The 57505-nt window shown below is 70.9% G+C and carries 47 protein-coding genes (1 of these 47 running past the window's edge); 18 read left to right on the top strand and 29 right to left on the bottom strand.

Translation table 11 applies throughout. The features are described 5' to 3' along the window. On the top strand, positions 1–22 hold the 3' portion of the coding sequence (locus ACFV0T_RS15915; protein WP_059190954.1) for a cold-shock protein. The gene continues 182 nt to the left of window position 1, outside the view; 22 of the gene's 204 nt are visible here — the last part of the coding sequence; its start codon lies off the left edge, out of view; its stop codon occupies positions 20–22. A gap of 81 nt (positions 23–103) precedes the next feature. On the opposite strand, the gene ligA is transcribed toward ACFV0T_RS15915, so the two are convergent. The 3 genes from ligA to ACFV0T_RS15900 all read right to left on the bottom strand — a co-directional run bounded on the left by ligA (position 104) and on the right by ACFV0T_RS15900 (position 5095). Next, entirely contained in the window at positions 104–2182 is a 2079-nt protein-coding gene (ligA, locus tag ACFV0T_RS15910) for an NAD-dependent DNA ligase LigA (RefSeq protein ID WP_385778797.1), read from the bottom strand. Positions 2183–2306: 124 nt separating this feature from the next. Next, complete coding sequence (locus ACFV0T_RS15905) at positions 2307–3914, bottom strand: multicopper oxidase family protein (RefSeq protein ID WP_385778795.1); 1608 nt, start codon at positions 3912–3914, stop codon at positions 2307–2309. Between the two features lie 194 nt (positions 3915–4108). Further along, positions 4109–5095: an aldo/keto reductase family protein gene (locus ACFV0T_RS15900; RefSeq protein WP_385778793.1), complete on the bottom strand. Its 987-nt coding sequence runs from the start codon at positions 5093–5095 to the stop codon at positions 4109–4111. Positions 5096–5351: 256 nt separating this feature from the next. On the opposite strand from ACFV0T_RS15900, the gene ACFV0T_RS15895 reads away from it, so the two are divergent. From ACFV0T_RS15895 to ACFV0T_RS15885, 3 genes are all read left to right on the top strand, one after another. After that, on the top strand, positions 5352–6758 hold the full coding sequence (locus ACFV0T_RS15895; protein WP_385778791.1) for an alpha/beta hydrolase family protein: 1407 nt from the start codon (positions 5352–5354) through the stop codon (positions 6756–6758). 272 nt (positions 6759–7030) lie between these two features. After that, positions 7031–8065 (top strand): zinc-dependent alcohol dehydrogenase family protein, encoded by a 1035-nt coding sequence (locus tag ACFV0T_RS15890; RefSeq protein ID WP_385778789.1) that lies wholly within the window; start codon positions 7031–7033, stop codon positions 8063–8065. Positions 8066–8253: 188 nt separating this feature from the next. After that, positions 8254–8919, top strand: a complete 666-nt coding sequence (locus ACFV0T_RS15885; RefSeq protein ID WP_385778787.1) for an SDR family NAD(P)-dependent oxidoreductase — start codon at positions 8254–8256, stop codon at positions 8917–8919. Between the two features lie 57 nt (positions 8920–8976). Here ACFV0T_RS15885 and ACFV0T_RS15880 read toward each other — a convergent pair whose 3' ends face one another. Continuing rightward, positions 8977–10059 carry an aldo/keto reductase gene (locus tag ACFV0T_RS15880; RefSeq protein WP_385778786.1) on the bottom strand — a complete coding sequence of 361 codons (1083 nt, stop codon included), beginning with the start codon at positions 10057–10059 and terminating at the stop codon, positions 8977–8979. 165 nt (positions 10060–10224) lie between these two features. On the opposite strand from ACFV0T_RS15880, the gene ACFV0T_RS15875 reads away from it, so the two are divergent. The 3 genes from ACFV0T_RS15875 (at position 10225) to ACFV0T_RS15865 (ending at position 14012) form a co-directional block, all read left to right on the top strand. Continuing rightward, on the top strand, positions 10225–11142 hold the full coding sequence (locus tag ACFV0T_RS15875; protein WP_385778785.1) for an AraC family transcriptional regulator N-terminal domain-containing protein: 918 nt from the start codon (positions 10225–10227) through the stop codon (positions 11140–11142). A gap of 366 nt (positions 11143–11508) precedes the next feature. Next, positions 11509–12198 carry a M24 family metallopeptidase gene (locus ACFV0T_RS15870; RefSeq protein ID WP_385778783.1) on the top strand — a complete coding sequence of 230 codons (690 nt, stop codon included), beginning with the start codon at positions 11509–11511 and terminating at the stop codon, positions 12196–12198. A gap of 56 nt (positions 12199–12254) precedes the next feature. Continuing rightward, positions 12255–14012, top strand: coding sequence for a dolichyl-phosphate-mannose--protein mannosyltransferase (locus ACFV0T_RS15865; protein ID WP_385778781.1), 1758 nt, complete (start codon positions 12255–12257; stop codon positions 14010–14012). Positions 14013–14132: 120 nt separating this feature from the next. Here the strand turns inward: ACFV0T_RS15865 and ACFV0T_RS15860 are convergent, their stop codons facing one another. From ACFV0T_RS15860 to ACFV0T_RS15790, 15 genes are all read right to left on the bottom strand, one after another. After that, a complete protein-coding gene (locus ACFV0T_RS15860; protein WP_385778855.1) occupies positions 14133–14804 on the bottom strand; it encodes a TetR/AcrR family transcriptional regulator in 672 nt (223 codons plus the stop codon). A 157-nt stretch (positions 14805–14961) separates the two neighbouring features. Next, complete coding sequence (locus ACFV0T_RS15855; RefSeq protein ID WP_385778778.1) at positions 14962–16455, bottom strand: alkaline phosphatase family protein; 1494 nt, start codon at positions 16453–16455, stop codon at positions 14962–14964. Between the two features lie 99 nt (positions 16456–16554). Further along, on the bottom strand, positions 16555–17610 hold the full coding sequence (locus ACFV0T_RS15850; protein ID WP_385778776.1) for a 2-aminoethylphosphonate ABC transporter substrate-binding protein: 1056 nt from the start codon (positions 17608–17610) through the stop codon (positions 16555–16557). 50 nt (positions 17611–17660) lie between these two features. Further along, complete coding sequence (locus ACFV0T_RS15845) at positions 17661–18458, bottom strand: ABC transporter permease (protein WP_385778774.1); 798 nt, start codon at positions 18456–18458, stop codon at positions 17661–17663. After that, positions 18445–19263, bottom strand: a complete 819-nt coding sequence (locus ACFV0T_RS15840; protein WP_385778772.1) for a 2-aminoethylphosphonate ABC transporter permease subunit — start codon at positions 19261–19263, stop codon at positions 18445–18447. The genes ACFV0T_RS15845 and ACFV0T_RS15840 overlap by 14 nt, the downstream gene beginning before the upstream one ends. Further along, a complete protein-coding gene (locus ACFV0T_RS15835; RefSeq protein WP_385778770.1) occupies positions 19256–20302 on the bottom strand; it encodes an ABC transporter ATP-binding protein in 1047 nt (348 codons plus the stop codon). Before ACFV0T_RS15835 ends, ACFV0T_RS15840 begins: the two co-directional genes overlap by 8 nt. Continuing rightward, positions 20302–21042: a phosphonatase-like hydrolase gene (locus ACFV0T_RS15830; RefSeq protein WP_385778767.1), complete on the bottom strand. Its 741-nt coding sequence runs from the start codon at positions 21040–21042 to the stop codon at positions 20302–20304. The genes ACFV0T_RS15835 and ACFV0T_RS15830 overlap by 1 nt, the downstream gene beginning before the upstream one ends. 14 nt (positions 21043–21056) lie before the next feature. Beyond that, positions 21057–22181 (bottom strand): TIGR03364 family FAD-dependent oxidoreductase, encoded by a 1125-nt coding sequence (locus tag ACFV0T_RS15825; protein WP_385778765.1) that lies wholly within the window; start codon positions 22179–22181, stop codon positions 21057–21059. A gap of 131 nt (positions 22182–22312) precedes the next feature. After that, entirely contained in the window at positions 22313–23068 is a 756-nt protein-coding gene (locus ACFV0T_RS15820) for a GntR family transcriptional regulator (protein ID WP_385778763.1), read from the bottom strand. A gap of 326 nt (positions 23069–23394) precedes the next feature. Continuing rightward, positions 23395–24237 (bottom strand): class I SAM-dependent methyltransferase, encoded by an 843-nt coding sequence (locus ACFV0T_RS15815; RefSeq protein WP_385778761.1) that lies wholly within the window; start codon positions 24235–24237, stop codon positions 23395–23397. 323 nt (positions 24238–24560) lie between these two features. Beyond that, positions 24561–24809, bottom strand: coding sequence for a BON domain-containing protein (locus tag ACFV0T_RS15810; RefSeq protein ID WP_385778759.1), 249 nt, complete (start codon positions 24807–24809; stop codon positions 24561–24563). 145 nt (positions 24810–24954) lie between these two features. Further along, positions 24955–26952, bottom strand: a complete 1998-nt coding sequence (locus tag ACFV0T_RS15805) for a SpoIIE family protein phosphatase (protein WP_385778757.1) — start codon at positions 26950–26952, stop codon at positions 24955–24957. A 661-nt stretch (positions 26953–27613) separates the two neighbouring features. Further along, the gene (gene eccCb, locus ACFV0T_RS15800; RefSeq protein ID WP_385778755.1) at positions 27614–31948 is read right to left on the bottom strand and encodes a type VII secretion protein EccCb; all 4335 of its coding nucleotides are present in this window, start codon (positions 31946–31948) and stop codon (positions 27614–27616) included. Further along, positions 31911–32357: a hypothetical protein gene (locus ACFV0T_RS15795; RefSeq protein WP_385778753.1), complete on the bottom strand. Its 447-nt coding sequence runs from the start codon at positions 32355–32357 to the stop codon at positions 31911–31913. The genes eccCb and ACFV0T_RS15795 overlap by 38 nt, the downstream gene beginning before the upstream one ends. Positions 32358–32741: 384 nt before the next feature. Then, positions 32742–33320: a DinB family protein gene (locus ACFV0T_RS15790; protein ID WP_385778751.1), complete on the bottom strand. Its 579-nt coding sequence runs from the start codon at positions 33318–33320 to the stop codon at positions 32742–32744. A gap of 132 nt (positions 33321–33452) precedes the next feature. On the opposite strand from ACFV0T_RS15790, the gene ACFV0T_RS15785 reads away from it, so the two are divergent. Both ACFV0T_RS15785 and ACFV0T_RS15780 read left to right on the top strand, forming a co-directional pair. Further along, positions 33453–33767, top strand: coding sequence for a hypothetical protein (locus ACFV0T_RS15785; protein WP_385778749.1), 315 nt, complete (start codon positions 33453–33455; stop codon positions 33765–33767). 38 nt (positions 33768–33805) lie between these two features. Next, on the top strand, positions 33806–35035 hold the full coding sequence (locus ACFV0T_RS15780) for a cytochrome P450 (RefSeq protein WP_385778747.1): 1230 nt from the start codon (positions 33806–33808) through the stop codon (positions 35033–35035). Between the two features lie 75 nt (positions 35036–35110). On the opposite strand, the gene ACFV0T_RS15775 is transcribed toward ACFV0T_RS15780, so the two are convergent. The 5 genes from ACFV0T_RS15775 to ACFV0T_RS15755 form a co-directional block, all read right to left on the bottom strand. After that, positions 35111–36370 carry a cytochrome P450 gene (locus ACFV0T_RS15775; protein WP_385778745.1) on the bottom strand — a complete coding sequence of 420 codons (1260 nt, stop codon included), beginning with the start codon at positions 36368–36370 and terminating at the stop codon, positions 35111–35113. After that, the gene (locus ACFV0T_RS15770) at positions 36367–36984 is read right to left on the bottom strand and encodes an ATP/GTP-binding protein (protein WP_385778743.1); all 618 of its coding nucleotides are present in this window, start codon (positions 36982–36984) and stop codon (positions 36367–36369) included. Before ACFV0T_RS15770 ends, ACFV0T_RS15775 begins: the two co-directional genes overlap by 4 nt. Further along, positions 36965–37321, bottom strand: a complete 357-nt coding sequence (locus ACFV0T_RS15765) for a DUF742 domain-containing protein (protein WP_385778741.1) — start codon at positions 37319–37321, stop codon at positions 36965–36967. Before ACFV0T_RS15765 ends, ACFV0T_RS15770 begins: the two co-directional genes overlap by 20 nt. Then, entirely contained in the window at positions 37318–37737 is a 420-nt protein-coding gene (locus tag ACFV0T_RS15760; RefSeq protein WP_385778739.1) for a roadblock/LC7 domain-containing protein, read from the bottom strand. The genes ACFV0T_RS15765 and ACFV0T_RS15760 overlap by 4 nt, the downstream gene beginning before the upstream one ends. 125 nt (positions 37738–37862) lie before the next feature. Continuing rightward, positions 37863–39587 (bottom strand): ATP-binding protein, encoded by a 1725-nt coding sequence (locus tag ACFV0T_RS15755; protein WP_385778737.1) that lies wholly within the window; start codon positions 39585–39587, stop codon positions 37863–37865. 1080 nt (positions 39588–40667) lie between these two features. Here ACFV0T_RS15755 and helR point away from each other — a divergent pair. Then, the gene (gene helR, locus ACFV0T_RS15750; protein WP_385778735.1) at positions 40668–42824 is read left to right on the top strand and encodes an RNA polymerase recycling motor ATPase HelR; all 2157 of its coding nucleotides are present in this window, start codon (positions 40668–40670) and stop codon (positions 42822–42824) included. A 77-nt stretch (positions 42825–42901) separates the two neighbouring features. Here the strand turns inward: helR and ACFV0T_RS15745 are convergent, their stop codons facing one another. Beyond that, positions 42902–43480: a TetR/AcrR family transcriptional regulator gene (locus tag ACFV0T_RS15745; RefSeq protein WP_385778733.1), complete on the bottom strand. Its 579-nt coding sequence runs from the start codon at positions 43478–43480 to the stop codon at positions 42902–42904. 114 nt (positions 43481–43594) lie between these two features. Here ACFV0T_RS15745 and ACFV0T_RS15740 point away from each other — a divergent pair, with 114 nt between their 5' ends. The 3 genes from ACFV0T_RS15740 to ACFV0T_RS15730 all read left to right on the top strand — a co-directional run bounded on the left by ACFV0T_RS15740 (position 43595) and on the right by ACFV0T_RS15730 (position 47533). Next, a complete protein-coding gene (locus ACFV0T_RS15740; RefSeq protein ID WP_385778731.1) occupies positions 43595–44521 on the top strand; it encodes an SDR family oxidoreductase in 927 nt (308 codons plus the stop codon). A gap of 274 nt (positions 44522–44795) precedes the next feature. After that, positions 44796–46868 carry a discoidin domain-containing protein gene (locus tag ACFV0T_RS15735; RefSeq protein ID WP_385778729.1) on the top strand — a complete coding sequence of 691 codons (2073 nt, stop codon included), beginning with the start codon at positions 44796–44798 and terminating at the stop codon, positions 46866–46868. 53 nt (positions 46869–46921) lie between these two features. Further along, positions 46922–47533, top strand: coding sequence for a TetR/AcrR family transcriptional regulator (locus ACFV0T_RS15730; RefSeq protein ID WP_385778727.1), 612 nt, complete (start codon positions 46922–46924; stop codon positions 47531–47533). Between the two features lie 109 nt (positions 47534–47642). On the opposite strand, the gene ACFV0T_RS15725 is transcribed toward ACFV0T_RS15730, so the two are convergent. Beyond that, positions 47643–48839 carry a cytochrome P450 gene (locus ACFV0T_RS15725; RefSeq protein ID WP_385778725.1) on the bottom strand — a complete coding sequence of 399 codons (1197 nt, stop codon included), beginning with the start codon at positions 48837–48839 and terminating at the stop codon, positions 47643–47645. Positions 48840–49087: 248 nt separating this feature from the next. On the opposite strand from ACFV0T_RS15725, the gene ACFV0T_RS15720 reads away from it, so the two are divergent. Both ACFV0T_RS15720 and ACFV0T_RS15715 read left to right on the top strand, forming a co-directional pair. Continuing rightward, positions 49088–49942, top strand: coding sequence for a DMT family transporter (locus ACFV0T_RS15720; protein ID WP_385778723.1), 855 nt, complete (start codon positions 49088–49090; stop codon positions 49940–49942). Between the two features lie 53 nt (positions 49943–49995). After that, positions 49996–52755 carry a SpoIIE family protein phosphatase gene (locus ACFV0T_RS15715; RefSeq protein ID WP_385778721.1) on the top strand — a complete coding sequence of 920 codons (2760 nt, stop codon included), beginning with the start codon at positions 49996–49998 and terminating at the stop codon, positions 52753–52755. Positions 52756–52851: 96 nt separating this feature from the next. On the opposite strand, the gene ACFV0T_RS15710 is transcribed toward ACFV0T_RS15715, so the two are convergent. Beyond that, on the bottom strand, positions 52852–53919 hold the full coding sequence (locus ACFV0T_RS15710; RefSeq protein ID WP_385778719.1) for a PP2C family protein-serine/threonine phosphatase: 1068 nt from the start codon (positions 53917–53919) through the stop codon (positions 52852–52854). A gap of 402 nt (positions 53920–54321) precedes the next feature. On the opposite strand from ACFV0T_RS15710, the gene ACFV0T_RS15705 reads away from it, so the two are divergent. Next, entirely contained in the window at positions 54322–55098 is a 777-nt protein-coding gene (locus ACFV0T_RS15705; RefSeq protein WP_385778717.1) for an SDR family oxidoreductase, read from the top strand. Between the two features lie 53 nt (positions 55099–55151). Here the strand turns inward: ACFV0T_RS15705 and ACFV0T_RS15700 are convergent, their stop codons facing one another. Then, positions 55152–55409 (bottom strand): hypothetical protein, encoded by a 258-nt coding sequence (locus tag ACFV0T_RS15700; protein WP_385778715.1) that lies wholly within the window; start codon positions 55407–55409, stop codon positions 55152–55154. Further along, entirely contained in the window at positions 55396–55713 is a 318-nt protein-coding gene (locus ACFV0T_RS15695; protein WP_385778713.1) for a DUF6400 family protein, read from the bottom strand. Before ACFV0T_RS15695 ends, ACFV0T_RS15700 begins: the two co-directional genes overlap by 14 nt. Positions 55714–55987: 274 nt before the next feature. On the opposite strand from ACFV0T_RS15695, the gene ACFV0T_RS15690 reads away from it, so the two are divergent. Together ACFV0T_RS15690 and ACFV0T_RS15685 are read left to right on the top strand one after the other, a co-directional pair. Beyond that, positions 55988–56338, top strand: a complete 351-nt coding sequence (locus ACFV0T_RS15690) for a UBP-type zinc finger domain-containing protein (RefSeq protein WP_385778711.1) — start codon at positions 55988–55990, stop codon at positions 56336–56338. 237 nt (positions 56339–56575) lie between these two features. After that, positions 56576–57352 (top strand): SDR family NAD(P)-dependent oxidoreductase, encoded by a 777-nt coding sequence (locus ACFV0T_RS15685; RefSeq protein ID WP_385778709.1) that lies wholly within the window; start codon positions 56576–56578, stop codon positions 57350–57352. Positions 57353–57505 lie beyond the last annotated feature (153 nt).

The following is a 57505-nucleotide window of genomic DNA, read 5'->3' as shown; positions in this document are numbered from 1 at the left end:
GGAGAACATCACCCCCGCCTGATCCGGTGACATGACCCGTACGGTGGCCGCGCGGCGCTGGTCGCGCGGCCACCGTACGGGTGCGCCTGCCCGCGCAGCCGGGTCAGGCGAGGAAGTCGGCGACCAGGACGGCGAACTCGTCCGGTGTGGACAGGCGGACACCGAGGTCCTCGGCCTTGGCCCGCTTGGATCCCGCGCCCTCTCCGGCGACCACCAGAGTCGTCTTCTTCGAGACGCTGGAGGAGGAACGGCCGCCCGCGCGCTCGATGAGCTCGTTCACCTGATTGCGGCTGAGCTTTTCCAGCGGACCCGTCATCGCGCCGGTGACCACCACCGTCATCCCCGCGAGCGGTCTGTCGTGCGGCTCCTCGGCCGTACCGCCCCCGGTGTCGGCGGCGGGTGCGGCAGTGGCGCCGGGTTCGACCATGTTCACCCCGGCCTCGACGAGTTTGTCGATGAGCGGGGCGAGCTCGGCCAGCTCGGTGACGATCGACGGGGCCTTCTCCGTACCGATGCCCTCGACCTGCTGCATCCCGGTGGCGTCGGCGGCCCGGATGGCGTGCATGGTGGCGAAGTGCCGGGCGATCCGCCGTGACATGGAGCGGCCCGTGCCCCGTATGCCGAGCGCGCACAGCACCCGCGACAGCGGCCGGCCCTTGGCGACGCCGATCGCGGCGAGCAAGTTGTCGGTACTGGTCTCGCCCATCCGCTCCAGCCCGAGCAGTTGCTCGCGGGTGAGGGTGAACAGGTCGGCGAGGTCGGTGACCAGGCCCGCGTCCACGAGCTGGACGACCCGGGTGGCGCCCAGGCCTTCGATGTCGAGCTGGTCGCGGCCGGCGGCGTAGGAGAGCGAGGCCACCAGGTGGCAGTTGCGGCCCTGCTCGCAGCGCCAGCGCTCCTGGCTGGTGTCGATGCCGGAACCGCAGCGCGGGCACACCTCGGGGAACACGATCGGCTGCTCTTCGCCGGTGCGCAGATGGGCCACCGGGGCTTCGATGCGGGGGATGACGTCACCCGCGCGGTGGACCATGACATGGTCACCCAGCCGCAGGTCGCGGCGCGTGATGTCGGCGGGGTTGTGCAGGGTGGCGTAGGTGATGGTGGACCCCTCGATCTGCACCGGCTCCAGCACGCCGCGCGGGGCGATGACGCCGGTCCGGCCGACGTTCCACTCCACCTCCAGCAACCGGGTGATCTTCTCCACGGCCGGCAGTTTGTAGGCGATCGCCCAGCGCGGGGCCCGCGAACCGGATCCGGCGGCCCGCTGGTCGGCGGCCAGGTCGGCCTTGACGACGATCCCGTCGATGCCGAACGGAAGCTCGGCGCGCAACGCGGCGATCTCCTTCACCCGGGCCAGCACCTGCTCGGCGGTCTCGGCGACCACACCGGGCACCGGGGTCGCGGCGGTCGTACGGATCCCGAGCTCCGCCGTACGGGCCATCAGCTCGCTGTGGGCCAGCTCGGCCAGCCGTCCGGCGAACGCGGCGTCGGTGTCGGGCCGGGCCAGCAGGCCGTAGCCGAAGAACGTCATCGGCACGGTGTAGGCGCGCTCCTTCGCGCGCAGTGTGCCCGCCGCCGCGTTGCGGGGGTTGGCGAACGGCTGGCCGCCGTGCGCGGTACGCACCTCGTTGGCGTGCTCGAACTGGGCCACCGTCATCAGGACTTCGCCGCGCACCTCGACCGTGACCGGCTCGGACAGGGTGTCCGGCAGACCCTCGATGGTGCCGATCGCGTGCGAGACGTCCTCCCCGGCCGTCCCGTCCCCGCGGGTGATCAGCCGGGTGAGACGCCCGGCGGTGTAACGGGCGGCGATGGCCAGACCGTCCAGCTTCGGCTCCACACCGAACCGGGTGACGTCGTGACCGAGGCGCCGGCCCAGGGACGCCGCCCAGGCGGTGAACTCCTCGCCGGAGAACACGTTGTCCAGACTGAGCATCGCCACCGTGTGCGGGACGTCGCCCTCGACCGCGCCGCCCGCGACCTTCCCCGTCGGAGAGTCGGGCAGTACCTGACCGGGATGCCCGGCCTCCCACTCGGCGATCCCGCGCACCAGCCGGTCGTAGGCGTCGTCGTCCAACGAGGAGGTGCCGCCCGCGTAGTAGGCGGCCGCGGCCTCCACGGCCTCCTCGACCGCCCGGGCATAGCCGGCGGCGTCCGTGATCACTGCAACAGCTGTCGTCATGACCTGCATCTTGCCGCGCCCCACTGACAACGGGCTTCGGCCCTCGGCCGGGGCCGCTGCCGACGGAGGTCCCCGAGGGGTCGGCGCGCTGTGCGCCCCGGCCCCTACGCGCGGCGTCGGCTGGTCAGGTGCGGTAACCGAGGACGGTCATCATGCCGGACTCGGAGTGGTACTGGTTGTGGCAGTGGAGCATCCACAGCCCCGGGTTGTCGGCGTCGAAGTCCACCACCAGTTTGTTGTGGGGCAGTACGTAGGCGGTGTCCTTGCGGGCTCCGGCCGCGTTGAGGCCGGTCATGGCGAAGGTGTGGCCGTGTACGTGCAGCGGGTGCCACATGCTGGTGGCGTTGATGAGCGTCAGCCGGACCCGTTCCCCCTGGCGGATCGGATGACGCTGTTCCAGGGAGTAGGGCTGGTGGTCGAAGGCCCAGTCGAAGTTCTTCATGGTGCCGGTCAGCCTGATGCGGATCTCGCGGTCCGGCTTGCGGTCGGACAGGGCCACCCCTTCCTGTGCCCTGAGCCGCCTGGCCGGCACGATCTGCCGGTCCAGCTCCGCGGGGTGGACCGAGGGCGACGGCAGGGTCTTGCCCTTGTCGGTGCGCAGCACCGCCAGCGCCCTGGCGTTCTTACCCTCGGCCACCGCGACCAGGGGGAACACCCCGTCCTTGGCGGTGACGAGCACGTCGTACCGCTCGGCCATGCCCACCACCAGCGCGTCCGTCTTCTTGTGCTCCACGGGGTAGCCGTCGGTGTGCGTCACCGTCATCTCGTGACCGCCCAACGCCACCCGGTAGGCCGTGTCGCCGCTGGCGTTGATGATCCGCAGCCGGATGCGATCCTTGGCGCGGGCCTGGAACACCGTGGGTGCCTGCGGGCGACGGCCGTTGATCAGGTAGTACGGGTAGGCGATGCTGCCGCCCTCGCTGCGCAGCACCTCGCTGCGGGAGCCGTGCAGCAGGCGGGAGGGCCCGACGGGCTTGGTGTGGGCGGCGTGGCTGTCCTTGGGGCTGCCGCCCATGCCCATGTCCATGTCCATCGCCGAGCCCTTGCCGCCGCGCAGCTGTGAGAGCACGCCGTCCGGGGTGGAGCCGTCCACGCCGTCCACCCAGTCGTCGAGCATGACGACCCATTCCTTGTCGTAGGACAGCGGTTCCCTGGGGTCGTCCACGATGAAGGGGGCGTACAGGCCGCGGTCGAGTTGCATGCCCGAGTGCGAGTGGACCCAGTACGTGCCGGGGTGGGAGACGACGAAGCGGTAGGTGAAGTCCGCGCCGGGGTCGATGGAGTTCTGGGTCAGGTTGGGCACGCCGTCCATGTCGCAGCGCATGCGCACACCGTGCGAGTGCAGTGTCGTGGACTCGGACAGGTGGTTGGCGAGGTTGAGGGAGAGGATGTCACCCGCCGTGACCCGGATCTCCTTGCCGGGCAGCGAGTCGCCGTAGGCCCAGGATCTGACGGTCCGGCCGCCGAGGTCCAGGGACGTCTCGGTGGCGGTGAGCCGGTACTCGCGGACGGGTCCGGTCCCGCGCTTCTTCTCGACGGCGACGACCTCGGGCCCGGACGGGTCGACGTAGCCCTTGGGTCCCTTGGGGACGAAACTGCTGTGGCCCGGGCCGAATCCCACGAAGGGAACGGATCCCGAGGATGAGTCGGACCCGGAACAGCCGGCCAGGACTCCAGAACTGACCGCTGCGACCGAGGCACCGAGCAACGCGCGCCGCGTATATGTGTGCATGAACGTATAACACACGTTCTGTGGCTAATTCTGCGAGAACCGGGAACGGCGCGTCCGGTGATTCGCGTGCCGGTGTCGTCACGAGAGCGGTGCCGGGACCTTGCCGGGGGTGGCGCTCACCGGGTCTCGGAGCGGTGACGCGAAGGGGGCCGCTCCGGTCGGGAGCGGCCCCCTTCATCTCGTCGCCCGGACCGTCAGGCGCGGGCCACCATGGTGGGATCGCGCTCCACCACGGGGTCGAGGATCGCGTCGATGGCCTCCAGGAGGCCGGCGTCCAGCTTGACCCCCGCCGCCTTGACGTTCTCCGTGACCTGCTCGGGTCGGGAGGCGCCGATGATGGCGGCGGAGACGTTGGGGTTCTGCAGGACCCAGGCCACGGCCAGCTGGGCCAGGGACAGCCCAGCCTGCTCGGCGAGTGGCCTCAGCCGCTGGACCCGCTCCAGCACCTCGTCCTGGAGCCACCGGCCGACGAAGGTCGCGCCGCCCTTCTCGTCCGTGGCGCGGCTGCCGGCCGGCAGCGGGGCACCGGGTGCGTACTTGCCGGTGAGGACGCCCTGCGCGATGGGCGACCAGACGATCTGCCCGAGGCCCAGCTCCTCGCAGGTCGGTACGACCTCGTCCTCGATGACGCGCCACAGCATGGAGTACTGCGGCTGGTTGGAGACCAGCGGGACGCGCAGTTCCCGGGCGAGCGCGTGACCCTCGCGGATCTGGTCGGGCGTCCACTCGGACACGCCGATGTACAGGGCCTTGCCGGAGCGGACCACGTCGGCGAACGCCTCCATGGTCTCCTCCAGCGGGACGGAGACGTCGTAGCGGTGCGCCTGGTACAGGTCGACGTAGTCGGTCTGCAGCCGGCGCAGCGAGTTGTCGATGGACTCCATGATGTGCTTCCGGCCCAGCCCCCGGTCGTTGGGGCCGGGGCCGGTCGGGAAGAAGACCTTGGTGAAGATCTCCAGACCCTCCCGGCGTTCGTCCTTCAGCGCCCGGCCGAGGACGGCCTCGGCCCGGGTCTGTGCGTAGACGTCGGCGGTGTCGTAGGTGGTGATCCCCGCGTCGAGGGCGGTGCGCACACAGGCGAGTGCGGCCTCCTCCTCGACCTGGGAACCGTGGGTGAGCCAGTTGCCGTAGGCGATCTCACTGATCATCAGACCGCTGCGACCGAGGTTGCGGAACTCCATGGCGCGACCCTACTCGCGGACCCGGGCGGCACCGCGCGGGGCCACGGGTGATGGACCAGGCCGCGGACCTCCTCGCCGCCCCGGCCGTGCCGGGCGAGCAGCCGAGCAGCCGACCGACCAGGTTCGGCTCCGGCCGGTGTCCGGCCGCCGCGCGCGGGCGGACCTCCCGCGCCGGAGGTACCCGGACGGGCTGTTCGGGCGAACGGCGTGGGTCGTGCGACGGCTCGGGGCGGCCCTGGTCGTACGGTCCGCAGGCATGAACCGCGTACCGCCCGATCAGGCGCCCGGTCCCAGCAGGCGCACCACGCTCACCGGGGCCGTCGGCGCGGCCGGGGCCCTGCTGGCCGCCGGGTGCACGGCCGTGGACGTGTCGTCGGCGCGCGGTGTCCCGACCCCGGCGTCGGCCTCCGCCCCGGCCGGCGGTCCCGCACCCGGCGCGATGACACTCTTCGACGACCCGGACTTCAACTTCAACGGGCTGATGGCGCTGGGCGGATCCGGTCAGCGCAGCAGCGAGGTGGGCGAGGTGCTCACCGCCGTGAACACGATCAACAAGGCCGGTGTCTCCGCGCAGACGTACGTCGAGACCTTCAGGAAGCTCGGCGACCGGCTGATGCAGGCGCCCGAGGGCGCCAGGCCCGATCGCGAGACCACACGCTTTCGCGCGCTGCGTGCCGCGCAGTACTACGGCCAGGCGCTCTTCTTCGTCCTGGGCTCCGACGACCCGGCCGGCGAGGAGCGGCTGTACCGGGCCGGCCGCGACGCCTGGGACACCTTCGGCAAGCTGTGCGACCCGGCGCCGGTCACGGCGGACGTGCCGTACGGCAGGACGCCGCTGCCCGTGTGGTTCTTCCGCCCGGACGGATCGGGACGTCCCCGGCCCACCGTGATGCTCACCAACGGCAGCGACGGTCAGAACGTCGACATGTGGACCTACGGTGTCGCCGCCGCCCTGGAGCGCGACTGGAACGCCCTCGTCTACGACGGCCCGGGGCAGGGGCAGTTGCTCTTCGTGGACCGGGTGGTGTTCACCCCGCGCTGGGAGACCGTGGTGACGCCGCTCGTCGACTGGCTGGTCGCCCGTTCCGACGTGGACGCCGACAGGATCGCTCTCGCCGGGCTGAGCATGGCGGGCGACCTGGCTCCCCGGGCCGCGGCGTTCGAGCAGCGGATCGCGGCCCTGGTGGCGATGCCCGGCTGTCTGGACCCCTGGCTGGGCTTTCCCGCCGAGATCCGGAAGATCCTCACCCCCGACAAGGAGGAGACCAACCGGATCTGGACCAAGGAGGTCGTGCCGCAACTGTCCCCGGCGGAAGCGACGACGATGAAGAAGCGCTTCGAACCCTTCTCCGTACCGGCGATGCTCGCCGCCCGCGAGGGCAAGATCTTCACCGACTTCTTCACCCCGGCCGGACTCGTCCAGTCGCTGAAGATCACGGACGTGGTCGGCCTGATCAAGGCACCGACCCTGGTTCTCGACTACGAGTTCGAGCAGTTCTACCCGGGCCAGGCGCGGCAGATGGCCGACAAGCTGACCGCCCCCAAGGACTACGTGAAGCTCACCGCGGCGACCGGCGCGCAGTCGCACTGCTCGCCGATGGCTCCGCAGCAGCACTGCGAGGTCGTGTTCGACTGGCTTCAGAAGACGCTCCCGAGCCGCTGAATTCGGCCGACCCCATCTCGACGGACCCCACCTCGTCCCACCTCGTCCCAGCTCGTACCAGCTCATCCCACCTCGTCCCCCGGGGTGGCACGGGTCGGCCCAGGGCGAAGGCCGGTCCCCGACCTCCGTCGCCTTGCTACGCCGGCCGGCCCAACGCCGAGAGCGCGATCACGCGGCTCAAGGACATGGTCGACACCAGGGCCGACACCGGCGGACGCCCCGGACGACGCCGCCGGGTGAGACGGACAGCCCAACCCGACAGGGAGAATCCCATGCGCGCAACACTGATCTACGGCGCCGGCGACGTCCGCGTGGAGGACGTGCCCGATCCCCGGATCCAGCAGCCCACCGACGCGATCGTCCGGGTGGTGCGTTCCTGCATCTGCGGGAGCGACCTGTGGCCGTACGGTTCCAGACCGACGACCGAGCACGGCGACCGCATCGGCCACGAGTTCCTCGGCGTCGTCGAGGAGACCGGCTCGGACGTGTCCGGGCTGAAGACCGGCGACCTGGTGCTGGCACCGTTCATGTATTCGGACAACAGCTGCGACTTCTGTCAGGAGGGCCTCCAGACCTCCTGCCGGCACGGCGGATTCTGGGCCGCGGACGGTGTCGACGGCGGCCAGGGCGAGATCGTGCGGGCGCCGCAGGCACAGGGCACGCTGGTGAAACTGCCGGTGGCCGAGGACTCGGCCCTGCTGCCCTCGCTGCTGACCCTGTCTGACGTGTTCTGCACCGGCCACCACTGCGCCGTGACGGCCGGGGTCACCCCCCGGACGACCGTGACGGTGATCGGCGACGGCGCCGTCGGCCTCTCCGCCGTACTGGCGGCCAAGCGGCTCGGCGCCGAACGGATCATCCTGATGGGCCGGCACCAGAGCCGCACCGACCTCGGCCGCGACTTCGGGGCCACGGACGTGGTGTCCGAGCGGGGCGAGGAGGGCGTCGAGCGGCTGCGCGAACTGACCGGCGGGGACGGCACGCACACCGTCCTGGAGTGCGTCGGCACCCTGCCGGCCTTCGAGATGGCCCTCGGTGTCGTCCGGGCCGGCGGCACGATCAGCCGGGTCGGTGCGCCGCAGTACGAGCAGGTGCCGTTCGGCTTCCAGGAGTTCCTGCGCAACCTCACCCTCACCGGCGGTGTCGCCCCGGCCCGCGCCTACATCGAGGAACTCCTGCCCGACGTGCTGGAGGGCCGCATCGAACCCGGCCGGGTGTTCGACCGCACCGTCGGCCTCGACGAGGTCCCCGACGGCTACCGTGCCATGGCCGACCGGAGCGCCCTGAAGGTCCTGGTCCAGCCCTGACCGCGCGGACGTGCCCCGTGCGCGGCTGACGTACCGCCGGCGCCCCCTATGGGCGTGTCGCGAAAGTCCCGTCCGGCCCGCGACGTTCGATACACGCCCTAATCTCGGACACACGGAACCCTTCCGTGTGTCCGACGCCCCGCCCGTGCACCCGGTCGTAGGACCACCTGACCGACAGGAACCGTGCCATGACCACCGTCGCCATCATCGGAGCGGGCCCCGGCCTGGGAGCCGCCGCCGCGCGCCGCTTCGGCCGCGAGGGGTACGACATCGCCCTCGTCGCCCGTGACCGGGCCCGCCTCGACGCCCTGGTCGCCGAGGTGGCCGGCCAGGGGATCACCGTGCGGGGCTTCGCCGCTGACGTACGGGCTCCGGAGGGCCTCGCCGCCGCCCTGGACGCCGCGACCGCCACCCTCGGCCCGATCGAGGTCCTCCAGTACAGCCCGGTCCCGCACAGGGACTTCATGCGGCCCGTCCTGGAGACCACCCACAGGGACCTGCTCGGACCGGTCGAGTTCTCCGTCTACGGCCCGGTCGCCGCCGTGCAGCAGGTACTGCCCGGCATGCGCGACCTGGGCCGCGGCACGATCCTCTTCGTCAACGGGGGCACCGCGGCGGTTCCGCATCCCGACCGGGCCGGCACCTCGATCGCCTTCGCCGCGGAGAGCGCGTACGGCCATCTGCTGCACGACACCCTCGCGGCCGACGGCATCCACGTCGGGCAGCTGATCATCCCCGGCGCGATCATCTCCGGGCACCACCGCAAGGACCCGGCCGTGCTCGCGGACGTGCTGTGGGCCATGCACCAGGACCGGCACGGGTTCCGGCACTTCGCCGACGACCTCGACTCCTGATCCCGGCCGGCCGGCTGCGATGACGGGTGACGCCGTCCACGGGCACCGTGGCGTGGCTCAGTGGCGGACCTCGCTCTGCACGAGCGGTGGGTACACGCCGGATCCCTCGCCGTCGACCGTGGTGCCCGCGAACTGGAGCATGGCGCTCAGGGCGCCGTGCATCGCGGCCGGGTAGTTCAACGTGGGAGCCGACACCTCGTCCAGCCGGCGCAGGTGTTCGGAGGTGAGCGCCGTCTCCAGTCCGCCGAGGTTGTTCGCGAGGTGCTCCAGCCGCCGGGCGCCCAGGATGGGCACGACGATGCCCTCGCGGGCGCGCAGCCAGGCCGGCGACACCGCCGCCGAGGTGGTCCCCAGTTCGTCGGCGACCGCGGCGACCGCGTCGATGACGGTGTACTCGTCGTCGCTCGGACCGCCGACGAAGGCCGTCCGCGCGGAGTCGGTGACCTGGACGTCCCGCCGGTACTTGCCGGACAGGAAGCCGTTCTTGAGCGGGCTCCACGGGACCAGCGCCATGCCCTGGTCCAGCGCGAGCGGCGCGAGTTCCCCCTCGACCGTACGGGCCAGCAGCGAGTACTCGACCTGGAGCGCGATCAGCGGGGTCCAGCTCTTCAACAGCGCCATGGTCTGGGCCTGCGCGGTTACCCAGGCGGGCGTGTTGGAGAAGCCCAGGTGGCGGACCTTGCCCGCCCGGACCAGGTCGTCGAGGGTGCGCAGGGTCTCCTCGATCGGGGTGTGCCGGTCCCAGTTGTGCAGCCAGTACAGGTCGAGACGGTCGGTGCGCAGGCGGCGCAGGGTCTCGTCGAGCTGGGCGATGATCGACCTGCGGCCCGCGCCGCCCCCGTCGGGGTCGCCGGGGAAGAGGTTGCCGAAGAACTTCGACGCCAGGACCACGCGGTCGCGGCGACCGGGATGCGCCGCGAGGAAGTCGCCGAGGATCTTCTCCGAGTGGCCGTTGCTGTAGAAGTTCGCGGTGTCGATGAAGTTCCCGCCCCGGTCCAGGTAGGTCGCCAGGATCTTCTCGGACTCCTCGACGCTGCATCCGGCACTGCCGGGATCCTCCCCGCAGGTCATCGCGCCGAGCGCGAACGGGCTGACCCGAAGGCCCGACCGGCCGAGAGTGACGTAATGATCGAGTGGCATGAGCGCGCTCCTGCGGGCGGGTGAGGGGTCGTGTTCGTGCTCATCGCCATCGAAACGCCGAGCGCATGGTCCGGGGTAGACCGATCCGCTCCAGCTCTTGCCCGATCCTCTCGACTTCGCTTCGATCGGGCTTGCCGGGTGACGCTCCGGATGCTTCCCTGAGGTGTGCGCACCACCACCGACCTCCTGACCGAGATCCGCGGCCTCGTCGCGGCCCACGCCCACCCCGACCTGCGGACGCCCGTCGACGGGCTGCTGCTGTCCAGGGTGGAGACGGTGGAGCCCGACCATTCACTGACCGAGCCGCTCCTGGTCGTGATGGCGCAGGGCGGCAAACGCCTCCTGCTCGGTGACCAGGTGTTCGAGTACCGGGCGGGGCAGTGCCTCGTCGTCACCGCCGATCTGCCCGTCTCCGGTCACTTCCTCGACGCCAGCGCGGAGCATCCGGCGCTGGGCGTCGGGTTGGTGCTGAGGTCGGCCGCCATCGCCCCGCTGCTGCTGGAGGCCCCGCCCGGACGGCGGCCCCGCGGCTCGGTCGGCCTGCCCGCGCTGGCGACCGGCGAGGCCGACGTCGACCTGCTCGACGCCACGGCCCGGCTGCTGCGGCTGCTCGACCGTCCCGCGGACGCCCGGGTGCTCGGCCCCGTGATCGAGCGGGAGATCCTCTGGCGGCTGCTCACCGGCCCGCACGGCGACATGGTCCGCCAGATCGGTCTCGCCGACAGCAGCCTGTCCCATGTCGGCCGGGCCATCGGCTGGATCCGCGAGAACTACGCCGAACCGATGCGGATCTCCGGCCTCGCCCGGCTGGCGGGGATGAGCCCGTCCGCCTTCCACCGGCACTTCCGCGCCGTCACGGCCATGAGCCCCCTTCAGTTCCAGAAGCGCATCCGACTCCAGGAGGCCCGCTCGCTGTTGATCGCCCGCGCGGGCGATGTCGCCGGTGTGGGACATCTCGTCGGCTACGACAGCCCCACGCAGTTCAGCCGCGAGTACCGCCGCCTGTTCGGCGCACCGCCCGGCCAGGACGCGGCCCGCCTCCGTGAGGACAGCGCCCCGTACGCCGGCCGCCGCCTGCCGTGAGCCGACCCGGGCTACGCCCGCCCCGGTCGTCCCCGCCGCCTCCAGCCGTTCCCGTCTCCAGCCGTTCCCGTCCCCAGCCGTTCCCGTCCCCAGCCGACGACCCGCGCCGGCCCGGCCGAACCTGCGGCCCCTGCTGGACGGCAGCGGCCGGCAGCTCGATCGCTACGAGGACGCCGCCACAACACTTCCCCACCGCGCCGTCCGGACCCGCTGACCGTCTCGCGGCGTCGACTTCCGTCATCGGGGGCTCCGTTGAAAGGATCACCCGCATGACACCGGTGAGGGGCGACACCGACCGCGGCCGCGTCGGCACGCGGCTCGGCCGCAACACGGCCGGATCCAACGCCCGTCCACGAGGGAGCAGACATGACGAACGAGACCACGCGTGCCGCACGCCTGCTGGACGCCCAGGCCAAGGCCGCCGAGCTGTTCGCCGAGGTCGAGTCGCGGGGCCTGGTCGCGCCGGGCGAGGGGGAGCGGGCGGTCAGCGACCGGATCCGTGACCTGGCGAACGAGCTGTTCGGTCCGACTCGCCACTGGCACAAGCGGATCGTGCGCTCCGGACCCAACACCCTGCACCCGTACAAGGAGAACCCGCCGGACCGGATCATCGGCGTGGACGACATCGCCTTCGCCGACTTCGGCCCGATCTTCGAGGAGTGGGAGGCCGACTTCGGCCGCACCTTTGTCCTGGGCGACGACCCCGTCAAGCACCGGTTGCGCGACGACCTGCCCGACGTCTTCGCCGCCGGCCGCCGTGCTTTCGAGTCCGACCCGGACATCACCGGGGCCCGACTGCACGCCGAAGTGGCCCGGTCGGCCGCCGAGCGCGGTTGGGCACTGGGCGGTTGGCACGCCGGACACCCGGTGGGCGAGTTCCCGCACGAGAAGATCGACGGCGCCGACATCGAGTCGTACATCGCCCCCGGGAACGACACCCCGCTGCGGCGCCCCGACCGCGCCGGACGCGTCTGCCACTGGATCCTGGAGATCCACCTGACCGACCGCGAGCGCGGCTTCGGCGGCTTCTACGAGGAGTTGCTCGACCTCGGCTGAGGCGGGGCGGGGACCGCCGGCGCGAGCGGCGGCCGACCAGACCGCAGGTTCGTTGAATGACAAGCAGACCACGTCCGTACGATGACGCGGTGATCAGTGAGACCAGGACCGAGGACCGCGTCGGCGACCCCGCCCGGACGGAGGCCGCGTCCGACGGCTGGGCCGCGCGGCTGCGCGCGTTCGGCCATGTCGAGCGCCCCCGGACCGACATCCGTGACCGTCTCGTCCCCCGGTTCCCGCAACCGCGAACCTGGCCCTGGGAGGCGATGCGCCTCCCTCCGGCGACCGCGTACCGCGCCGCGAAGGCGATGGACTGGCTCGGCCCGGTCCTCGTCGCCGTGTTCGCGGGGCTGATCCGGTTCTGGCACCTAGGACAGCCCCGCGATCTGATCTTCGACGAGACGTACTACGCCAAGGACGCCTGGTCCCTGCTCGGACTCGGCTACGAGGGCACCTGGCCGGACCGCAAGGTCGCCGATCCGCAGATCCTGGCGCACCCCCAGACGATCCCGCTGACCGACGTCGGATCGTTCGTCGCGCATCCGCCGATGGGCAAGTGGGTGATCGCGGTCGGCGAGTGGATGTTCGGCCTGAGCCCGTTCGGCTGGCGCTGCGCGACGGCTGTCCTGGGGACGCTGTCGGTGCTGATGCTGTGCCGTATCGGCCGGCGTCTCTTCCGGTCGACCGCGCTCGGCTGCCTGGCCGGCACGCTGATGGCGGTGGACGGCCTGCATTACGTGATGAGCCGGGTCGCACTGCTCGACACCGTCGTCATGTTCTTCGCGCTGGCCGCCTTCGGCTGCCTGCTGATCGACCGCGACCGGTCCCGCGCCCGGCTGGCACGGGCGCTGCCGGTCCCCGAAGACGGCTTCGCGCGCCCCGACGCCCGCACCGGCGACCGGGCGGGGACGGGCCTGCGCCCCTGGCGGCTCGCCGCCGGCCTGCTCCTGGGCCTGACGGCGGCCAGCAAGTGGAACGGCCTGTACTTCCTCGCCTTCTTCATGATCATGACGGTGCTGTGGGACGTCGGCTCGCGCCGGGTGGCCGGGGCGCACCGCCCGTACCGGTCCGTGCTGCGCAAGGATCTGGGCTGGTCGGTGCTGTCGGTCGTCCCTGTCGCGGTGGTGACGTACCTGGCGACCTGGACCGGCTGGTTCCGCTCGGACGACGGCTACGGCCGGCACTGGGCGGACGGCCGCGGTGGCGCCTGGTCCTGGATACCGGCCCCGCTCCGCAGCCTGTGGCACTACGAGCAGCAGGTCTACCAGTTCAACGTGGGGCTGCACACCCCGCACTCCTACCAGTCCAACCCCTGGAGCTGGCCCGTCGTCGGGCGCCCGGTGCTGTTCTTCTTCCAGTCCCCGCAATCCGGCCAGGACGGTTGCCACGCCGCGGGCGGCTGCACACGGGAAGTCACCGCGCTGGGTACGCCGTTGCTGTGGTGGACCGCCTGCCTCGCACTCGCCTACCTGCTCTTCCGCTGGGCGATGCGCCGGGACTGGCGAGCGGGCGCCGTCCTGTGCGGGGTGGCCGCAGGCTGGCTGCCGTGGCTCCTCTACCAGGACCGCACGATCTTCTCTTTCTACGCCGTCGTCTTCGTGCCCTACGTGTGCCTGGCCGTCGCCATGGCGGTGGGCGCGTTCGCGGCGCCGCGGGGGGCGGACGAACGACGCCGGACGTGGGGCGTGGTGGCCGCGGGCGGCCTCGTCCTGCTCATCATCTGGAACTTCGTCTACTTCCTGCCGCTCTACACGGGCACGACGATCCCGCGCTCCGACTGGCAGGCCAGACTGTGGCTGGACACCTGGATCTAGGCACTCTCACCCGCCCACGGCGAGTCGGCGCGCCTCGGCCAGGTGCTGCCCTGGCACGACGGGACTCCGCCGACCGAACAGGATCGGGTCCGCACGCCCTGAGCCCGAACCGGGCCGGGGTCACCGCTCTCCGGCACCGTGTCCGGGCGTCGGCGCCGGCCGGGCGCTGGGACGCGGCGATTTCGGTGCGGTGGGACGCAGCGACTCCAATGAGGTGTCGAGTGCCGCCTCGAGATGCGTGATCCGGCCGGTGGCCATCAGGATGGCCACCCCGCCCTGCACCGCGGCGATCAGCGCGGCCGCCGCGCGGTCGGTGTCCAGCCGGGGGTCGATCTCGCCGTTGTCCTGCATGCGGCGGATCCCGGTCCGCAGGGCCGTCTGCCACTGGTCGATCAGCTTGCCCGTCACCGCCTGTGCCGCCGGGGTGGTGCGGCCCAGTTCGGTGATCAGCACGCCCAGTGGACAGTTGACGCCCTGCTGCTCGTACCGTCGCACGACCGCGTCGCGCCAGTCCTCCCAGGCCGCCCAGGTGCTCAGGTCGCTCAGGTGCGGCTCCTGGTCCTCCAGGACCAGGTCGGCTTCGCGGGCCGCGACCGCGTAGAGCAGTTCCTCCTTGCCGCCGGGGAAGTAGTGGAAGATCTGGCTCTTGCTGGTCGCGGTGCGCGCGCGGACGTCGTCCAGCGTGGTGGCGGCGGCGCCCCTGGCCCGGATCTCCGCGGCCGCGCCCTCGACGATGCGGCGCCGGGTCGCCTCCCCCTTGGCGGTCAGCCGTGCCCCGGGACGGTCGGTGATCGGCACGACGCCACCTCCATTCTGGACGTACGGGTCCAGTTTAGGTCGTGCCGCGGAGGGCGCCCGGTACGCACGCCCGCGAGAACGGACCGCGCCGCCGGTACGGTGACGGCCGGTCACCGTACCGGCGGCCTTGGCGGGCCGGATCGGCCCGGGGTCAGGAAGCGGTGAGCCGGACCCCGTCGATCACCCAGTACCAGTTGTTGCCCCCGGTGTAGCGGAAGCGGACGCGGGCCCTGCTCGCTCCGGCGGGCACCTGGAGGGTGACGGTCTCCGTGCGCGAGGACACGTCGGCGGTGTAGGTCTTCACCGGGACGGGCGTGCCGTCGTCGTAGGAGACGAGGACCTCGCCCTTCTGCGGGGACTCCTGACGGTAGTAGGTCGTGTAGGTCAGGGCGGCCGTCCGGCCGCCGGTGACCGGGTAGGCCGGGCTGACGAGCGTCGAGTCGAAGGTGCCGGACAGCGACTTGTCGTTCCACTCGTCGCCGTCCGCGACCGCGAAGACGTTCCGGGCGCGGACGTTGCACTCACGGTTCTGGTCGCGCTGCGACTGGGTCCAGAACTCGTCGGTGGTGAAGGTCCAGCCGCGCCACTCGGTGACTCCGCCACCGCCCATCGCCGAGTTGTCGACGGACCACCCGGCGGGCGGGGTGTGGGTGAAGCCGAGGACGCTCGTGGGGATGCCGGTCTCGTCGACGCGGGTCTGCAACTGCGGGCGCAGGGCGTCGAAGTCGTCGGCGCTCGGCTGCTGGACCGGCCGGCCGTCCAGGTTCCAGGCGGGGTCGAGGGGGACGCCGAGGTGGGCGAGCGCGGAGGCGGCGACGTCGGGCATCTTCACGTCGTGGCGGACCGAACCGGGGGCCAGGGTCGGGCCGGTGGCGATCATGAACGTCTGGCGCTCGGGCAGCGTGGAGCCGCCGTGCCCGCCCGCGTCGGTGTGGCCGTGGTCGGCGGTGACCATGATCAGCCAGCTCTCGGCCGGGTAGGTGGCCCGGGACCTGATGGCGGCGACCAGCCGGCCGACCTGGCCGTCGACGGTGTTGATGGCGTCGAGGTACTGCTGTGAGGCGGCGCCGTAACTGTGGCCCGCGTGGTCGATGTTGTCGAGCTGGACGAAGACCGCGTCCGGGTTGCCGTCCCGCAGCTGGGCGACCGCGCGGGAGGTGGTGCCGGTGTCGTACTCGGCGCTGGGCGTGGAGACGCGAGTGTCGACCGTGCCGGAGAAGACCGTGTCGGTGATCGGCGCCCAGGAGGCGACGGCGTACGTCGTCAGGGCGGGCTTCGCCCGCTCGGCGCGGGTGAGGAAGTCGGGGTACTGGGTGAACCGGGCGCCGGTGAAGGCGTTGTCCTTGACGTTGTGCTTGTCGGGCCAGACGCCGGTGATCAGCGTCGACCAGCCGGGGCCGGAGAGGGTGGGCGCGAGCGGGTTGGCGTGGATGCTGCTGGGCGCGGTCAGGCCGGCGGCCATCAGGGCGTCCAGGTTCGGGGCGGTGGCGTCCTTGATCCGGGTCAGCAGGGCACCGTCGAGTCCGATGACCAGGACCTTGGGGGTCGCGGCCGCGGCACGGGCGACGGTGGCGAGCGGTCCGGCCGACGCGGCGAGCGCGGCGGCGGACAGGAGGAGGGCGCGGCGGGACGGGTGGTGCGACACGAATACCTCCGGTGACAGGGGAGAAAGAGCCGTGCGGACAGGGCGACGCCCCCGGCGGAACCAGGGGCGTCGCCCGTACTTGGAGCGGCAGGCGGGGTGTCAGCTGCCGGTGGCCGACTTCCAGGCGTCGACGTACGTGGTGAGGTTCTCGTCGATGTCCGCCCAGTCGGGCTCGAAGACCTCGACGCCGTCCATCAGCTTGGTGAGGGCGATCGCGTTGGCGTCGGTGGCCTTGACGTCCGAGCGGGCCGCGAAGCCGCCACCGATCGTGCTGACCTGTGCCTGGGCCTTCTGGCTGAGCATGTAGTCGAGGAGCTTCTTGCCGTTCTCGCTGTGCGGGGCCTTGGTGACCAGGCCGGCCGCGTAGGGGAGGGCGAAGGTGGTGGGCTTGCCGCCCTGGCGGGCCGGGAACCACAGGCCGAGGTTCGGCATGGTCTTGGACTGGGCGAAGTTCATCTGCACGTCGCCGTTGGCGACCAGCAGCTCGCCCTTGTCGACCTTGGGCGCGAGCTTGCCGGTGGAGGCGGACGGGCCGACGTTGTTGGCCTGGAGCTTCTTCAGGTAGGCGAGCGCCGCGTCCTGGCCGCCGAAGTCGTGGATCGCCTTGATCAGTACGGCGGTTCCGTCACCGGCGACACCCGGGGTCGAGTACTGGAGCTTGTTCTTGTACTTCGAGTCCAGCAGCTCCTCCCAGGTGGTGGGGGCCTGCGCCAGCTCCTTCTTGTTGTGGACGAAGCCGAAGTAGTTGTTGACGACGGCGGTCCAGGTGCCGTCGGCGGCCTTGTCGGCGCCGTTGACCTTGTCGGCGTCCTGCGGAGCGTACTTCTGGAGCAGGCCCTTGCCGTCGGCCTGCTGGATGAACGGCGGAAGGGTGACGAGCACGTCGGCCTGCGGGTTGTTCTTCTCGCGCAGGGCGCGCTGCGCCATTTCGCCGGAGCCGCCCTCGACGTACTCGACCTTGATCCCGGTCTCCTTCTCGAAGTCCTTGAAGACCTGGTCGTACCAGCCGTCGCCGTTCTCGCCCTTGAGGCCGTCGGCGCTGTAGACGGTGACGGACTTCTCGTCGGAGGCGGCGGAGGAGCCGCCACAGGCCGAGAGCACGGGAACGGCGAGGAGGGACAGCGCGATCGCGAGCTTGAGGGTGTTTCTGGGCATGACGGGGTGCACTCCTTGCACGGGGTGGAGGTGGTTGTCGACTACGGATGTCAGCGGTACGAGGCCTTGGTGCGGATCCGGGAGACGGCGAGGAGGACCAGGAGGGTGGCCGTCATCAGGACCACGGCGACCGCGGAGCCGGCGAACAGGGCGCCGCGGTCGGTGGCCGCGTAGATCAGGACCGGAAGGGGAGTCCAGTCGGGCGGATAGAGCATCATGGTCGCGCTCAGTTCACCCATGGACAGGGCGAAGCAGAGCCCGGCCGCCGCGGTGAGCGACGGCAGCAGGAGCGGCAGCCTGACCCGCCACAGGACGTATCCGGGCCTGGCGCCGAGGGAGGCGGCGGCCTGTTCGTAGGCCGGGTCGAGGCGGACGACGGCGGCCGACACCGACTGGTAGGCGAAGGCGGTGACCAGCACGGTGTGGGCGACGATCACGATCCAGCGGGTGCCGTTGAGCAGTATCGGCGGCTGGGAGAAGGCGACGAGGATCGCGAGGCCGACGACCACCGAGGGCACGGCGACGGGCAGCACGAACAGTGCGTCGAGCACTCGGCGGTACCGCTTGGGCAGCGAGGCCGCCGAGAGCGCCGCCCAGGTGCCCGCGGCCAGCGCGATCAGGCTGGCGGTGACCGCCGTGACCAGGCTGGTGGTCAGGGCCTGGAGCGCCTCGCCGCGGGTGGCGGCGCTGTAGTGGGCGGTGGTCAGGCCGGAGGGCAGGACCCCCGACCAGTGGGTGGCGAACGAGGCGGCGAGGACGACGAGGAGGGGCAGGGCGAACAGGGGGACGAACAGGACGAGGAAGAGCGCCTGGACGGCCCACCTGGCCCAGCGGCTATGCACCAGCACGACGGCTCACCACCCGGTAGAGGCCGTACAGCCCCACGGAGATCAGGACGTTGACGACGGCGATCACACAGGCGCCCGGGTAGTCGGACTCCAGGATCGCCTTGCTGTAGACGAGCATCGGCAGAGTCGTGACGCCCTTGGCGCCGGTGAACAGCACGATGCCGAACTCGTTGAGGCACAGGACGAGGACGAGGCTTCCGCCGGCCGCGAGCGCGGGCAGCGCCTCGGGCAGGATCACCTGCCGGACGATGCGGGGGGCGCGGGCGCCCAGCGAACTCGCGGCTTCCAGTTGGGCGGTGTCCAGCTGGGAGAAGGCGGCGAGCAGCGGCCGCATCACGAACGGGGTGAAGTACGTGACCTCGGCGAGGAGCACGCCCCAGGGCGTGGTGAGGAACTGGAAGGGTCCCTCGGCGGCGCCGGTGAGGTCCGTCCATGCTCCGTTGGCCATGCCGACCGTGCCGTAGACGAACAGCAGGGCCAGCGTGATCAGGAAGGAAGGGAAGGACAGGAAGACGTCGATGAACTTGGCGACGGCCCGCGCGCCGGGGAACGGCACGAAGGCGATCACCAGGGCGAGGACGAAGCCGAGCACCAGACACCCGGCCGTCGACGCCATCGCCAGCCACACCGTCGTCCACAGCGCCTCGCGGAAGGCCTCGGAGCCGAAGACGTCGGCGTACGGCTGCACCGAGGTGCCGCCGGTGTCGGGCCGCACCGACTGCTGGACCACGAGGAAGAGGGGATAGAGGAAGAACAGGGCGAGGAGGGCGACGGGCGGCAGCGCCCAGAACAGCCTTCTAGTCATGGGTGACTCCGGCGGTCAGCAGTACCGCGTCCTCCGGAGCGAAGTGCAGGGTGACCGTGTCGCCGTGGCCGGGCGGGTCGCGCAGTTCGTTGACGTCCGCCATGACCCGGTGGCCGTCCACGTCGACGTACAGCCGGTGGGTGGCGCCGCGCCACTGGATCTCCGTGACGGTGCCGGCCAGCCGGTTGGGTCCGTCTCCCAGTCCGACCAGGTGCGGCCGTATGCACAGGGTGGCCTTGGCCCCCCGCGCCGCTTGCGCCGTGCCGACCTTCAGCTCGGCGCCCGCGAAGGCGACCCCGTCCGCGCCCACCGTCACCGGCAGCAGGTTCGCGTTGCCGACGAAGGAGGCCGTGAAGGCGTTCGCGGGCGCCCGGTACAGCTCCCTCGGGGTGCCGCACGCCTGGAGCCGTGCCTCGCTCATCACCGCGATCCGGTCGGCGAGCGTCAGCGCCTCGACCTGGTCGTGGGTGACGTAGAGGATCGAGACGTCGGGCAGCTCGCGGTGCAGGCGTGCCAGTTCGGCGAGCATGCCGGAGCGCAGCTGGGCGTCGAGGGCGGACAGCGGCTCGTCCAGGAGGAGTACGCCCGGCCGGATGGCCAGCGCCCTGGCGATGGCGACCCGCTGCTGCTGGCCGCCGGACAGTTCGCGCGGGTGGCGACGGGCGTAGGCGCCCATGCCGGTCATCTCCAGCGCCTCGGCGACGCGGGCCCGGATCTCCGCCCTGGGGACCTTGCGGGCCTTGAGTCCGAAGGCCACGTTGTCCTCGACCCGCATGTGCGGGAAGAGCGCGTACTGCTGGACGACCATCCCGATGCCCCGCCGGTACGGCGGCAGATCGGTCACGTCACGGTCGCCGAGGAACACCCGCCCGGAGGCGGGCCGCACGAACCCGGCGACCGCCCGCAGCGCGGTGGTCTTGCCGGACCCGGACGGCCCGAGCAGCGCCATGACCTCGCCCGTCCCCACGTTCAGGTCGAGGGAGTCGAGGACGACGTTGCCGTCGTAGGCGACGGTGACGCCGTCGAAGCGGATGCCCATCAGCCGACTCCCCTGAGGAGGGCGGGGAGCTCGGCGACGGAGGCGAGTACATGTCCGGCGCCCGAGGCGCGCAGGGCGTCCTCGCCGTGCGCGCCGGTCAGCACCCCGGCGACCAGGCCCGCTCCGGCCCGGACACCGCTCAGCACGTCGTACGAGGTGTCGCCGACGACGGCCATCTGACGTACGTCCTCGGCCGCCTTCGTCCGGACGAACGCCTCCAGCGCCATGTCGGGGAAGGGGCGTCCGCGGCCGCCGGCGTCGGCGGGGCAGAGGGTGAGGGGCACCAGGTCGCGCCAGCCGAGGGCGTCGAGGATGGCGTCCTGGGTCACGCGGGCGAATCCGGTGGTCAGGACGACGGTACGGCCGTCCTCCCGGAGTTCCTCGATCGCCTCGCGGGCGCCGGGCACGGGCTCGGTGAGGCCCTCGCCGACGAGCTCGCCGTACGCCTTCTCGAAGGCGGCGTTGCCGCGCCGGGCCAGCTCCTCGGTGCCGAACAGGTGGCGGAACACGGAGATCTTGGACTCGCCCATGGTGGCGCGGACGTAGTCGAGCTTGTCGGTGTGGTCGGGGCTGCCGGGCTCGACGCCGAGTTCCGCCGCGGCGGCCTCGAAGGCGCGCTCGACCAGGCCGCCGTCGGCGACGGTGGTGCCGGCCATGTCGAGGACGACGAGGCGGATGTCGGTCAGGCCGGTCATGTCGTTCCCGTGGGGGGTGTGGTTCGTGCGGTCGGTGTGGTTCATGTCGGTCATCCGTGTCACCAGCCCAACTCGTCGGCCGTCGTCTCGGCGATGGCGGGGGAGCAGGTCATGCCGCGCCCGCCGGGCCCGGTGACCAGCCAGACCCCGTCGCGCACCTGCTGGCGGTGCACGACCCGGCTGGTGTCCGTGCACTGCGCGTACACCCCGGCCCAGCGGTGCCGGATCCTCGGCAGCGGGCGGCCGAGGAGGGACTCGACGACCCCGGTGAGGTGCTCGTAGGGCTCCTCGACCGTGTCGAAGGCGAAGGGGTGCTCGTACTCGTGGGTGTCGCCGATGGTCAGTCCGCCGTCGGCGCGCTGCACCATCAGCAGCTGCATCCGGTGCTCGGCGGCCGTTGGGGCCTGTGGCTGCCGGGCGTTGAGCTCGTCCAGGGCGGGCGAGGCGTACGCGGGGTAGTAGCGGAAGCTGTCGGCGTCCGCGACCGAGGTCGTCAGCGGTTCGCCCAGCGGGTCGGTCTGCATCATCTGCAACCGGACGCGGCGCACGGGCAGGTCGGGTCCGGCGAGTTCGCGGACCAGACCGCCGAGCCAGGCGCCGGTGCACAGGACGACCGCATCGGCGGCGTGGATGTCGCCGTGGTCGTCGCGGACGGTTGCCGCGTCGATCACCTCGCGGACCTCACGGCCGGGCAGGAACCGGTAGCGGGGGGACTTCAGCAGCTCCGCGCGCAGGGCGAGCTGAGCGGTGCGGGGCTCGACGGCCGCGTCCCGCTCGCAGTACAGCGCCGCGGTGAACTCGCCGCGCAGGGCGGGGTTCAGAGTACGGGCCTCGCCGGGCGTCAGCAGCTTGTAGCCGCGGGCGGCGGCGTCCGCACGGGCGACCGCGGCCTCGGCGACGGCCAGTTCGAGATCGCCGCGTACGGGGGTGAGGGAGCCGTTGGCGCGGAATCCCAGGGCGGGCACGCGGGCCCCGATCCCCTCCCACAGCTCTCTGGCCCGCAGGGCGGTCTCCAGCTCCTCACCACTGGCTCGGCCGCTGACCCAGATCTGGCCGAAGTTGCGCAGCGAAGCCCCGCGGGCCTCCGTCTCGCGCTCGATCTGTACGACCTCGTGGCCGCGCTGAATTGCTTGCCAGGCGTGCATGGTGCCGACCACGCCGCCTCCGACGACTGTCACTCTCACGACGGTCACGCTCCTCTTGGACGGGGAACCGGAAGGGTCCGGCCGCCAACGAGAGCGTGAACGAGTCGACACTTTTGGGCTAGACCCGTTATCGATTCGTGATGAAAGAGGAGGGTCGGAGGTGCTCGTTCTCAGCCCTGGAGGTGCGCGGTGAAGGAGAAGCGGTCCCCGCGGTAGAGGCTGCGCACCCGCTCCAGCGGGCGTCCCTCCGTGTCCCGCGAGACGCGGTGGATCAGCAGCATGGGCAGGGCGGGAGGGGTGCCGATGAGCAGGGCCTCGCGCGGAGTGGCCAGGACGGTCTCGATGCGCTCGTCGGCGTCGCCGAAGGACATGCCCTTGCCGTGCAGGTAGGCGTAGAAGGACGAGTCGGGCTCGAAGTCGGTGTCGAGTTCCGGCAGCCGGCTCACCGCGACGTACGTGCTCTCCAGGCCGACCCGCTCGTCGTCGGCGAGCAGCACACGCTCCAGGTGCCAGACGGGCTCGCCGCGGGTCAGCCCGATCTCGGCGGCGAGGGCGTCCGGACAGGGGAAGCGGTCGAGGGTGACGAGGTTACGGCCGGGGGTGCGGCCCTGGCGCCGTACGCCCTCGGTGTAGCTGGCCAGCGACAACGGCTGGGCGAGCTTGGGGCCCGCGACGACCGTGCCCCGGCCCTGCCGGCGCAGTTTCCCCTCCAGCACCAGCTCGCGCAGCGCCTGGCGGACAGTCTCGCGGGCGACGTCGTACCGCTCGGAGAGGTCGCGCTCGGTGGGGATGAGATGGCCCTCCCCCAGCTCGTCGACGAGCGCGGCGATCCGCGCCTTCACCGCGTAGTACTTCGGGATGCGCCCGTGCTCCGGAATGCCGGAGCGGACGGGGGCGCCAGGGGCTTGGTCGTTCGGGTAGTCCACGCAGAGATCGTCGCAGACGCGGGGGAGTGGTTCGGCGAGGCCTTCGGCCCGACGGGGTTCGGGAGCCGCGGAACGGGGCGCGGCGGCGATCCGGAGACCGATGAGGTGCCGTTCCGGTACGACGACACCGCAGGTGATCACCTCGGGGGAGGCAGACGTCGCCGGAGACGCCCATGCGCACCTCCAACAGCGGTTCGCAGCCGCCGAAGGCAGTGAGCGTGGCGAAGTCGAGCAGTCCACTCCGGTGATTTCCGGCAGGCGCCGAAGCCGCGGTGGGTAACGCCAGGGAACGTGAACCCGATCGCCCGCAGTGCTGACGGGGGGACCTACTCGGTTGCGCTGCCGCTCCGGCGCGCGGTGAGCAGGAGGTACTCCCACTTCATCACCCCGTCCTGCAACGCGTCGCCCGCCAGTTCGTCGAGGGCCCGGTCCAGGGCGGCGGTCTTTGCGGGGTCGTCGGCGATGTTCCGGTAGACCGCGATCGTCGGTCCGTAGGCGGCCTTGAAGAACTCGCGGAAGTCGGCGGGCTTCGCGAAGCGGTCCACGCGCACCGTCCGCCGGCGCGCCTCGACCGCGGTGACACGGTCCCCGAGCAGCATGCCGACGTGCTCCTCGCGGCCCCACAGCGGTGGCGGCTGCGCCCCTGCGGGCGGGGGCGGCGAGTAGGGCTTCATCGTGGTGAACAACTGTCCGATGAACCCCTCCGGGGTCCAGTTGACGAGCCCGATCGTGCCGCCCGGCCGGCAGACCCGGAGCAGTTCGTCGGCGGTGACCTGGTGGCGGGGGGCGAACATGACCCCGACGCAGGACATGACCGTGTCGAACGCGCCGTCGGCGAAGGGCAGCGCCTCGGCGTCGGCCTCCTGCCAGCGCAGTTCGGCGCCGCGCGCCGCGGCCTCCCGTCGTCCCACGGTCAGCAATTCGGGCGTGAGGTCGCAGGCGATCACATCGCCGCCGGCCAGTGCGGCCGGAATGGCGGCATTCCCCGACCCGGTGGCGATGTCGAGCACCCGGTCGCCGCGCTTCACCCCGCACGCCTCGACCAGTGCAGGCCCGAGGGCTGCGACGACCTCCCTGGCGACCGCCGGGTAATCGCCGAGCGCCCATGTCGTGCGGTGCTTCGCCTTGAGCGCGCGGTCGGCCTCGTGCGCGTCCGCCGTCTCGGTCATGCCGTCCGCCTCTCGCGCCCGGTGCCGTGTCCCTGCCTCCTACGAGCATAGGAACCCGACTGGGTCCCGGCCCGGCGACACCCCTGACCTGACCTGGCCTGACCATCGGCCACGAAGGCCCGACCACGGTCACGATGGGACACAGAACCTTTGGTCGGGCTGGTGAGGTGAATCCGAGGGATCGTCTCAGCTCTGCCCAGGCCGATGGCAGCCGGGATGGGAACACCCCACACACACCCGTTGGCCGGCACCCGTCGCCGTCCCCGCAGATCATGAGCGGCCGAGAGGCTCCCTGTGCACCACAGGGAGCCTCTCTCGTGGGACTACTCGGCCTTCAGCCCGGCGGAGGAGACGGCCTGTACGCCCTTGATCCGCCTGGCGATGGCGACGGCCTGCTCCTTCTGCGACTCCGTGATCGCCGCGTCGCTGGAGAGGGAGACCACACCCCTGTTCGTTTCGACCTTGATGTCCGAGCCGGGGACGCCGTTCGTGGTCAGCAGATCGGCTTTGACCTTGGTCGTGATCCAGGTGTCCTGCGTTTCTTCTTTGGCCTTGGTGACCTCGCCCGCCATGGTTGTCCTCCCTTTCGATGCGTACTTGGAGTTGATATTTGCATGACGGAAAGTCGCGGCCCCGCAGGCTCGCATGACCCTCGGAGCCGCTCAACCTTCGGCGGAATCGATCAAGGTTCGATAGGTCGTGAGGACGTGGGCGCAGTCATGTGCGTCGGATGACGAGCACGGCCACGTCGTCGAGGTGGTCCACCGCGACCGCGGCGTCGAGGATGCGGTCGGCGGTCTCCTCGGTGTTCAGCCCGTCGTGGAGGGCGGCGCCGGCCAGTGTTCCGGCTCGCTCCAGACCGGCGTCCAACGTGAGGCCCGGTCCTTCGACCACGCCGTCGGTGACCAGGACCAGCGCGCTGTCCTGGTCCAGGGTGAACGTCTCCTCGCGGTACTCGGTGTCGGGCACGACTCCCAGGACCGGTCCGCCCGCCAGCTCGCGGATGCTGTGGCTGCCGTCCTTGCGCGCGCACAGCAACGGCACGTGGCCGGCGCTGGTGCCGGTGACCTGTCCGTCGTCCGGATCGATGTGCAGCAAGGTGCAGCTCGAGAATCGTGCCGCGCCCATCGTGACGAGCAGGTCGTTGGTGCGGGTCAGCACGGTCGCGGGATCCGGTTCGCGGGCGGCGATCGCGCGCATGGAGGCGCGTACCTGCCCCATGGCCGCTGCGGCGTCCACGTCGTGCCCTTGGGCGTCGCCGATCTCCAGAGCGACCGAGCCGTCGGGCGTGACGAAGGCGTCGTACCAGTCGCCGCCGATGTCCAGCCCGTCCCGGCTCGGCCGGTAGCGGGCGGCGACCTCCAGACCCGGGAGGTCCTCGGGCAGTGTGGGGAGCATGGTCTTCTGCAGCGCCGTGGCCAGCTCGACCCGGGCCTGCTGCAATTTGATGCGCCTCAGTGCCTGCCCTGCCAGGTCGGCCAGCGTACCCATGAGGGTCCGCTCCTCCAGGGACGGCCGGTGTCCGCTGCCGTAGGTCACCAGCCACGCCCCTAGCGGTTGATTGCCGGTCTCGCTGAGGGGGGTGATGGATGAGGCGTAGTCGGAGCCGAGTCGGCCGAGCCGCGGGAATTCGGCCCCCTGTGGCCAGCGGCGGATGTAATCCTTCCGGTCGAGGATGAACTGCGGCTTGCCGGTGCGGATCGCCTCGGGCAAGGCGCTTGGATGGTCCAGCGGCAGGCCGTGCAGGACGTCGACCTCCCACATGGCTATCCCGGCATCGGTGGAGACGCGCAGGCGGCCTTCGTCGACGAGGGCGAGCAGGGCACCGCTGGCGCCGAAGGTCGCGGCGAGCCGGGCCAGGGCGATCTGCTGCAGCTCCTGCTCCGTCGCCGCGGTGATCAAGGCGGAGGAGAAGTCGGCGATGTCTTTGGCGCGCTGTCGCTCGGCAGTCAGTGCGGCCTGCTCCTCCTCCTTGCGCTTCTCCTGTCTGGTGTCGTCGCGGACCATTCCGAGGACCCGCTGGGGGCCGCCGTATCCCAACTGGATCCGACGGGTCTGGGCGGCCAGTTGGTGCCAGCCCTCGTGCCGGGGGAGGTACCGCAACCTCACCCAGGGGGACTTCAAGGTGGAGGCTGAGCGCAGAAGCTGCCGCAAGGCCTCCCGGTCGTCAGGGTGCACCGCGGAGATCACCGCGGAAAGCGACGTAGTGGGATCCGCAAAGAGCGCGGCCAGGGCGGGTGCGCCACCGAGCCACTCCAGCTGGTGCTCATGGGGTGAATACATCCACAGGCCGAGGTGGGCGGCCGTGGTGGCCAGCCGGAACGGGATCACCAGGCTGGCCAGGTCGTTTCGCGCGTCCAGTGAGTGCACCCAGACCAGCTGCTCGTCACTCGCCGGATCCTTCACCTGCTGCGCCTCGATCAAGCAGGCGACGTGTGCTCCGCCTGGCCCGGGGAAATCCAGCACCCGCATCGCGACCGTCTGCGTCTTGGCGGCGTGGGCCACAAGGCTCTCGGCCGACATCCGCTGGCTCGTGGGCCACAGATCACTGAAGTCACGTCCCAGCCACTGCTCGCCGAAGTCACGTCCCAGACAGTGCTCCGGCGGCCTGCCCAGCGCTGTGGCCATCGCGGCGTTGAGGCTGCGGATGGCACCGTCCAGCGTCAGAAGAGCCGCCGGGTCAGGCCCTCCAAGGAGTTCGTCCGAGACGTTCATCTGTGACTCCCTGGCACATACAAAAACAGCCTGTTCAGCCATTTTCGCGCGTTTCGCCACGATGTGTCGGTCGTGGCCAGACTCATGGTGGGGGTCCGCGCGATCGGGGTCAGGTTCATGGTCAGCTCCGGAGCCTTGTTCGCGAGAGGGACGGACAGCAGATGTCCACGACTTTTCGGGGGGCACAAGAGCACACCGAGAAGCCGAACGCCGCATGAGTGTCGACCCGCGAGGCGGCCGCTGAGGTCTGGCCGGGCGGTGTGTCGGCCGCCTACCGGCCCGACACCCATCCGAACGTCGTCGCGACGTTCCCGCCGCTCACCGACGAAGGGTGACAGCCGGCACCCGTGCGCGCCGGAGCGGATGGTTCACGCAGGGGCGCCGCTCCGGCCCTGCGGGGACGGAAAAGCAAGTGTGCTGGGCGGCGCCGAACGGAGACGACGCCCCAGTTTCCCGGGCGGAGGACGATTGTTCGTTTTCGTGGGCGCGGCACCGCAGGGGGCCTGGGCGTGCTCAGTGATCGCCCGTAGCTCACTCGCTGGTCAGGCTCCTGGACAGGGCGCCGGACGGGTGCGGAGGGGCCGTCACGCGGCACATCGACGAGTGGTGCGGCCAGGATGGGCACGCTGCGCAAGCGGAAAGGCCGACCTTCCCTCGCCCTTCAGCCGGTGCGGGGAGGCTGGTAGGCCAGCTGGACCTGCCGCGGCAAGTCGCGTCGACCGGTGAGCGTGGCCCGGCCGGGTGGTCGACGGTGCGGGGTCACCGAACCGATGAGCGCACCCTCGGACTTGTCGCCCGAGAGCGTGAGCCCGCGCGCGCTCTGCTCCCGCAGGTACTGCATGACCGGTTCGTACATCGACCGGCCGGCCCCCGCCGAGTTGCGGCACAGCACCATGCGCAGGCCGATGTCGCGCGCGAACGGCAGATGGTCCAGGAGAGGGTGGAGCGGGTTGCCCGAGCCGGTCGCGACGAGGTCATAGTCGTCCACCAGCAGGAAGATGTCCGGCGTCGTGTACCAGCTCCAGTTTCGCAGCTCTTCCGGGGTGACGTTCGGCGGGGGCATCCGCCTTCTTGCGAGGTCGGTCAGCGCCTTCACGTGGGAGGGCAGTTCCATGCCGTTGGGGACGTATTCCGTCACATATTCCGAGGGCAGCTCGTCCAGCAGCGAACGCCGGTAGTCGACGACCACCAATTGTGCTTCCTGAGGGGTGTACCGCTCGCTGATCTTCTGGCCGAGCAGTCGCAGCAGTGATGTCTTTCCGGACTCGCTCTCCCCGATGACGACCAGATACGGGTCGGTCTCGAAGTCGATGGCGAAGGGCAGCAGGGTCGTTTCGTCGAGGCCCAGGGGGATTTCGCCCTTGGAGCGGCCGAAGTCCAGGGGGAGCGCGCTCACGGGCAGCAGCGTGGGCAGGACGCGTACGGGCGGGGCGGTCGGCCCGGTCCACTGTGAGCGGATGGTATCGGCGCAGGCCGCTGTGGCATCCGCCAGTCCTGTGGGGGCGCTCGGCCCGTCGCCGAGTCGGGGCACGGCGGCCAGGAAGTGGAACCTGTCGGGGGTCAGACCGCGGCCTGGCGCACCGACTGGAACATCCGCCGCCACCTTTCGTGCGATCTCCGATTCCACCGGGTCGGCGAGGCGCAACTCCACTCGCGTGCTGAAGTAGTCTCGCAGCGCTGTGCGAACTTCGGTGTAGCGGGTGGTCGCGAGCAGCAGATGGACCCCGTAGTTGAGGCCGCGCATCCCGAGGTCGAGGATGGTCTCTTCCAGTTGCTCGTACTCGTACTTGAAGCCTGACCAGCCGTCGATGACGAGGAACACGTCGCCCCACGGCTGGTCCGGCCACGTTCCAGCCGCCCGTTGCTTGCGGTACGTGTCCATGGAGTCGATGCCGTGGGTGTGGAAGAACTCCTCCCGCGCGGCGAGCACGCCGGCCACCTCGGCAACTGTCCGCCGGACGTGATCGGGCGCGAGCCGTGAGGTCACCCCTCCCACATGTGGCAGATGCTCGATCTGCTGCATGCCACCGCCGCCGAAGTCCAGGCAGTAGAACTGAACTTCGGACGGGGTGTGGGTCAGGGCGAGCGCGCAGATGACCGTACGCAGCAGCGTCGACTTGCCCGTCTGGGGTGCGCCGACGATCAGGCCGTGCCCGGCCACGGCCGAGAAGTCGAGGTACATCAGATCGCGGCGCTGCTGGTCGGGCCGGTCGACCAGTCCGACCGGGACCCGGAGTGTGCCCAGCCCCTCGTACGCCGGAGGGTGCAGACCGCGCTCAGGCGAGGCCGCCAGTTCCGGCAGCAGCTGGTCGAGGGTGGCCGGATCGTCCAGCGGAGGCAGCCAGATCTGATGCGCGGGTGGTCCCTGGCCTGCGATGCGGTGGACCAGCACGTCCATCAGGCTGTCCGCGAAGACGTCGTCGACGATGGTTTCGTCCGCGGTGTCCGGTGCCGCTTCCGGTGCGTAGGGGGCCGAGACGTATGCGGCTCGGAAGCGGGTCATGTGCTCGATGTCCTGCTTGAGGTAGCCGGAACCCGGCACGGCGGGCAGGTGGTAGGCGTCCGCGGCTCCGATCGCTGCGCGGGATTCGGCTGCCGAGAAGGTCCGCAGACCGATCCGGTAGGAGAGGTAGGTGTCAAGGCCTCGTAGCCTGCCCTCCTCCAGGCGCTGTGAGGCAAGCAGCAGGTGCACACCGAGCGAGCGGCCGATGCGGCCGATCTGGACGAAGAGGTCGATGAACTCGGGCCGGGCGGTGAGAAGTTCGGTGAACTCGTCGATCACGACGAGCAGTGAGGGGAGGGGATCGAGTGGGGCGCCCGCCGCGCGCGCCTTCTCGTACTGGGAGGCGTTGGGGTAGTTGCCCGCGACGCGCAGCAGTTCCTGGCGACGCGTGAGCTCGCCGGTGACGGCGTCGGCCATGCGGTCCACGAGGGTCAGTTCGTCGGCGAGGTTGGTGATGACTGCCGAGACGTGCGGCAGCTCCGACAGGCCGGCGAAGGTGGCGCCCCCCTTGAAGTCGGCCAGGACGAAGTTCAGTGTCTCGGACGAGTGTGTGACGGCGAGGCCGAGGATCAGCGTGCGCAGCAGTTCCGACTTGCCGGAGCCGGTGGCACCGACGCACAGGCCGTGTGGCCCCATCCCACCGTGTGCTGCTTCCTTGAGGTCGAGCATGACGGGTTGGCCGTCCTCGCTGACCCCGATCGGTATCCGCAGCCGCTCCTGCGGTGTGCGCCGCGACCATGTGCGGGCCACGTCGAAATGTTCGGCGTTGTCGATGCCGAACAGTTTCGTGAACGGGATGTCGACGCGGGGCGGGGGTGCCGTGTCCGGCTGCATGCCGAGCCAGCGTTCCCGCATCCGCTGTGTCGTCTCGGCCAGGGACTGTCTGGCCTCCGCGGAGCTGGTGACCTCCTCCAGGTGGGGCACGGCCACACGGAAGCGCCGTCGGAGCGACAGGGCCCAGCCGGTCCCGAGGCTCGCTGAGAGTGTCGCGTCGATCTGCGACTCCGACGGGTCGTCCAGGGGCAGTTCGACCCGGGTTCCGAGCAGGCCGAGCAGACTCGTTCCGAAGTCGCTCCAACGCCGGGCGGAGACGAGGAGGTGGAGTCCGTAGTTCAGGCCGGTGTTGGCCAGCCGGTGGACCTCTTGAGCGAACTCGGGAATCTCCCAGTCGAAGTCGAGCCAGCCGTCGATCACGAGGAACACGTCGCTGGCGCTGTCGCGAGGCAGCCGTCCTGCTGCCCGCAGCTCGCGGAACTCCTCGACGGAGTCGATGTCCAGATCCTGGAACACGGCCCGCCGGGCGGTGATGGCGTTCTTCAGCGCGGTGAGGACCTCCGCGACCGCCTCGTGCTCGTGTGCGGCGGCGACCTTCTTCACATGGGGCATCGACCGCAGCACACCCAGACGGTTGACGGCTCCCTCCAGGAGATACAACTCCGCCTCGTGCGGCGTATGGGTCAGCGCCAGCGACATGGCGAGGGCACGCAGCAGCGTCGTCTTGCCGCTGCCCAGCCTGCCGACGACCGCCGCGTTGCCGCTCCGGTTGGACAGGTCCAGGCACATGAGCTCGCCGCCGGAGGCCGTGACGGTACGGCCGATCGGCACGATGAGCCGCGACGCGCCTTCCCAGGAGTCGCAGATGAACCCCCGGTCCGGGGTGTCGACCGGCGGGGGCAGAAGCGTCCCCAGCAGCAGTTCGTTGGTCCGTGCGCCCTGCGAGAGCAGGCCGGTGGAGGGGTCGGTGCGCGCGGCGTAGGCGAGGGGGACATGTCCCTCGCACTGGCCGGACTTGGTGGGTGTCTGGTCCGGGCCGCTCTGGTTGACGACGGCGTCGTGCACGTACGTGTACAGCTCGTCGGGTGTGATGACACCGTCACGGTCGAGATCTGCCAGTCCGGTGCTGAGCCCCTCATTGACCGCGGCGGTGAAGCGTGCCACGGGCCGGGCGTTGTCCAGCGTGAGCTGGTCTCCTTCGTAGGCGTACTCGAGCGCGGTGGACGCGGTGATCACGAACGTGCCGCGGCCGGCGAGTGCCGCCTCCACGTCGACCGGCGCCGGAGACATGGGAGTGGCCCGGTGGAAGAGGCCGCTGTAGCAGCAGTCGAGGAGCACGATCTTGGTGCGGGCCTCGCACTCGTCCAGAAGCTGATGAATGAGGTCGGCACGGACGGCGGTGGTGTGCGGGCGGCTCAGGTCCGTTCCGACCGTTGCGAAGAACAGCCGGTCGGTGTCGTTCCTGATGCCGTGACAGGCGAGGTAGAGCAGGACCAGATCGTCGGGCGCGCGATTGCTGAGCAGCGCCTCGATCTCTCGCTCGATCTCCTCTTTGGGCCGGTTGGCGAGCGTACGGACGAAGTCGAAGCGGCCCACCGCCTCGTCCTTCAACAGGGCTTCCAGGTCACCGGCGCCGCGCGCGGGTGAGCGGAGCTGATTGAGGCCGGGGTCGACGTATCCGTCAGTCGCGACCAGCAGCGCGATCCGGCGTCCCGCCATCGCTGTCTCCCGGCTCTTGGTCGCCGCTGTCCGCGCTGACTCCTGCGGCGATCCGCGAGGCCACGACGTCGACCAGCTTGTTCTGGTCCTTCGCGGAGAGCGCCTGGAACGTGCCCTTGTCGCCGTCGAACTCCCATTCCACGGAACGGGCCTTGGCGCGCTGGATGTACGCCACCAGAACGTTGCTCATGGCCTTCAGTGCCGCAGCCGAGAAGGCCCCGCTGACAACGAGGGCTCCGATTTCGTACCCGGCGGAGGCCATCGAGCCGGCCGGTGCGGGAGCCTGCTTGCGTTCCACGTTGAACAGGCCGAGCGTGTGCAAGTCCCGGTAGAGGCTGCGTATTTGGCGCTCCACCTGCTCATCGGACGCCATGGGCCCGGCGTCCACCCGGAGTACCAGTTCGTGCACCCTGCCTCCCCCGCACCGCAGTTCACCGTCGACAGCTGATCGTATAGCGAGTCCGGCGGCCCGCACGAGTCGCTCGCCGGATGGACGGGGTCGCTGCGCGGGTGACGGACCGGTAGGCCGAGCGGCACCGCCCCACCTTGTTCGTCGGCCGCGAGGCGGTGCGCTTCGGGGCCGCGACGCATGACATAGGGAGGAGGGGGGCACGGGGTGCCGTTCCCGCGTCCGGGCCGTTCCGGCGTCTGTCCCCGTTCCAGACTGCTTCGCGGCCCCCTCCTCCGACTGCGCGCCGCCCCCGCCCGCTCCTCGCCCCCGCGCACAGCCGCTCGGATCGAGGTCTGTCCGTCGATCCTTAGCCCCCGCGCCGCTCGCCCCCGCGCACTCCGCTCAGGTCGAGGTCTGGCCGTCGAGTGTCTCGCGGAGGATGTCCGCGTGCCCGGCGTGCTGGGCGGTCTCGGCGATGACGTGCATGAGCACCCGGCGCACGCTGTGCCGGGCTCCCGCCTCGTGCCAGGGCGCCTCGGGCAGCGGCTGGGTCGCCGCGAGGTCGGGCACGGAGAGGATGATCTTCTCGCTCCGGGCGGCGACCTCCTCGTAGTGCGCGAGGACCCCGGCGAGCGTCTCGCCGGGCAGCATCAGGAAGTTGTTCCGGTGGTCGATCGCCCACTGCGGGAACTCCCGGGCGGTACCGGCCGCGAGGTCGGCCCAGGTGACACCGTCGGGCAGGTCGTAGGGCATCGCCGAAGGGCCCTCGACCACGAAGCGCAGCCATCCGTCCTCGACGGCCGCGACATGCTTGATCAGGCCGCCCAGGCACAGCGCGCTGGCGGTCGGCTGTTCGCCGGCCTGCGCGTCGCTGAGCCCGCGTGTCGTGTTGGTGAGGGCGAGCCGCGCGGTCGCGAGCTCGGTGAGCAGGTCGGCCCGCTCGGCGTCGAGGGTCGAGGGGGGTGTGGTCGAGGCGGTCATGGTGATCGGGCCCTTCCGGTCGCTCTCGCTGTTCGGTACGGGACAACCATCGCGGGAATATAGGTCAGGTCGTGTCCGCCACTCAGGGCGATGTCGAGGCGAGCGCACGCGATGCTGCACCACCGTGCACGCGTGGCCGACCGCCTCGGCCGGCCACGCGTCGCCCGCCGGAATCACAGCCTGCTCCTCGACGGCGGCTTCGGCGGCGTCACCGTCGAGACGCACACCCACGTGTTCACCGATGCCGCGACGCTGCCCCTGCTCGTCAGCCTCGCCGACTGCTCGTCAGCCTCGCCGACTGCTCGTCAGCCTCGCCGACCGGGCCTGCGCAAGCGGCGTGGTCGACCGGCGACAGGCCGACGACTGGCTCGCAGGATGCCACCATTGTCTGCTGGACAATCAACTTCGTTCAGTCTTGGACTGTTTGAGTCGATGAAAGATCATTAACCTGCACTGCGACGGCACGCATCTACCCGAGGAGTCCCGTGTCCACTGCCCCCCAGGTGTCCGACATCCTCTCGCCCGAGTTCGCGACGGATCCCTACGCCGCGTACGCGGCGATGCGCGAGAACGAACCGCTGATCTGGCACGAGGCCACGCAGAGTTACATCATCTCCCGCTACGACGACGTCGAACGCGTCTTCAAGGACAAACAGTCCGAGTTCACCACCGACAACTACAACTGGCAGCTGGAGCCCGTCCACGGCAAGACGATCCTTCAGCTCAGCGGCCGGGAACACGCGGTGCGCCGCGCTCTCGTCGCCCCCGCGTTCCGCGGCAGCGACCTTCAGGAGAAGTTCCTGCCGGTCATCGAGCGCAACTCGCGCGAACTCATCGACGCCTTCCGGCACTCCGGCTCCGCCGACATCGTCAGCGACTACGCGACCCGGTTCCCGGTCAACGTGATCGCGGACATGCTGGGTCTGGACAAGGCCGACCACGCGCGCTTCCACCGCTGGTACACCACGGTGATCGCGTTCCTCGGCAACCTCTCCGGAGACGCCGACGTGACCGCTGCCGGCGAGCGCACGCGGGTGGAGTTCGCCGAGTACATGATCCCGATCATCCGCGAGCGGCGGGACAACCTCGGTGACGACCTGCTGTCGAGCCTGTGTGCCGCCGAGGTCGACGGCGTCCGGATGAGCGACGAGGACATCAAGGCGTTCTGCAGCCTCCTGCTGGCCGCCGGCGGCGAGACCACCGACAAGGCGATCGCCAGCATCCTGGCCAACCTGCTCCAGCACCCCGAGCAGCTCGCCGCGGTTCGGGAGGACCGCAGCCTGATAGCGGCGGCCTTCGCGGAGACACTGCGCTACACCCCGCCGGTCCACATGATCATGAGGCAGTCGGCCACCGACGTCGATGTCAGCGGCGGCACCATCCCGCGGGGCGCCACGGTGACCTGCCTCATCGGAGCCGCCAACCGGGACGAGCGCCGCTACCGCGAGCCCGACCGGTTCGACATCTTCCGGGACGACCTCACCACGACCTCGGCCTTCTCGGCCGCGGCCGACCACCTGGCCTTCGCGCTCGGCCGGCACTTCTGCGTCGGCGCGCTGCTGGCCAAGGCCGAGGTCGAAATCGGTCTGAACCAGCTGCTCGACGCGATGCCCGACGTCCGTCTCGCCGACGGCTTCGACCCGCGTGAACAGGGCGTCTTCACCCGAGGCCCGCAGTCGCTGCCGGTGCTGTTCACCCCGGTCACCGGCGGCTGACCGCACACCGGCCACCGCGCCCACGCTCTTCGCGTGCCGGGCGGTCCAAAGACCCTCGGCACGCGAAGAGCGTGATCAGTGCATCGACGGAGTGAAGCGCACGGGCAGGGACGTCAGTCCCCGCATCCAGATAGAAGGACGCCAGGTCAGCTCCGACGCCTCGACGGCCAGCACCAGATCGGGCAGACGCTCCAGAAGCGTTTCCACCGCCGTACGCGCCATCACATCGGCCAGGAGCGGAGCCGGATAGGGGCAGCGGTGCTCGCCGTTGCTGAAGGACAGATGCGCGGAGTTCTCGGCGCCGACATGCGCCTCCGGCCAGATCTGGGGGTCCGTGTTGGCCGCGGCGAGGCCGAGGACCAGGCAGTCACCCTTGCGGATGTGGCGCCCGCCCAGTTGTGTGTCGCGCACCGCCCAGCGGCCGATGAAGTTCTGGGTCGGCGTGTCCAGCCACAGCACCTCGTTCAGCGCGTCACCGACGCTGACCCTGCCGCCGGAGACGTTGACCGCGAAGCGCTCGTCGGTCAGCAGCAGACGCAGGGTGTTGCAGATCCAGTTGGCGGTGGGCTGCTGCGCCGCCGCGATCACGGAGATCAGGTCCTGGACGATCTCCTCGTCACCGAGTTCGGCCGGGTCCAGCAGCATCCGTGAGGTGACGTCGGGACCGGGGTTCTCCCGCTTCTCCTTGACCAGTTGCGCGATGCGCGCCCCGACCCGCCCGTACGCCGCCACCGGGTCGTCGCCCTCGCCGGCGTCGAGTGAGATCCGCAGATCGTCGACGAGCTGCTCCGTGTCGGCACTGCCCTGCGGCATACCGCACATCCACAGCACCGACCGCGCGGGCAGGGTGTGAGCGTACGAGGTCATCAGGTCGGTCCGGCCGCTGCCCGCGAACGAGTTGATCAGCTGCTCGGCGATCGCCTGGCACTCGCGGGCCAGCTCGAACTGATCGACGCCCTCCAGCGCCTGCGTGATGACACCGGCGCGGCGCTGGTGCTCCTCCGCCTCGGTGAACAGCACGGAGGGCTGATAGCCGACGAACGGCAGCAGGGGCCAGTTCGCCGGGATGTCCGGCCATTGGTTCCAGCGTCGGGAGTCCCGCGCGAACAGCTCGTCGTGGCTGGTCACGTAGCAGACCTCGGGATACCCCAGCACCAGCCACGCGGGAACGTCGCCGTCGAGCAGCACCGGGGCGACCGCTCCGTGCTCGCGGCGCATGGACCGGTACAGCTGGGAGGGTGTCTGCTGGTACGCCAGACCGCCCAGCTGAACGGCCGAGATGTGCGCGGGACAGTCCGGCGGGGGTGGGGGCGGTGTGTCGGTCCGGTCGTTCACGTTGTCGCCTCCCGGGAGAGTGCCAGAGTGTAGAGGTGGTCAACGAGGGTGATCAGGACTTCCTTGCCCGAGGACCGGACCCGCGCGTCGCAGTCCACCATCGGCACATGGTCACCGAGAGCCAGTGCTTTGCGGATCTCTTCGAGGGAGAACCGGCGCTCGTCGCCGTCGAACCGGTTGACGGCCACCACGAAGGGCGTCTTGTGGTGTTCGAGCCGGTCGATCGCGTACCAGGAGTCCTCCATACGGCGGGTGTCGACGAGGACGACCGCGCCGAGGGTGCCGGAGAACAGCCGGTCCCACAGGAACCAGAACCGTTCCTGTCCCGGTGCGCCGAACAGATAGAGCACCATCCGCTCGCTGAGGCTGATGCGTCCGAAGTCGAACGCGACGGTCGTCGTCGTCTTGCGCTCGACGCCGGCGGTCTCGTCGACGCCCTGACCGGCCTGGGTCATCACCTCTTCGGTGTTCAGCGGCCGGATCTCGCTCACCGAGCGGACGAGGGTCGTCTTGCCGACCCCGAAGCCGCCCACGACGACTATCTTCAGGCCGGTCTCGGCGGCGTCGGCCAGCGGCGTGCGCTGAGAGGGCAGCTCAGAGGTTGCGGAGCCCATGGAGCACCTCCTGGAGCAGGGCGGTTTCGGGGAGGGCGGCGACGGACTCGGCCGCCCGGGGGTGACGGGCGGTCACCTGGCCCGTGGCGTGCAGGTCGCCGACAAGGATGCGTACGACCGTGACGGGCAGGCGGAGTTCGGCCGAGATCTCCACCAGCGCGGTCGGATGCCGGCACAGCTCCAGGATCCGGGCGTGCTCGGACTGCATGCCGGCCGTGGGTTCGCACTCGCTGACGATCAGCGTGACGAGGTCGAACGAGTCGTCGGCTTCGCTGCGCCCACCCGTGACCGTGTAGAGCCGGTCCGGGTCACCGACGTCCACGGGCTTTCGGGTCACGTGGATTCGCCCTCGCCGACGTCGGTGCGCGGTTCGGCTCGCAGATGCTCGCCGATCTGCTCGACCAGCTCGGTCATCTGATGCCCCACCACCCCGGGGTCGGCACTCTCCTGGGCGACCACCGCGAGGTGCGCGCCCTCGCCCGCGTCCACGATGAACAGCAGCCCGCCGTGGAATTCCGTCATGGAGTGGCGGACACCGCCCGTGCCGTCGCCGAACTCCACGGACGCGCCCTGTGCCAGGGCCTGGATGCCGGAGCAGATGGCCGCCAGCTGATCGGCCTGGTCCAGCGTCATGTGTTCCGTCCAGCACAGCTTCAGCCCGTCCCGGGACAGTACGAGCGCGTGGCGGGTGCCCGGCGTGCGCTCCAAGAGGTTCATCAAGAGCCAGGTGAGGCTGTTGTCAGTGGTCTGCATGACGGGCGGGACGGGATGCGACCGGTTGACGGTCACCCGACCCGTTCCTCCAATCCATCAGGGTGCGGTGAATCAATGCGGGATCGTGAGCTGGGACGCCCTGAGCGGCGCGAGCGGGCCGGGATCTATCCGTCCGACTCGGGCGCCGCCTCGGGCCCGTCAGGAGACTCGGAGGCGCTCCCGGCCTGCCGTCCTCGGTGGAAGGCGCCGAACCGGCTCCCGGCGTCGCGTCCCGGACCGGGTGCGTCCGACGCCGGCCGGGCGGGCGCGGTCGGCGCCTTCGCCCGTCCCTGCTCCGCCTCGGCCATGGCGCGGCCGGGGGCCCGGACGGGCAGCCCGTTCTCGGTGGCCGCGGAGCGCCCGCGCGGGACGGCGGACCGTGGAGCCGCGTCCGGCGACGTGCTCTGGTGCGGCCCCGTCGGCGTCTGTTCCTCGGCGACGGAGGCAGGGACGGCGGCCGGGACCTCCGGGCCGGAGTGAGGAGGCTGCACGACCACCGGCTCGCGCTGCTGGGCCACCAGCTGGGGCGGCAGGAGTACGACCACACCGGTGCCGCCTCGCGAGGACGGCCGGTAGTTGACGCTGATGCCGTACTTGGCGGCCAGCCGTCCCACGACGCCCAGGCCGAGCCGGGTGCCTTGGAGCGAGGCCAGGTCGGTGACCTGGCCCGAGACCGACTCCTGCGCACGGCGCATGGCGGCGGCGGACATCTTCAGACCGCTGTCCTCGATGGTGACGACGAGACCGGCGCTGCGTTCCTCCACGTATACGTGGACCTCGTCGATGGGCGGCGAGAAGTTGGCCGCGTTGTCCATGAGCTCGGCGAGCAGGTGCATCACACCCTCTGCCGCGAAGCCGGCGATGGCGGCCCTGCTGGAGCTGTGCAGACGCACCCGCCGATAGGCGGCGATACGGCCGGCCGCGCCGCGCAGGATGCTCTCCATGACGATCGGCTTGTTCCAGACGCGGCTGGAGCGGCCGCCCATCAGCAGTGCCAGCCGGTCGGTCATGAGACCGAGCTGCGAGGTGCTGTGGTCCAGGCGCAGGAGATCGCCGAACACGTCGTTGCCATGGCGTTCCTGCATGTCACGCAGGTCGGCGAGCATGCTGACGGTCTTGGCCTGGACCCGGCTCAGCGCCTTCGCGGAGGCGGCTTGGGCGGCGGCGGAACGCCGCTCACTGTAGGCGAGTTCGCGGATGAAGGACTCGGCGGCGGCATCCAGGAGCGGGTGGGCCGACCGGTCGAACTTGGCGAGGACGGTCTCGACGGAACTGCTCTCGCGCAACAACGTCACCGCGGCCGGCAGGCTGTCGCGCGTGAGGCGTTCGACTTCCTTCGTCCACTGGTCCATTTCACGTTGCACGCCGTTGAGCTCGGACCGTGCCTCGGCGGCCCGCCGAGCCGATCCGGCGACCTCGGTGGTGAAGACCTGGAGCAGTCGTCGCAGGTAGGGGTCGGAGGGCAGGGCCGATTCGGAAAGGATGTCGTCGGCGCTCGTGCCGTTCTCCAGTCGGCGGGCGATCGCCGGCAGGGTGGTGGTGACCAGCTGGTCCGTCTCGGCGCCGTGCTGCATCCAGTTCTGCCTGGTCATCTCCAGCTCGTCGCCGCACGAGTCCGCCCGTCGGCGGGCCTGGCGCAGCCGGACGGCGGCGGTGACGGCGACGACGGCCGCGCAGGCCCAGGCGGCGAACGCCGTCCCGGCGACCCATCCGCGGGCTGCCCCGGGAGCGAGGACCACGACTGTCGCGGCCCCTGCGGCGGTGACGACCAGCCCAGCGGCGAGCAGGGCCGCCGATGAGCGGGTGCCTTGCTCGGATCGACGCTGGCGGGGGCGAGCAGGCACTGACATTCCGCGATCCCTCGGTCTGTGAGAGCTGAGTACGTCCACGACTGGCGCATCACCGAGAACCCGGAAGGCGGTAGGCCGCCTTCCGGTTCCAGTGCGCCACTCATGCTAGTCACCGCGCCTTGCGGCCGAACCCATACAACGCGTCCCTCTCCCAGGTGAGTTCGTTTCGCCGGGAAGCGACCACTGTGGCATTCAGGGTGTGGAATCAGGGTCCCTGACGAGAGCAACTAGTCTGGGGGCGAGCATAGTTGATGTTTTCGAGGGCTTCGCAACCGCTTCGTTGTGCCGATGAAGTGCAGATACCCGGATCCAAGGTCCCTTTTCTCCGTCAACAACTTGATTCGGTACGGACTGATCACCACCTGTGTCACCGACGAACCCGGAGCGCGCCCGCGAGGTCCGGCCGCACATGTCCGCGATGCCGAGAGCTGTCGCCGGGGTGATCACCTGGTGGCCCTCCGGAAGCGTGAGGATCTGGAGAACGCCCGCGAGTACGACCAGGCGTTCGCCGCTCTGGACAGTGAATGCCGCCGCGGTGGCCCGGCTGCCGCCGTCCGGCAGGTATAGGAGGAGTCCGGGCCCCGGGACCGTACATCCGAAGGCCGGCTGAGCAGGCTCTCCGAGAACGTGATCTCGACCGACTACCTGAACTCCGCCGCCGGCGCCCTGCTGACCCGCAACACAGAACCGTGAACGCGTCGTTGTAGCGGCGCGCGGCCCCGGCGATTCCACCGGCGCGAAGCTGGAGTCCGGTGGCGGCGGCGAAAGGCGACGGATCCGGGTCCGACGAGAGCGGACCGAAGGGGGAGAACCGAGGGGGGCGGGGAGAGGACCCATCCCTCGCCACTCTCAACTTATAGCGCACCGGGGGGTTTGCGGCAAGGCCCCGGTCGTGCCGCAGAATCGCTGGCCGAGACCGGAACCCGACGAGATCGGAGATTCACGAAGTGCATGTGTTGTGGTCGGTATCCGGGTCGCACGCCGAGGTCGAACCGGCGGTGGGACCCGCGCCGTGGTCACGGGCGGACGGCGTGGAGCAGCGGGTGTGCGTGGACGTGGCCATGGACGGGGGTTGCTGACATGACCCCTCTGACCACCAGCGCGTTCGACCTTCCCGACCGTCTCTCGCCCAAGGCCGATCCGGCGCTGATCGCCGGCGACGAGCGGCACTTCGTGGCCGTCGCGGAGAGTCTGGAGCAGGCGATCACCGAACTGTCCGACCGTCTGGACGCCGAGCGCAGGGCTCCCGGAGGCGTCGGCCGGCAGGCGATGGACCGGGACCTGGAGATCCACCGGCTGACCGGTCGGCTGCGCGCCCTGCGCCGCTTCGGCCTGGACCTGTGCCTCGGCCACATCGTCGGCGCGGACGGCTCCGAGCCCCTGTACATCGGACGGCTCGGCCTCACCGACAGCACGGGCCGTCGGCTCCTCACCGACTGGCGTTCCCCCGCGGCCGAGCCGTTCTTCGCGGCGACCCACGCCAACCCGATGGGCCTGGCGAGCCGTCGCCGGTACCGCTGGACCCGGGGCCGGATCAGCGACTACTGGGACGAGGTGTTCACCGCCGACGGACTCGAACGGCACGCCGCGCTCGACGACCAGTCCGCCTTCATCGCGAGCCTGGGCGGCAGCCGGTCGCCCCGGATGCGCGACGTGCTCGCCACCATCCAGGCCGACCAGGACGCCATCATCCGGGCGGGATCCCGCGGTGCCCTCGTCGTCGACGGCGGCCCGGGTACGGGCAAGACCGTCGTCGCGCTGCACCGCTCCGCCTACCTCCTCTACTCCGACCCCCGTCTCGGTCACCGCCGGGGCGGCGTGCTGTTCGTCGGCCCGCACCAGCCCTACCTGGCCTACGTCGCCGACGTCCTGCCCAGCCTCGGCGAGGAGGGCGTGCGGACCTGCACCCTGCGCGACCTCGTCGCCGAGGGCGCCGAAGCCGCGGCGGAGACCGACCCTGACGTGGCCGTCCTGAAGTCGTCCGCGGACATGGTGCGGGCGATCGAGCAGGCCGTCAGGTTCTACGAGGAACCACCCGCCCAGGGAATGACGGTGACGACCCCGTGGTCCGACGTCCGGCTGAGCGCCGACGACTGGGCCGAGGCGTTCACGGCACCGGGACCGGGCACCCCGCACAACGAGGCGCGCGAGCTGATCTGGGAGGAACTGCTCACGATCCTGCTGGACAGGCACGACGGCGACGAGGTCTCGCCCGACCAGTTCCGCAGAGCGCTGGAGCACGACAGGGAGCTGGTCGGGACACTCGACCGCGCCTGGCCGCTGATCGAGGCGACCGACCTCGTCGGGGACCTGTGGTCGGTGCCCGCGTATCTGCGGATGTGCGCGCCCTGGCTCGGCCCCGACGACGTCCGCAAGCTCCAACGCGCCGACGCCCAGGCCTGGACGGTGTCCGATCTGCCGATCCTGGACGCGGCACGCCGGCGGCTCGGCGACCCGGCTGCGTCGCTGCGCGAGCGGCGCCGCCAAGCGACGATCGCCGCCGAACGCGAGCGCATGGCGGGCGTCATCGACAACATCCTCGACGCCGATCCCGACGGCGAGGGCGCGGTGACGATGCTGATCGGCCAGGACCTGAAGGACAGCCTCGTCGACGAGAGCGCCCTGCCCGGCACCGAACCCGACCTGCTCGCGGGGCCGTTCGCGCACGTCGTCGTGGACGAGGCGCAGGAACTGACCGACGCGGAGTGGCAGATGCTGCTGCTGCGCTGCCCGTCCCGGAGCTTCACCGTCGTCGGTGACCGCGCCCAGGCCCGGCACGGGTTCACGGAGTCGTGGCGGGAACGGCTCGAACGGATCGGGCTCGACCGGGTCGAGGTGGCCTCCCTGAGCATCAACTACCGCACTCCGGAAGAGGTCATGGCGGAGGCCGAGCCGGTCATCAGGGCGGTGCTCCCGGACGCCAACGTGCCGACCTCCGTCCGTAGCGGCGGGGTCCCCGTCGTCCACGGAAGGGTCTCGGACCGGGACTCGATCCTCGACACCTGGCTCGCCTCGAACGCCGACGGGATCGCCTGCGTCATCGGCGACCCCACGTTCCGGGTGACCTCCCGGGTCCGGTCGCTGACCCCGCAGCTGTCGAAGGGGCTGGAGTTCGACCTGGTCGTCCTCGTCGACCCGGAGGCCTTCGGCGAGGGGGTCGAAGGGGCCGTCGACCGCTATGTCGCGATGACCAGGGCGACCCGGCGGCTCGTCGTCCTCACCGGCGCGAACTCCTGACGTCGTCGGGGCGGGGGAGGGGGCGGCCTGTGCTCACCGCCCCGCCCCGGCGGGGGCCTGTTCACCGCCCCCGACGCTCACGAGGGTGAGTCGGCGCCCGCTGTGACGGCCTTGAGCTCGGCGAGCGAGTCCCGCATCAGGGCCGCCATGTCGCGTTCCTCGCTCGCCACGATCCAGCGCTCGAAGCCGACCTTGAAGACGGCGACACCCGCCTCGGCGGTGAGGCTCGCGGCCGGTTCCGGTACGCCGCGCTCGCGCAGGGTCCCGGCGAGCGCGGCCGACATCGAGGCGAGCTTGATCAGCTCACGTTCGTGGAGTTCCGCGTTCGCCATGATGACGGTCTGGCGCTTGCGCGCGAACTCACGGCGGTCGGCGAACGTCTCGGACACCGCGTCCAGGCCCACCGCGAGCGCGTCGATCGGCGCCGAGGACTCCGGGGCGCCGGCGACCGCCCGCACGAACAGCTCCTGCAACCGGCCCGAGCCGGCGAAGAGCACCTCGCGCTTGTCGGCGTAGTGCCGGAAGAAGGTCCGCTCCGTGAGCCCGGCCCGCTTGGCGATCTCCGCCACCGTGGTCTGTTCGTACCCGCGCTCGCTGTAGAGCTCCAACGCCACCTTCGCCAGGCGCCCACGCGCGTCCGGCTCCCATCTGCCCATGCGCAGATCCTACGTGATGACAGTCGCTGACATCAGGTGCTAGCGTCGATGACAGCAACTGACATCACTTGGCTGACGTCAGTCAGCCGACCTCAACAGTCTGGGGTTCCTCCCATGCGCATTTTCGTGACCGGCGCGTCCGGCTGGATCGGATCCGCCGTCGTGCCCGAGCTCGTCGACGCGGGGCACCGGGTCGTCGGGCTCGCCCGCTCCGACGCCTCCGCCGCCGCGCTCACCGCGGCCGGGGCGGAAGCCGTCCGCGGCACCGTCGACGACCTCGATGTCCTGCGGGACGCGGCCGCCGCGTCGGACGGCGTGATCCACCTCGCCTTCAAGCACGACATCGCCTTCGGTGGCGGCTTCCAGGACGCCGCCGAGGCCGATCGTCGTGCCGTTGACGCCCTCGGTGACGCGCTGACCGGCACCGACCGGCCCTTCGTCCTCGCCTCCGGCGTGGTCGGCCTCGCACCCGGGCGGGTGGCGACCGAACGGGACATGCCCACGCTCGACGGTTCGCCGGTCGCCACGCGAGCGGCCACCGCCCAGGCGGTGCTCGCACTCGCCTCGCGCGGCGTGCGCTCCTCCGTGGTCCGGCTCTCTCCGACCTGTCACGGCGAGGGGGACAACGGCTTCATGACGACCCTGGTCGCCATCGCCCGCGACCGGGGCGTCTCCGGTTACCCGGGCGACGGCGCAAACCGCTGGCCGGCCGTCCACCGCCTCGACGCCGCACGGCTGTTCCGGCTGGCGGCCGAACAGGCCCCCGCCGGATCGATGCTGCACGGCGTGGCGGAGGAGGGGGTCGCGATCCGCGACGTCGCCGAGGTGATCGGCCGCCACCTCGGCGTGCCGGTGACCTCCGTGGCGCCCGAGGCCGCCGTGGAGCATTTCGCCTGGCTCGGCGCCTTCCTCGGCGCCGACTCCCCGGCGTCGAACACCCTGACCCGCGAACTGCTGGGCTGGGAGCCGAACCACCCCGGACTCCTCCAGGATCTCGACAAGGGCCACTACTTCCACACCGCTGCCGCCTCCACCTCCTGACCGGCCCGAAGTGCCCCGGGAGCGCCCTGGTCCCTGCGCGGGCCGGCGCTCCCGGGCGTCAACCCGCCACCACCCGTCCGTCCCGAGGGGCGACCACACCCGGCCGCAGGGTTTCTCACACGCCATCAGGTCAAGCGTCCCGGACTCTTGACTCGTTAGGCGTCCGTGGTCATGCTCGTCGCAAGTTTTGCGCCGGTCATGACAATCCGGACTCGTGGTCCCTCGGGCCTCGGACAGCCCGGTCCGTCGACCGTGCCATCCCGTCGACCCGGGGATGTGGGTAGTGAGCACGACTGGACGCACGTACCGCGGACGCCCTCGCGTCACCCTTGTTTCGCTGCTCTTCTTCGTCCTCGCCATGGCCCTCGGCCCCACGTCGAGTTCGGCGGCGGCAGGCACCGACTGGTGGACTCCGACCGCACGGCCCGCGCCGGACTCCCAGATCAACGTGACCGGCGAGCCGTTCACGGGGGTCGACGCCCAGGGCGAGGTGCGCGGCTTCGTGGACGCGCACGACCACCTGATGGCGAACGAGGCCTTCGGCGGCCGGCTCATCTGCGGCAAGACGTTCTCCGACGCCGGAGTCGCAGACGCGCTCAAGGACTGTCCCGAGCACTACCCGGACGGCTCGCTCGCGATCTTCGACTACATCACCAAGGGCGGCGACGGCAGGCACGACCCGGTCGGCTGGCCCACCTTCAAGGACTGGCCCGCGCACGACTCGCTCACCCACCAGCAGAACTACTACGCGTGGGTGGAGCGGGCCTGGCGCGGCGGACAGCGGGTACTCGTCAACGACCTCGTCACCAACGGCGTGATCTGCTCGGTGTACTTCTTCAAGGACCGCAGCTGCGACGAGATGACGTCGATCCGGCTCCAGGCGAAGCTGACGTACGACCTCCAGGCGTACGTCGACAAGATGTACGGCGGCACCGGCAAGGGCTGGTTCCGGATCGTCACCGACAGCGCACAGGCCCGCGAGGTCATCAAGCAGGGCAAGCTGGCCGTCGTCCTGGGCGTGGAGACCTCCGAACCGTTCGGCTGCAAGCAGATCCTGGACATCCCGCAGTGCAGCAAGGCCGACATCGACGCCGGACTGGACGAGCTGTACGGGCTGGGCGTGCGCAGCATGTTCCTGTGCCACAAGTTCGACAACGCGCTGTGCGGGGTCCGCTTCGACGAGGGCGGCCTCGGCACCGCCATCAACGTCGGGCAGTTCCTGTCGACCGGCACCTTCTGGAAGACCGAGAAGTGCACCGGTCCCCAGCACGACAACCCCATCGGCACCGCGGCTTCCGGGGCGGAGAAGGACCTTCCGGCGGGCGTGGCGGTCCCCTCGTACGACGCGGACGCGCAGTGCAACACGCGCGGGCTCACCGAACTCGGCGAGTACGCCGTACGCGGCATGGTGAAACGCAAGATGATGCTGGAGGTCGACCACATGAGCGTCAAGGCCACCGGCCGCGCGCTCGACATCCTCGAGTCCGAGTCCTACCCGGGCGTGATCTCCTCGCACAGCTGGATGGATCTGAACTGGACCGAGCGGGTCTACGGTCTCGGCGGCTTCATCGCCCAGTACATGCACGGCTCCGAGCAGTTCAGCGCGGAAGCGAAGCGTACGGACGCGCTGCGCGACAAGTACGGCGTGGGCTACGGCTTCGGAACGGACATGAACGGCGTCGGCGGCTGGCCGGCACCGCGCGGCGCGACCGCCCCCAACCCGGTCACCTATCCCTTCCGCAGCGTGGACGGCGGCTCCGTCATCGACAGGCAGACGACCGGTCAGCGGACCTGGGACCTCAACACCGACGGGGCCGCGCACTACGGCCTGGTACCGGACTGGATCGAGGACATCCGGCACGTCGGCGGCCAGGACGTGGTGAACGACCTCTTCCGGGGCGCCGAGTCCTACCTCGACACCTGGGGAGCGTCCGAGCGGCACCAGGCCGGCGTCAACCTCGCCCAGGGCGCCGCGACCACGGCCAGTTCGGCGGAGTGGAACCCGTTCACGAGCTACGCGCCGGGCCAGGCCGTGGACGGCGCCCGCAACACCCGCTGGGCCAGCGACTGGAGCGACGACCAGTGGCTGCGCGTCGACCTGGGCTCCACCCACCTGGTCCGGCGCGTCACGCTCGACTGGGAACGCGCGTACGGGAAGTCGTACCGCGTCGAACTCTCCGCCGACGGGACGACCTGGCAGACCGCCTGGTCCACCACGTCCGGTGACGGCGGCCTCGACACCGCCCTGTTCACCGCCACACCCGCCCGCTACGTCCGCGTCCACGGCCTGGCCCGCGGCACCGACTGGGGCTACTCGCTCTACGAGGTGGGCGTGCACAGCAGCTGATCGCGACCGCGCCCGGTCGGCGGGCGGCCTGCACGAGCACGAAGGACACACGGATGGCACGGATGCCGTCGGCCGAACGGCGCCGACAGCTGACGGAAGCGGCGATCAGGGTGATGACCCGGGACGGCGTCGACAGGACGACGACCCGGGCCATCGCCACCGAGGCGGACGTGTCCCTGAGCGTCTTCCACTACTGCTTCGACTCCAAGCAGGCCCTCGTGGAGTCCGTCATCACGACCATCACCGACCACTCCGTGACCGTCGTACGGCAGGCCCTGCGCCCCAGGAGCACCCTCGAGGGGACCGTACGGGCCGGGTTCCAGGCGTACTGGGACCATGTCCTCGCCCACCCCGACGAGCACATGCTCACCTACGAGCTGACGCAGTACGCCCTGCGCCGACCGGAGTTCGCCCACCTGGCGCGACGCCAGTACGAGCTGTACGGCGACGCGTACGCCCAGCTGATCGACCAGTTGTGCCGGAGCATGGACCTGCGACTTCGGGTGCCCGTCTCCGTACTGGCCCGCTATCTGGCCGCCATGACCGACGGGCTGACCCTCAACTACCTCGTGCTCGGCGAGGATTCCGGCTGGAGCGACATCCTCGACACGGTCACCGCCCACATCGTCGGCCTGGTCGCGGAAGACCCCGGTCCGCGCCCCTGACCGGACGCGGAAGACCGTTCCCGTTCGGGAAGCCGCTGCCGCGGTGCTGCCGCGGTTCATGTCGCCGGGGAACGGGTCGCGGTGGTCTCGGGATCTGCCGGTTCCAGGGCTACAGCTTGAACCGTACGGGCAGGCTGCGCGGGCCGCGGATCAGCATGCCCGAGCGCCAGGTGAGCGCCGCGGGGTGGATGTCCAGGGTCAGGTCGGCACAGCGTTCCAGCAGCGTCCTGATGGCGATGCGCGCCTCCAGGCGGGCCAGTGGCGCCCCCAGGCAGTAATGGATGCCGTGGCCGAACGCCACATGGCCGCGTGTGTCACGGGATATGTCGAAGCGTTGCGGGGAGGGGAAGCGGGCCGGGTCGTGGTTGGCGTCGGCCATGGCGACGAGGACGAGTTCGCCGCCGGCGGGGATGAGCGTGCCGCCGATCGTCACCGGCTCGGTGGTGAAGCGGAAGGTGGGGGTCTCCACCGGACCGTCGTAGCGCAGCATCTCCTCGACGGCGCTGTCGATGAGGGTGAAGTCCGCGCGCAGGACGGCCAGTTGATCGGGATGGGTGAGCAGAGCGAGGACGCCGTTGGAGATGAGGTTGACGGTGGTCTCATGGCCGGCGACGAGCAGCAGCCAGGTCGTCCCGACGAGTTCCTCGTGCGACAGCCGGTCGCCGTCCTCGTCCGAGCCGTGGATCAGCGCGCTCAGGAGGTCCCGGCCGGGCCGCCGACGCTTGCCGTCCACCAGTTCCACGATGTACCGCGCCATCGCCGCCGCGGCGACCGCGCGGTCCTCGGGGTCGGTGGCGCCGAGCGCGTCGTTCGACCACGTTCTGAAGGACGCGCGGTCCAGGTCCGGTACGCCGATCAGCTCGCAGATCACGGAGATCGGCAGCGGGAACGACAGTGCCTCGACGAGGTCGACGCGCCCTTCGGGGGCGGCGAGCATCCGGTCCAGGAGCGTGTCGGTGGTCCGCTGGACGCGCGGGGCGAGCTCCGCCACCCGGCGCGCGGTGAACTCCCGGGCGATCAGCTTACGCAGCCGCGTGTGGTCCGGCGGGTCGGCCCTGAGCATATGAGGGCCCGAGGAGACGGCCGCCAGCGGCAGCGCGGGGGACGCCTTGCCCCAGTCCTTGGACAGGCGGGGATCCGCCAGTGCGGCCCGCCCGGCCTCGTATCCGACGACGAGCCAGGCCGGCGCGCCGCCCTCCGGCATCCGGATCCGGTGGACCGGGCCCTCGGCCCGTAACCGGGCGTACACGGGATACGGGTCCCGGGTGAAGGACTCACCGAGCGCGGCGAGGTCGACGATGCCCATGGACGCACCTCTCACGGGTGGGACGGAGCCCGGCCGCGCCTGGCGACCGCGGGCTGGTTCACCCTGTTGGATCAGTACCTGACCGATCACCGACTGTAACGCTTGCGTAATCGGGGCGAGCGCGATTTTCCGGACAACCTCGGGCTTCCCGGCCGGCACGCACGTGGGGTGCGGCGGCGCCGAGTGGTCGTGCCGCCGTTGCCTTCCGAAACTGGGACAGGGCCCATTTCCCGGGGAGGCGACCGAATGTGATCGAACTGGCTGCGGTGTTCGCCGTCATGGGTGCCATGAGCAATGCCGTGGGGACCGCGTTCCAGCGCAAGGCGGCGTCCACCAGCACCAGGAGCGGGCTGCGGCTGCTGGTCGAGCTGATGGGGAGACCCGTCTGGCTGATCGGCATCGCGGGCGTGGCCGGGGCCGCGCTCTTCCAGGCCCTCGCGCTGGTGAACGGGCCGCTGGCACTCGTCCAGCCGCTGTTCATCCTGGAACTTCCGTTCGCCCTGCTCGTCGTCATTCCGTTGATGCACCGCCGGCTGTCGGCCGCGGGCTGGCTGGGAGTGGTCTGCGTGGTGGCGGGCCTGGCGCTCGTCCTGGTCTCGGCCGCACCGAGGGGGGCCGAGGACCAGAGCTCCATGGTCCGCTGGCTTCCGGTGCTCGTGCTGTGTCTGGGCGCGATGGGCGCGGCCCTGGTGATGGCCCGACCGGAACGGCCGCAGGCCTTCCGCGCCGCGGTGCTGGCGGCGGCCGCCGCGATCGGCAACGCCCTGACCGCGGCCCTGCTGAAATCCGCGACCGGCACCTTCGCGGACGACGGCTTTCCGGCCTTCCTGCGCGCGTGGCAGACGTACGGGTTCGCGTTGGCCGGGATCGCCGCGATCGTCCTGCTGGAGAGCGCGCTCCAGGCGGGCCCCCTGGTCGCCTCCCAGCCGGCGCTGACGATCGGGGACGCGACGGTGAGCCTCGCGCTGGGGATCTTCCTGTTCGACGAGGAGATCCGCACCGGCTGGTGGCTGCTGCCCGAGGCGCTGGGTGCCCTGCTCGTCGTCGTGGGAGTGGTCGGTCTGAGCCGTGCGGCAGCCCGGATGACCGCCGTCCCCAGGTAGCCACGGGCGGCGTGTCCATGGCCGCACGGGATCACCAGTGCTAGAAAGGTCACATGGCGAATCGATTCGCCGATTTTCGACGCCTACGGCTCAGGCCCCTGACCAGCAAGAGCCCGCGAAGCGTGGCTGGGCAGGTGCTGTTCCTCCAGGTGGCCCTGGTCGTGCTGCTCGTGGCCTGTGGCGTGCTCGCCGTCGTCCTGCAGTCCCAGTGGGACACCAAGGCCGAGGCGGAGCATCGCTCCGTGGCCGTGGCCCAGACCTTCGCGCACTCTCCCGGCGTCGCGGCCGCGCTCCAGAGCCCGAACCCGAGCAAGATCCTCCAGCCGCTCACCGAGGCGGCGCGCAAGGCCGCCGGCGTCGACTTCATCGTGGTGATGGACACCAAGGGCATGCGCTACACCCATCCGCTGCCCAGCCTGATCGGCAAGCAGTTCGTCGGCACCATCGGGCCGTCGCTGGCGGGCAAGGTGTACACGGAGAGCGTGCACGGCCCGCTCGGGCAGGAGGTACAGGCCACGGTCCCGGTCGAGAACACCGGCGGCAAGGTGGTAGGTCTCGTCTCCGCCGGGCTGAAGGTCAAGAACGTGACCAACGCGGTGGACCGGCAACTGCCGATCATCCTGGGCACCGGGGCCGGGGCGCTCGCGGTGGCCACCGGCGGGACGGCGCTGGTGGCCAAGCGGCTGCGACGGCAGACCCACAGCCTGGCCCCGGACGAGATGGCCCGCATGTACGAGCACCACGACGCCGTGCTGCACTCCGTACGCGAAGGCGTGCTCATCGTCTCCGGCGACGGGCGGCTGCTGCTGGCGAACGACGAGGCCAGCCGACTGCTGGAGCTGCCCCCGGACGCCGAGGGCCGGCTCGTGTCGGAGGTGCCGGGCCTCGACCCCGAGATGACGGAGTTGCTCGCCTCGGGCCGCGAGGCCACCGACGAGGTGCACTTCACCGGAGAGCGGCTGCTGGCGGTCAACCAGCGGCCCACCGATCGTGACGGAGGCCCCAAGGGCACCGTGGCGACGCTGCGCGACTCCACCGAGCTGCAGGCGCTGACCGGCAGGGCCGAGGTCGCCCGGGAGCGGCTCAAGCTGCTGTACGACGCCGGCCTCGGGATCGGTACCACCCTGGACGTGCGGCGCACCGCCGACGAACTGGCCAAGGTCGCGGTCCCGCGCTTCGCCGACTTCGTCACCGTGGACCTGGCCGACGCCGTGCTGCGCGGCGAGGACCCGGCCAACACCGCCACCGACCTGCGGCGCACAGCCGTGTACGGGGTCAGGGACGATCATCCGCTCTACGAGGAGGGCCGGCTGATCGACTTCGTGCCGTCCACGCCCCAGGCGCGTGGCTACGGCACCGGCCACTCCGAGCTGGTGACCGACCTGTCGACCGCCACGGGCTGGCACGCCCAGGACCCCGAACGCACCAAGGCGATCATCGACTACGGGATCCGGTCCCTGATCGCCGCCCCGATCCAGGCCCGCGGTGTCGTACTGGGCATGGCCAACTTCTGGCGCTTCGCCCGGCACGAGCCCTTCGACGAGGAGGAGCTGTCGCTGGCGGAGGAGCTGGTGGCCCGTGCCGCGGTCAGCTTCGACAACGCCCGCCGCTACACCCGCGAACACGCCCTGGCGGTCACTCTCCAGCGCAGCCTGCTGCCTCGGGCCCTGCCCGAGCTGACCGCCCTCGAGGTCGGCTATCGCTACCTGCCCGCCCAGTCGGGCGTGAGCGGCGACTGGTTCGACGTGATCCCCCTGCCGGGCACCCGGGTCGCGCTGGCCGTCGGCGACGTGGTCGGCCACGGCCTGCACGCCGCGGCCACGATGGGGCGGCTGCGGACCGCGGTGCACAACTTCTCCTCGCTCGATCTGCCGCCCGACGAGCTGCTGAGCCATGTGGACGATCTGGTCGGCCGCATCGACCAGGACGAGGCCGGCACGGACAGCGCCGTGGGAGTCGTGGGCGCCACCTGCCTGTACGCGATCTACGATCCGGTCACGCGCCGCTGCGTCATGGCGCGCGCGGGGCATCTGGCGCCCGCGCTGGTGCACCCCGACGGGTCCGTCACCTTCCCCGACCTGCCGGCCGGGCCTCCGCTCGGCCTGGGCGGCATGCCGTTCGAGACCGCCGAGCTGGAGCTCGCGGAGGGCACCCAGCTCGTCCTGTACACCGACGGCCTCATCGAGGACCGCAAGCGTGACCTGGACGTGGGCATGCAACTGCTGGCCGACGCGCTGGCAGGTCATCCCGACCGATCGCCCGAGGACAGCTGCCAGGCCGTGCTGGACGAGCTGCTGCCCTGTCGGCCCAAGGACGACGTGGCCCTGCTCATCGCCCGCACCCGGGGCCTGCCGCGCGAGTGGGTCGCCGACTGGGGCGTACCGCGCGACCCGGCAGCCGTCGCGGTGATGCGCGACGCGGTGTCCGAGACGCTCGACGCGTGGGGCTTCGGCGAGTGCGGCTTCAGCGTGGAACTCGTCCTGAGCGAGCTCATCACCAACGCCATCCGCTACGGCTCCGACCCCATCCGGGTACGGCTGATCCGCGACCGGTCGCTGATCTGCGAGGTGGCCGACGGCAGCAGCACCTCGCCGCATCTGCGCTACGCGGCGACGATGGACGAGGGCGGCCGGGGCCTGTTCCTGGTGTCGCAGATCTCCGAGCGCTGGGGCACCCGCTACACCGCGCAGGGCAAGGTGATCTGGGCCGAACTGGCACTGCCGGAGGTCATCGAGGAGCCCGGCCGGAAGCCGCCCGGACCGGACGGGGATCGCCCGGACGAGGGGGAGGCCACCCCGCAGCCTCCGGCGTGAAGCCCGCCGGTCCTGGCTCCGGTCCTGGCCCCGGTTCTGCCCCTGGCGCGGTCCACGTCGCCGGCCTTGTCCCTGGTTCGGATTCGGCTCCGGGGCTCACCCTGGGTCACGGTAGGCGGCGAGGGCGGCGGTGTCGTCGTCGAGGCGCCCGCCGCTGTAGTCCAGCAGGTCCTTGTGGAGATGGTCGAGTAGTTCGCGAGGGCTGAGGGGGCCCCATGACCGGATACGGTCGGTGAGCGGGTAGAAGACTCCGTCGCGGTCCCGCGTCTCGGTCACGCCGTCGGTGTACAGCAGGAGTTGGTCGCCGGGGCGGAAACGCCGTACGTCCACGTGGTAGTCGTCCCCGACCAGCACGCCGAGGTTGAGGGGCGGCGAGGGATCGGACGAGTCCAGCTCGGTGACCCCGTCGCGGCCGATGAGCAGCGGCGGTGGATGGCCGCAGTTGACGATGCGGACCACGGGCTCGTGGTCGGGAATCTCGGCGAACACCGCGGTGACGAAGCGTTCGGCCACCTCGCTGCCCGGCAGCTGGGCGGCTCTGCGGGTCATGCTCCGCTCCACCCGGTGGGCCACCGCGACCAGATCGGGCTCGTCGTGCGCGGCCTCGCGGAAGGCGCCGAGCATCGTCGCCGCCGTCTCCACCGCGACCAGGCCCTTGCCGCGGACATCACCGATGAGCAGCCGGATCCCGTAGTTGCAGGGCACCGCCTCGTAGAGATCGCCACCGATGCGGGCCTCCGCCGCCGCGGACAGGTAGAGGGTCTCCACACAGACCTGGCCCAGACGACGGGGCACCGGGCTCAGCAGCACCTGCTGTGCGGTCTCGGCCACGGAACGCACGCTGGCGAGCGTGCGTTCCCGGCGGATCCGGTGGGCGGCGAGAATCGCGCCGAGGACGCCCACCAGGGCGGTGGAGACGTAGGTGAACACGTAGTAGCGGTCCCACAGATATCCGAGCGAACGGCCCGCGCAGCACGGAGTGCCGGCCAGGACACCTTCGAACACGACGGCGAAGACCGTGATGGCGGCGACCGCGACCGGGCCGTGGGCGTAGGCGGCGACCACGGGAAGGGCGATGAGCAGGAAGCTCACCGGCCACTGCACCGGGGTGACGGGTTCGACCGCCAGGATCACGCCGACGTAGAGGGCCGGCAGCCAGCGCACCCACAGAGGCGACCTCGTGGCCGGAGAGTCGGCCGGGCCGGCGGTGGCGCCGCCCGGGTCCCGACGAAGAACCCTGCGGGTCCCTTCACGCGGCCTGTACACAAGGACTCCTGGCGGTGCTGGATCACGACAACGGGCCTGATGTGATGCGGCTCGACAGCTCAACCCGACCATTGCTCCAACAGGGCATGTCAGGATCTTTGGGGCAATCCTACGACGGGGAGGTCCCCGGCACGCCGCGCGTCGGGTCGGGCAAACCGGTAGGTTGACGGGCGAGGACACTCTTCGGCCATGGTCGCGATGATCATCGGCCACGGGTACGCCGGCCACGGGTACGCCGGCCAAGGGTCGTCCACCTCGGGGACGCACACCATCCGTACCGGCTGACACCCGGAGGTACCGATGACTGGCAGCGACCCGACCCCCGACCGTGATCCGGCCGTCGGCCCCGGCGGCGGCGCCCTCGCCGGCCAGACGGTCGTGGTGATCGGCGCCAGTGCGGGGATGGGGCTGGAGACCGCCCGTCAGGTGCGGGCGCACGGCGGACAGCTGGTCCTGGTCGGCCGTGACCCCGAGCGGCTGCGGCAGGCGGCGGCCGAACTCCAGCCGCTGAGCACGGCGGCGTTCGACGCCTTCGAGACCGACAGCCTCGAACAGTTCTTCCGGGATCTGCCCGGTCCGGTCGACCACGTCATGGTCACCGCCGGCGGTCCCGCCTACATCCCGTTGGCGGACATGGACCTCGGCGAGGCCCGCCGCCAGTTCGGTGAGCGTCTCACCATGGCCCTGGCGGTCGCCTTGTTCAGCCGTGACAAGGTCAGGGCCGGGGGCACGCTGCTCTTCATCGGCGGCACCGGCGGCCGGCGCCCGGGTGTCGGCATGACCATCGTCTCCGCCGTCACCGCGGCGCTGCCCGCGCTCGTCGCCAACCTGGCACTCGAGATCGCACCGATCCGGGTGAACCTGATCGCCGCCGGATTCGTCGACACTCCCCTGTCGGCGTCACTCCTGGGTGACCAACTCGAAGCCCGGCGCGAGGAGTTGCGTACCAGTCTGCCCATCCGGCGGGTCGTCGGACCGGCCGACGTCGCCGCCCTCGCCGTACACATCATGTGCAACGACGCGCTCACCGGCGCGACCTACGACATCGACGGTGGCCAGCAGCTACTTCCGCGCTGACCGTCGGCGCGGGTCACCCGCAGTGCCCGCCGCGCGCGGTACGGCCCCGGCGGTCAGTGGCGCCGCAGGCCGCTGATGATGCGCTGGGCGAGGGACCGCGTCGCTCCGAAGCCGGTTTCGTGGTCCCAGACATGAGTGCACGACGGGCACTGGAGGTGCAGCAGGCTGCCGGTGTTGGCGAGCAGGTAGCGCCAGTGCTCCGAGCAGGTACGCCGCTGTTCACAGGTGTCGCACCCGTGACTGTCGTCGCACCTCGGGCAGGCCACCCAGGCGCGGCGTCCGACGTCCGCCTGTGGATCAAGAGGCAGCACGGCCGTCTCCTCTCCCGGGGAGGACACCCGCCGCGACCAGATCGTCGTAGATCTTCTGCTGTTCCTCGCTCAGACCGGAGAACAGCAGGTCGTGCGCCGCGTCCTCGTCGCGCAGCGCCGCCACGGGATCCCAGTCGGGACCGAGAGCGTCCAGCACGTGCGCGCGCCGCAGCATCTCGTGCGACGTCAGGTCCACGGAGAAGTCGACCAGGGCGTTGTCGTCCGACGAGCCGGCGGCGGGGCGGCTCGGCTCGGCGGCGGGGTCGCCCGGACCGTCGGGAAGGTGCGGAACATGTGGGGACATGTCGCCGAACTTAGGTAGCCCTTCGTGGCTGAGGCAAGAGCAGGTGGGAGACGTCACATCCGGTGCGGTCGGCCGATTCCCGCGACGCCGCCCCGCGGGCCCGTCGCAACCGTACGGGTGACAGGGCCGGAATCATGGGTGCCGGGGGAGCCGTCGCACCGAGGGGAGCCGTCGCACCGAGGGGAACCAGAAAACCGAGGGGAACCAGAAAGCCGAGGGGAACCAGGAAACCGATGGGAACCGAGGGGAACCGAGGGAAGGCGGCCGGGGCGTCATGAGCACATGGAAGGTACGGCCGGACGGCGGGCGCCCCGAGGGGCGCCGGTGCGCGCATCTGGACCGCGCCGACCCCGCGCCGCGGACCAGATCCGGCTGCCAGGAGTGCGAGGCCGACGGGGGTCACTGGACGCACCTGCTCCTGTGCCTCGACTGCGGTCACCTGGGCTGCTGCGACAGCTCTCCCGGGCGGCACGCGACCGCGCACTACGAGGCGACCGGGCACCCGGTCGCCCGGTCCGCCGAGCGACGGGCGGACTGGGCCTGGTGTTACGTCGACGAGGTCTACCTGCGACCGGCGGGCGATCCCGACCCCGACCCTGGCCGCGACTCCGCGCGATGTGAGTGACCGGACCGGCCTGAGCGGCCGGGCCGACGTGACCGACCGGGCCGAGATGGTGATCGGCCGACGTGAGCGCACGGACCGGCGTGAGCGCACGGACCGGCGTGAGCGACCGAGGGGCCGGCGTGAGCGACCGAGGCGACCGGACTGCGGAGCGGCAGACTTTGGACTTGCGGGTCCATTTTTTCGCGGTCACCATCGGGCTCATCAGCCCCTCCTGCGGAAACGGAAGAAGTTCGCGTCATGAGCAACCGTCTACAGCACAAGACCGCGCTGGTCACAGGCGCCACCAGCAACATCGGCCGCGCGATCGCCCTCGCCTTCGCCGCCGAAGGCGCCCACGTCGCGGTGTCCGGTCGCAATCGGGAGCGTGGCGAGGAGGTCATCGCCGAGATCCGCGCCGCGGGCGGCAAGGCGGACTTCCTGCCCTCGGATCTCGACGGCAGCGCGGCCGCCTCCCGCGCCCTCGCCGAGGAAGCCACCCGAGTCCTGGGCGGCCGCATCGACGTCCTGGTCAACAACGCCGGCATCTACCCGAGCCCGGCCACGCCCGACACGGACGAAGAGACGTTCGACCGGATCTACGCGGTCAACGTCAAGGCACCGTTCTTCCTGACCGCCGCCGTGGCCCCCGCGATGATCGTGGCGGGCGGTGGCGCGGTGATCAACCTGGGCTCGTGGATCGCCCGGCTCGGTGTCCCGATCGGGGCCGTCTACGCGTCCTCCAAGGGGGCGATGGAAGCGCTCACCCGCGCCTGGGCGGCCGAGTTCGGCCCCCAGGGTGTCCGCGTCAACGCCATTTCTCCCGGGGTGGTCCGCATGTCGTCTCCCGGCGAGACCGGGGCCCGGCCCGGTGACGTCATGATGAAGGGCACCCCGGCCGGCCGCTTCGGGAATCCGGACTCGGTCGCCCGGGCGGCGGTCTACCTCGCCTCCGACGAGGCGAGTTTCGTGCACGGAACGGTCCTGGACGTCGACGGCGGCCGCACCGGCGTCGCCGTCGTCGCCTCGGCTGCCTGAGGCCCCCAGGCCCCGGCCCCGGTGTGACGCCGGGACCGGGCCGGGCGTGAGCCGGGATCGGGCCGGGCGTGAGCCGGGATCGGGCCGGGCGTGAGCCGGGATCGGGCCGGGCGTGAGCCGGGATCGGGCCGGGCGTGAGCCGGGATCGGGCCG

Source organism: Streptomyces sp. NPDC059582 (genome assembly GCF_042735715.1).
Taxonomy (GTDB): Bacteria; Actinomycetota; Actinomycetes; order Streptomycetales; family Streptomycetaceae; genus Streptomyces.
Note: the sequence above shows the minus strand (reverse complement) of the source record. Positions and strands in the feature narration are given on the sequence as shown.

What these genes read in the sequence shown, in the direction of transcription:
- ligA (WP_385778797.1), bottom strand. Translation starts at nt 2,182, where the DNA reads ATGACGACAGCTGTTGCAGTGATCACGGACGCCGCCGGCTATGCCCGG.
- ACFV0T_RS15905 (WP_385778795.1), bottom strand. Translation starts at nt 3,914, where the DNA reads ATGCACACATATACGCGGCGCGCGTTGCTCGGTGCCTCGGTCGCAGCG.
- ACFV0T_RS15900 (WP_385778793.1), bottom strand. Translation starts at nt 5,095, where the DNA reads ATGGAGTTCCGCAACCTCGGTCGCAGCGGTCTGATGATCAGTGAGATC.
- ACFV0T_RS15895 (WP_385778791.1), top strand. Translation starts at nt 5,352, where the DNA reads ATGAACCGCGTACCGCCCGATCAGGCGCCCGGTCCCAGCAGGCGCACC.
- ACFV0T_RS15890 (WP_385778789.1), top strand. Translation starts at nt 7,031, where the DNA reads ATGCGCGCAACACTGATCTACGGCGCCGGCGACGTCCGCGTGGAGGAC.
- ACFV0T_RS15885 (WP_385778787.1), top strand. Translation starts at nt 8,254, where the DNA reads ATGACCACCGTCGCCATCATCGGAGCGGGCCCCGGCCTGGGAGCCGCC.
- ACFV0T_RS15880 (WP_385778786.1), bottom strand. Translation starts at nt 10,059, where the DNA reads ATGCCACTCGATCATTACGTCACTCTCGGCCGGTCGGGCCTTCGGGTC.
- ACFV0T_RS15870 (WP_385778783.1), top strand. Translation starts at nt 11,509, where the DNA reads ATGACGAACGAGACCACGCGTGCCGCACGCCTGCTGGACGCCCAGGCC.
- ACFV0T_RS15865 (WP_385778781.1), top strand. Translation starts at nt 12,255, where the DNA reads ATGACAAGCAGACCACGTCCGTACGATGACGCGGTGATCAGTGAGACC.
- ACFV0T_RS15850 (WP_385778776.1), bottom strand. Translation starts at nt 17,610, where the DNA reads ATGCCCAGAAACACCCTCAAGCTCGCGATCGCGCTGTCCCTCCTCGCC.
- ACFV0T_RS15840 (WP_385778772.1), bottom strand. Translation starts at nt 19,263, where the DNA reads ATGACTAGAAGGCTGTTCTGGGCGCTGCCGCCCGTCGCCCTCCTCGCC.
- ACFV0T_RS15835 (WP_385778770.1), bottom strand. Translation starts at nt 20,302, where the DNA reads ATGGGCATCCGCTTCGACGGCGTCACCGTCGCCTACGACGGCAACGTC.
- ACFV0T_RS15830 (WP_385778767.1), bottom strand. Translation starts at nt 21,042, where the DNA reads ATGAACCACACCGACCGCACGAACCACACCCCCCACGGGAACGACATG.
- ACFV0T_RS15815 (WP_385778761.1), bottom strand. Translation starts at nt 24,237, where the DNA reads ATGACCGAGACGGCGGACGCGCACGAGGCCGACCGCGCGCTCAAGGCG.
- ACFV0T_RS15810 (WP_385778759.1), bottom strand. Translation starts at nt 24,809, where the DNA reads ATGGCGGGCGAGGTCACCAAGGCCAAAGAAGAAACGCAGGACACCTGG.
- ACFV0T_RS15805 (WP_385778757.1), bottom strand. Translation starts at nt 26,952, where the DNA reads ATGAACGTCTCGGACGAACTCCTTGGAGGGCCTGACCCGGCGGCTCTT.
- eccCb (WP_385778755.1), bottom strand. Translation starts at nt 31,948, where the DNA reads ATGGCGGGACGCCGGATCGCGCTGCTGGTCGCGACTGACGGATACGTC.
- ACFV0T_RS15790 (WP_385778751.1), bottom strand. Translation starts at nt 33,320, where the DNA reads ATGACCGCCTCGACCACACCCCCCTCGACCCTCGACGCCGAGCGGGCC.
- ACFV0T_RS15770 (WP_385778743.1), bottom strand. Translation starts at nt 36,984, where the DNA reads ATGGGCTCCGCAACCTCTGAGCTGCCCTCTCAGCGCACGCCGCTGGCC.
- ACFV0T_RS15760 (WP_385778739.1), bottom strand. Translation starts at nt 37,737, where the DNA reads ATGCAGACCACTGACAACAGCCTCACCTGGCTCTTGATGAACCTCTTG.
- ACFV0T_RS15755 (WP_385778737.1), bottom strand. Translation starts at nt 39,587, where the DNA reads ATGTCAGTGCCTGCTCGCCCCCGCCAGCGTCGATCCGAGCAAGGCACC.
- helR (WP_385778735.1), top strand. Translation starts at nt 40,668, where the DNA reads ATGACCCCTCTGACCACCAGCGCGTTCGACCTTCCCGACCGTCTCTCG.
- ACFV0T_RS15745 (WP_385778733.1), bottom strand. Translation starts at nt 43,480, where the DNA reads ATGGGCAGATGGGAGCCGGACGCGCGTGGGCGCCTGGCGAAGGTGGCG.
- ACFV0T_RS15740 (WP_385778731.1), top strand. Translation starts at nt 43,595, where the DNA reads ATGCGCATTTTCGTGACCGGCGCGTCCGGCTGGATCGGATCCGCCGTC.
- ACFV0T_RS15735 (WP_385778729.1), top strand. Translation starts at nt 44,796, where the DNA reads ATGTGGGTAGTGAGCACGACTGGACGCACGTACCGCGGACGCCCTCGC.
- ACFV0T_RS15730 (WP_385778727.1), top strand. Translation starts at nt 46,922, where the DNA reads ATGGCACGGATGCCGTCGGCCGAACGGCGCCGACAGCTGACGGAAGCG.
- ACFV0T_RS15725 (WP_385778725.1), bottom strand. Translation starts at nt 48,839, where the DNA reads ATGGGCATCGTCGACCTCGCCGCGCTCGGTGAGTCCTTCACCCGGGAC.
- ACFV0T_RS15715 (WP_385778721.1), top strand. Translation starts at nt 49,996, where the DNA reads ATGGCGAATCGATTCGCCGATTTTCGACGCCTACGGCTCAGGCCCCTG.
- ACFV0T_RS15705 (WP_385778717.1), top strand. Translation starts at nt 54,322, where the DNA reads ATGACTGGCAGCGACCCGACCCCCGACCGTGATCCGGCCGTCGGCCCC.
- ACFV0T_RS15695 (WP_385778713.1), bottom strand. Translation starts at nt 55,713, where the DNA reads ATGTCCCCACATGTTCCGCACCTTCCCGACGGTCCGGGCGACCCCGCC.
- ACFV0T_RS15690 (WP_385778711.1), top strand. Translation starts at nt 55,988, where the DNA reads ATGAGCACATGGAAGGTACGGCCGGACGGCGGGCGCCCCGAGGGGCGC.
- ACFV0T_RS15685 (WP_385778709.1), top strand. Translation starts at nt 56,576, where the DNA reads ATGAGCAACCGTCTACAGCACAAGACCGCGCTGGTCACAGGCGCCACC.